This window comes from Sorangium sp. So ce426, assembly GCF_051475585.1.
Lineage (GTDB): Bacteria > Myxococcota_A > Polyangia > Polyangiales > Polyangiaceae > Sorangium > Sorangium cellulosum_B.
The window spans coordinates 3,888,015-3,945,237 of record NZ_CP150341.1 but is presented as its reverse complement, the minus strand read 5'-3'; the positions used below and the strand labels follow the sequence as shown (position 1 = coordinate 3,945,237).

Below are 57,223 nucleotides of genomic sequence, written 5' to 3'. Positions count from 1 at the left end.
CGTGCTCGGCCTGGAGCTCGTGTTCTTCACGGTCACGTTCGCGCAGTACCCCGTCGGCCACTGCGACTGGTACGACAGCTCCGCAGACATCGTCGAGTCCGGGCTGAGCAGCTCGCCCTCCAGAGACAGGATCTCTTCTTCGTCCGGAGACGCGGCGATGCAGGCAGCAAGGCAGCAAGCGACCGAAACCGAGCCGAAGCTCAGCAAGCTAGCAAAGCGCATGATTTTTCTCCCGAAAGCGGCCGAAAGGCCGCAAGCAAGTTCCGTAAGATGCCACGCCGACGCGCCGCGCGCAAAGCATATGACACGGCGCGCTCAACCTACCTTTGTCGTGGCCCGTTTCATGGTCCCCCAGATTCCAGCTTCCGGTTTCCCATTCACGACGCCCGACCAGCGACCCTTCGATCACACCACGCACCGAGTCAAGAACAACCGCTCTCTCAGGCCCGCGACGAATCAATACCATGTTGTGGTTCAATGTAACGAAGCAGCATGGGGCACACCGGCGAGCCCACGGCCATCAGTGGCAACAAAACTATTCATCGACGCGATTTGCCGACATCGCGTCTCCCATGGACGCCCGGGCTCCATGAAGAGAAGTTATTTGAACCACAGGTGCAGATGGCCGTGTTGAACGGCTCGGCGGTCTCGCCCCCGTTCGCCATCATCGTCGGGAGGTTCCACGGGTCCGAGTTGTCGTTCGGGCCGACCGTCCCGCCCTGGACGCCGCGGTTCAGGAAGAACCGCGACTTCGCCGGCTCGTTCCAGCCCGCGTCGCCGAGGGGAGAGGCCATCGTCCAGACGTCGCTCTGCCCCTCATTGTATTGGCATTTTCGAGCAGAAAAAAAGTTGAACAGGGAGGCGGGGAGACGGGGAGGTTGGTGGGATTTCACTCCCCTCCTCCCCGCCTCCCTGTTCAATTTTCCGGAAATTCGAGGGAGGTTTCAGTTCTACGGGCTCATTTGCCTGACGGCTGAGCCCGTATCCCGCGGATCTGCGAGGAGCGGGAGGCGGCGGACGGCGCGCGAGCAGCGCTCCGTCCGCCGGGAGATCGCCGTCAAGCCGCGCGATCGAGCTCGTCCCAGAGGCGCACGTCGCTGCGCTCTTTCAGGAAGATCCCGCCGACGACGACGGTGATGAGCGCCACCGCGATCGGGTAGAGGAGCCCCGCGTAGATGTTGCCCGTCGCGACCGTCACCGACGAGGCGATGAGCGGCAAGAGCCCGCCGAACACGCCGTTGCCGACGTGGTACGGGATCGAGAGCGACGTGTAACGCACCTTCGCAGGGAAGGCCTCGACGAGGTAGGCCGCGATCGGGCCGTAGACCATCGTGACGAACAGCACGAGCACGAACACGAGCGCGGTGAGCACGACCGGGTTGTCCGCGTTCTGCTTCATCGCCCAGAACACGGGGAAGAAGCCGATCGCGCCGCACAGGTTGCCCGCGAGCATGATCTTCTTCCGGCCGATGCGATCGGAGAGCGCGCCGAAGAACACGAAGAACGGCATGCCGAGGGCGAGCGCGGTGGCGATCACGATCGTGGCCGTGATGAACGGGACCTTGAGCGTGTTCTGCAGGAAGTAGAGGGCATAGAACTGCCCCGTGTACCAGACCACGCCCTGGCCGGCCGTGGCGCCGAAGAGGGCGATCAGGATGACCTTCCAGTTGCGCTTGTTGCCGAGGCTGTCCTTGATGGGAGCGGTCGACGTCTTCCCCTCGGCCTTGAGCTTGCTGAAGATCGGCGACTCCTTGAGGCGGGAACGCACGTAGAAGGACACGCCGACGAGGAGGACCGACAGGAGGAACGGGATGCGCCAGCCCCAGTCCTTGAAGGCCTCCTCGCCCACGAGGAGGCGGGTGCTGAGGATGACCGCCAGCGAGACGAACAGACCGAGCGTCGCCGTGATCTGGATGAACGAGGTGTAGAAGCCGCGCTTCTCGTCGGGTGAGTGCTCGGCGACGTACACCGCCGCGCCGCCGTACTCGCCGCCGAGCGCGAGGCCCTGGACGAGGCGGATCAGGACGAGCGCGATCGGGGCGAGGAGCCCGATCTTCTCGTACGTCGGCAAGAAGCCGATGAGCGCCGTCGCGCCGCCCATGAGCAGCAGGGTCACGAGGAACGCGTACTTCCGACCAACGATATCGCCGATGCGCCCGAACACGAGCGCGCCGAACGGGCGGACGACGAAGCCTGTGGCGAACGTGCCGAGCGTCAAGAGGAAGCTCGCCGTCGGGTTGTCCTTCGGGAAGAAGTGGGTCGAGATGATCGCGGCGAGACTCCCGAAGATATAGAAGTCGTACCACTCGATCATCGTACCGCCAGCGGACGCGAAGATGACCTTCCAGAGCGTGGAGCTGCTGACCACCTCACGCTCGGCCGCGGGGGCCGGGGTCGTGGGCGTCACGGCGAAGGTTTGGGGAGACGTCTGTGCCATGAGAACGGTTCCTCGGAGGAGTTCCAGCGCTCGTCGAGAGGGCCGGAGACGGGCTTGGAGGCGCGCCGAGCGGAAAGAGGCAGCCAGGGTGTTCTTCATGGCTCCTCCTCCCCCGCACGCGAGGGAGGAGGAGGGGCCGGGCAGCGCGTGGGTCGATGCCCTGTCACCCCCGGCTCGCAGAATGCTGCTCTCTTTGATCTCAATACCACGCAAGCAGACGTGAGAATACCTGTTCGTCCACGGGGCAAGCACGTTGGCGGGCTCGTTCGGCCACGTCTCGTTACGATCGGTAACACCCGACGTCCCGCGCCGACCGCTTCACCCCGCGCCCGCGAGCGGAAGCCGGACGACGACCGTCGTCCCCCGCCCCACCGCGCTCCGCAGCGAGAGGGTCCCGCCGTGGTCCTCGACGATCGAGCGCGAGAGCGGCAAGCCGAGCCCCGTGCCGCTCGGGTCGCGCTTCGTCGTCACGAACGGCTCCAGGACAGCGGCGAGCAGCTCCTCGGGGATGCCGCTGCCGTGGTCCTCGACCTCAACGACGATCTGGCCCGCCTCGATCCACCCTCGGACGGCGATGAGCGCGCCGGCCTCGGACGCGTCGCGGGCGTTCGCGAGCAGGTTGACGAAGACCTGGACGAGCTCGCGCCGGTCGCCGATGACGACGAGCGCCTCTGGGCAGGCCTGATCCACCCGGACGAGGGGCGCCGCTCGGTCGAGCCGGATGAGCCGCACGGCCTCGGCGACCACCTCGGCGAGCGCCACGCGCCCGACCCGCGCGCGCGCGCCCTCGCCGGGCTTCGGCACGGCGCCGGTGCGGCTGTGGTCGAGCAGGGAGCGCAGGATGGCCTCGATGCGCGCCGCCTCGCCGAGGATGAGGCCCGCCCGCGCGCGGATCTCGTCGCTGTCGGACTCGGCGCGGAGGTTCTGCGCGAGGCAGGCGATGCCGGTGAGCGGGTTGCCGACCTCGTGGGCCACGCCGGCGGCGAGGCGGCCGAGCTGGGCGAGGCGGTCGCGGTGGGCGAGCTGCGCCTCGAGCGCGCGCTGCTCGGTGCGGTCCTCCACGAGGAGGACCACGCCCCCCGAGGCGGCGCGCGCGTCGAGCGGGTCGAGCGCGGCGCGGTGGACGCGCAGCGAGCGCGCGCGGCCGGCCACGTGCGCCTCGATCTCGTCCGCGCCGGCCTCGCCCGCGGAGGCGGCGCGGGCGGCGCGCGCGAACAGCTCCGCGAACGGGGCCGGCAGCCGGTCGAGCGGCGCCCCGACGAGGTCGCGCTCCTCGGCGCCGACGAGCGCCTCGAGGCGCCGGTTCACGAGGCTGATCGCGCCGTCGGAGCCCACGGCGCAGACGCCGAGGGGGAGCTGCGCGAGCACCGAGCGGAGCCAGCGCCGCAGGAGGTCGAGCTCCTTCGCGGCGCCGACGAACGTCGTCGTGGCCTCCCCGCGCGCGAGGCGCCGCTCCAGCCAGCGGAGCTCCTCGGTGAGCGCGCCGCTCGCCGCTCTGCCGCCGAGCGCCCCGGGGGCGGCCTGCGCGTCCGCCTCCGCGACGGTCCTCGCGAGCACCGGGCCGACGAGCGGCGACAGGTTGCGGTGCAGGCGCTCCTGCAGCGCGTGGAGCTCCGTGGCCCGCGTCTCGTCGCGCGGGATGTCGAGCTCGATCCGGGCGCGCGTGACCTCGAGCGCGGCCGCCTCGCGGCCGAGCAGCCGCGCGAGCCGCTCCTCCAGCGCGCCCACGCTCGAGGCCACGGTCGCGCGCTCGACCGACGGGCCGATCTCGCGGCGGGTGCACAGGCGCGCCGCCTCGCGCTCCTCCTCGGCCGGGGGGCGCAGGAGCGAGACGAGGCCGAGCGTGGCGCCGTTGACGGCGAGCGACACGAACGTGGGCAGCGACCACGTGTCCATGGCCGCCGCGGTCGCCCCGGGGTCGGCCTGGCCCGCGCCCTCGCGCAGGAGATCGAGCCACCCCGGGTCGAGGCCGGAGAGCTCGGGCAGGAAGGGCGCGAGGCAGGTGGCGGTCCACGTGCCGATGCCGGCGAGGAGCCCTGCGAGGAACCCGGCGCGCGTCGCGCGCTCCCAGAAGAGCGCGGCGAGCAGCCCCGGCAGGAACTGCGCGAAGGCGACGAACGAGACGATGCCGCTCTCGACGAGCAGCCCGCGGTGCGGCTGCGCGCGGTGGAAGAGCCACCCGCCGGCGAGGAGGACGACCAGGAGCCCGCGGCGGAGCCACAGCACGCGCGCGTAGACGTTGCGGCGCAGCGTCCTCCGGGCGAGCGGCAGGAGCAGGTGCGAGGCGCTGGCGCTCGCGAGGGCGACGGCCGTGACCATGACCATGGCGCTCGCCGCGGAGATGCCGCCGATGAACGCGGCGAGCGCGAGCCAGCCCTGGCCGAGCAGCTGCGGCACGAGCAGCACGTAGCTGTCGGCGGGCTCGGCCGGCGCGAGGCGGGTCCCGGCCCAGAGCACAGGAAGGACGGGCAGGTTGAGCGCGAGCAGGAAGAGCGGGAAGGCCCAGGCCGCCTTGGCGAGCGCGCGGTCGCCGGTGCCGCCCGCGAACGCCATGTGCCATTGCCTCGGCAGCAGGAAGGCGGCGGCGAAGCTGATGACGAGCATCGACGTCCAGCCGCTGTCCTCGCGCACGGGGCGGCCGAGCGCCTCGACCTCGGCGGCGTGATCGCCGAGCCAGTCCGCGAGCCCGCCCGCCCCGCCGAAGACCCCGAGCACGGCGACGAGGCCCACGGCCGCGAGCACGGCGAGCTTCGCCGCCGACTCGAACGCGACAGCCGCCGCGAGGCCGTCCTCCCGCCCCTGCTCGGCGGCCGGGCGGGCGCCGAAGAACGCCGTGAAGAGCGTGAGCAGCGCCCAGAAGACGGCGCCCACGGCCTCCTCGTGCCCTGGCCCGGAGAGCACGCGGACCGACTGCTCGGTCGCGCGGAACTGCTGCGCGATGTAGGGCACGCTGGCGACGACGGAGAAGGCGGCGACGACCGCCCCCGCCGCGGGGCTCTGGAAGCGGAAGGCGAAGAGGTCGGCGAGCGAGGAGAGGCGCTGCTCGCGCGTGATGCGCAGGACGCGCGACCAGAGGAGCGGGGTGGCGATGCACGCGAGCGTCGGGCCGAGGTAGACCGCGAGGAAGACGAGGCCGTGGCGCTGCGCGAAGCCGACGCCGCCGTAGTAGGTCCACGACGAGGCGTAGACGCCGAGCGACAGGGCGAGGACGAGCGGGTGGCGCGCGAGCGCGCGGGGGATCCGCTCGCGCTGCGCGGCGAGCGCGATCGCGGCGAGCACGGCGAGCCAGGCCACCGTGGCGAAGAGGAGGACACCGACGTCGATCACGGCGGCCCTCGATCACCGGCGCCGGGCGCCGGGTCGCCGCGCTCGCGCTCGCGCTCGCCGCGGGCGAGATCGCCGCTCGGCAGGTCGCCGCGGTCGCCACGGTCGGAGCGCGTCGCGAGCACGGCGAGCGCGATCAGCGCGGCCCAGACCGCGAAGACCGCGGCCACCGCGAGCAGGCCTCGAGCCCAGAGCAGCCGCGCCGGCGACACGAGCAGCACCGTGCCCAGCAGCATGAGCACGAGCGCGCGATCCGCCGCGCCGGCATCCGCGCCGTGTCCTCCGGTCATGCGAAGAGGCTACTCAGGGCTGCCGCTGCTGAACATGCGCGGGCTCACAACGCAACGCATCATGACGATGGCTGATGGGTGTGACGAGCCGGCGCTCACCCGCTCTCGGCCACGATCCCTGCGAGCAGGTTGCGCGCGTGGGCGATCACGCCCTCGTCGCCGGACTCGACGCCCCACTTCGCCGCGATCGCGGGGAACGCCGCCCAGCGCTCGCAGGCGTGGGCCGCGAGGCCCGGCCACGTCGCGCCGCCGGCCGTCTCGAAGCGCGCGATGCACGCGTCGAGCGCGGCCTTGCCGAAGGCGCCGACGAAGAGCGCGAAGTCGACCGAGGGATCGCCGATGTGGGCCTCGGTCCAGTCCAGGATCCCCGTGAGCCGGCCGCCCTCGTCGAGGAGCATGTGGCCTGGGTGGAGATCGCCGTGCACGAGGGCGAGGTGGCGCGGCCAGATCGCGTCGTTCTCGAGCCAGCGCTGCCACCGGGCCCACAGCGCGTCCGGCGGCGCCAGCGCGGCGCGCGTCGCGTCCATGGCCCGCGCGTGGAGCTCTCGCGCGTCGTCGATGGACTTCACGGGCACGCCCGCCGAGCGGGCCGCCGCCGCGTCGATGCGCTGGAGCGCCGCGAGGGCCTCTGCCATCGACGCGATGAACACCTCGGACGGCGCCGCCGGATCGACGCGGCTCCAGCGCGGGCCCGCCTCGGGATCGAAGGAGACGGCGGGCACGTCGCCGAGGCGCGGATAGGCGATCACGTGGTCGGTGTGAACGCGCCAGTCCGGCACGGCCACCGGCAAGCGCGGGCCTACCAGGGCCAGCACGCGCGCCTCGACGCGGGCCGACGCGACCTCCGCGGGGCGGCGCGGCGTGCGCACGACCCACGGCACGCCCTCCTCGTCGTGGGCGTGCACGACGAGAAAGGCGAGCCCGCTCCGGTCGAAGTCGGCGTGGGATGTGACGAGACGGAGCCCCTCGCGGCGCGCCGCATCGAGGAGCGCGCCGACGGAGTCGATGGGCGCAAAGGAGGAAGAAGTGGTGGAGGTGTCTTGGCGTTCGGTCATGATCGCGAACCTCTGGGCGCGCCGCCGGCAGGGCGGCGGAGCGCGCAATGGGGGGAAGACTCGCGGCGCGAGCTCACGACCGATGCGCGTGGCGTGCTCCATCCAGGCTCCCGGGCGTGAGTCGACGCGCCCCGGTCTTCCACGTTTCGAGCGAGCTCGGAGGAAGACAGGGCACGGACAGGCACCCGCGCGCTCGCCGCGTGCCCCGGCAGCGCCGGGACAAGGGGGAGGACGAGGATGCCGGACTCAGCGGAACCGGATGGAATGCACGGACGGAGAATCTCATGCGGCGCCCCGCGCGGCAACGTCGTCTTCGCCCGCGAGGTCGAGGAGGCGCGCGAGGACGACCTCGAGCCACCCCACCGTGCGCCCGGCGCGCCCGCTGCCGCGCGCCGCGGGCTCCGCGGCCAGGAGCGCCCGCGCGCCGTTGGCGATGCCGCCGGGCCGCCGGCGCAGGTGCCGCGCGCAGAGGTCGCGCAGGTCGAGGGAGGGCGGGCGCCCGAGGCCCTCCTGCGCGAGCAGGTCCAGGGTGAAGGTGCCCCAGGCGCCCAGCACGCCGCCATCGCCGACGAACGCGCGGAACCGGGTCAGAGCGGTGCTCGCGTCCTCGCCGCCCCGCAGGCGGTCCTCGGGCACCTCGAGCTGGTGCGCGACGCTCGGGCCCAGCGGCCGCCGCGGGCGGAGGAACGCCTCGAAGCGCTCGCCCGACGCGCGGCAGGCCACGAGGTGCACGAGCTCGGACGTCGGCTCGGCCGCGCCGTCGCCCGCCGGCCACCCGGAGCTGGCCCCGCCGTCGACGAGCACCACCCTCGCCGGCTCGGCGAGGTAGGGGCGCAGCGGCGCGAGCGGCGAGGCCGGCGGCGCGCGCCGCCGTCGCGGGGCGTTGTTCCTCGCCTGGTGCTCGATCTGCCGGTCGACCATGAACGTGAAGGCCCGGAGCATCTCGTCGAAGCGCGCGGCCTCGCCCTCGAGCGCGCCGAGCGCGCTGGCCACCGCCTCGACCGTGGCGAGGCACTCGGGCCGGGGCTCCTTGCGGATGCGGTAGTTGCCCGGCGCGCGGGGCGTCACGCCGATGCGCCGCACCGAGGCCAGGCGCGGGTTCAGCGCGAGCATCTTCCTCGCCTGCCACCACGTGCCGTCGACCACGATGAGCGAGCGCACCGGCGCCCCGCCCTCCGCGGGCGCGTCGCCCCCGGGGAAGAGCAAGGCCGTGGTCGGATCGCTCGCGAGGGCGGCGATCCGGGCGTCGTCCTCGAAGACCACCCCCTCGTGCAGCTCGGAGTTGGGCAGCGCCAGGTGGGCCATGCGCGCCGTGCCGATGCCCACCCGCCGCTCGCGCGGGTGCTGGAGGAGCACGACCCGGGTCCTCGTCGGCAAGGAGGGCAGGAGCGCGCAATAGCAGACCGGACGGGGGCGCCGGCAGCGCCAGCAGACGTCACGCATGGGAGGCCCCCCTTGTACCGCGTCACCGCTGCTGCTGCGATCGTCGTCGCCAGCGCCACAGCCCAGGAGCGCCAGGCTCGGCGCGACCGTGCTCAGCCGATCAGGGTGTGCAGAGCACCGCCATGATGCGTTTTATCGTAAGGCCTAATCTGGCAGCCACTCGCCGTGGAGCCCCAGCGGGACGCGGCGCGGCAGGCGGACGCGGGCGACGGGCGGCGACGCGAACCTCGACACGTCGAGGACAACGAGCTCGGTCGCGGAGCCGTCGCGGCGGTGGACGAACAGGATCACCCAGGCATCGTCCTCCGCGTCGCTGCCCGGCCGCGGCGCGACGACGCACTCGCCTGGCATCGCGTCGTCCCCGAAATCGTGGACGACCGCGGCGCCGGTCTCGAGATCGTGCTGGCGCGCGATCGTCCGCGAGAAGCTGCCGTCGGCGCCGAAGTCGCAGAGCTCTATCGTGTACGCTCGGCGATGGCGGGCGCCGACGACCGCCGGGTGCACGCGCGGGAAGTCGAGGAACCGAGGATCCAGCGCCGTCTCCGCGGCGCGGCCGCTCGAGAGGTCGAACGTGAACCGGTGGAGCGCGTGCGGCGTCATGATGCGCGGGGCGCGCACCGCGTCGAGCACGATGGTATCGCCTTCCTCGAAGGCGTTGACCGTGTGGCTGATCGTGCACGGCGCGACATCGAACCACCGCATGTCCTCATCGCCGCCGTCGCGGGGCAGGACGCCGAAGCGCGCGGGGAAGTCGTCGTCCCACCGGATGGGCACCGGAGATCGCACGTCCCCGAGGAGCACGGGAAGGACATAGAAGATGACATACCGCTCGGTGATCGCGAAATCGTGCATGAACGTCATCGCAGGGACGTCGATCGCCGCGCGATGCACGACGCGGCCGGCCGCGTCTGCGCGGTAGTACGTGAGGTGCGGACGCGAGGGCCCATTGGAGAAAAACAGGAGTTCGCCGGTGCGCGGGCAGATCTTCGGGTGAGCCGTCATCGCACCGCCGAGCGCTCCGCCGAAGTCGTGGGGCCCCACGGTCTCGAGCTCGGCGGTCACCTCCACCGGCGACCGCGTCTCGACGAGCGCGAGGATCCGCCCGGCGTGGCGGACCACGCTCGTGTTCGGCGGATGGGCGCCTGCGATCCACCGGTTCCGGTACCAGCGCGCACGGCCGCCCTCCAGGCGTACGCCGTGGAGCATCCCTTCTCCGGCGAACCACGCCGGCGACCGACCGGCCCGAGGATTCGGCCCGTTGCGCACGTACGTGCCGCGGAGGTCCGCCGGGATCTCGCCGATGACTTCGAGCTCGACGTCGGTTCGCTCCTCGTGCACGGGAGCGAAGGCGCCGGCCAGGTGGAAAGGCACCGTGTCCGGATTCGACATGTATTCACTGTATACTCCAGGAGAAAAATGTCCAGCGTGAGGAGGAAGAAAGGCGGCACTTACCATCATGGCGACCTCCGGAAAGCGCTGGTCGACGCCGCCCTGCGCGCGCTCCAGCACCAGCGGGCGGAGGACCTCTCTTTACGCGCGCTGGGCCGCGAGCTCGGCGTCAGCCCCCGCGCTCCGTACCGCCACTTCGAGACGAAGGAGGAGCTCCTGGCGGCGGTCGCGCTCGAAGGCTTCCGCGCCTTCGGGGAGCTCCTGACGCCGCGCGTGGCGGCCGCCGGCGCGGACCCGATCGCGCGGCTCCGTGCGATCGCGGAGGCCTACGTCGCCTTCGCGGTCGAGCGCCCGGCGGCGTTCCGCGTGATGATGGCGCCTTATGCCACGGTGAAGGAGAGCGCCCCGGAGCTCTTGCGGGCGCGCGCCGAGAGCCATCGAGCGACGATGGATGCCATCGCCGAAGGGCAGGCCGCGGGGATCCTGCGCGGGGGCGATCCGATGCAGCTCGCCCTCGTGCTGTGGTCGAGCATGCACGGGCTTGCCGTGCTCCTGACGCAGGGGCAGCTCGGACGATACGACCGGCCCGTCGAGGCGGCGCAGCTCGCGAACCTCGTCAGCGGCCTGCTCATGGAGGGGCTGAGACCGCGTCCGGCAGAGCCTCTACCCGCGGACGAGTCTCCGGCGTGACGTGCCGCGGGTCGGGCCGCAGAGCCTGCGTACCGAAGGCCATGGGGAGCCGGCTATTCGTCCGCGATGGTGCCGGTGGCGGGCTCGGCCTATACGTACGCGACGCTCGGCGAACTGCCGGCGTGGATCATCGGGTGGGATCTCGTCCTGGAGTACGCCGTCGGCGCCGCCGCCGTGGCGCACGGGTGGTCCCACGATGCCCAGGACTTGATCGGGATCTTCGGGGTAGAGCTGCCAAGAGAGCTCAGGAGCGCGCCGTTCGACTACGATCCGGCGCTCGGCGAGCTGGTGTCCACAAGGGCGATCCTCGATCTCCCGGCCATCCTCTCGGGCTCGGGGGGCTCAGCCTCTTCGGTCGCACGATACTCGGCGAGATCGGCAAGGGGGGAGACCGGTCTTCAAGACGCCGTGGAAGTCCACCCTCCTCACCGGGTTTGTGGTCGCCACCCTCTCGGCGCTCCTCCCGCTGCGGATCCTGGCGGAGCTCGTCAACATCGGGACGCTCCTCGCGTTCCTGTTCGTATGCGCGGCGGTCCAGATCATGCGCCGGACGGCGCCGGACGCGCCACGCCCGTTCCGGGTGCCGCTCTATCCGCTCACTCCGATCCTCGGGATCGTGATCTGTCTCCTCCTCATGTTCTCGCTGCCCACCGAGAACTGGCTGCGCCTCGGCGCCTGGCTCCTCCTCGGGCTCGCGATCTGTTTCGGCTACAGCCGCAAGCACAGCGCGATCATGGAGAGCCAGTGACGCCGCGGCGCTCACTGCGTTCGGCCCCCGCCCGCCGGCGCGAGGCAGACGGCCCAGCGGGCGGACGCCGCACGCCCCGGGGCTGCAACCGGCCCGCCGTCACCCCTTCCCGGCCGGATCCCAGGCCTCCAGCAGCTGCCGCGCCGCGCGCAGCGGGCTGAGCGACCCCGCCTCGACGAGCGCCTCCACGCCGGACAGACGCTCGCGCACGGCAGCGCTGCGCAGAAACGCCTCCCGCAGGTGCCCCTCGATGAGCTCGAACAGCCAGCGGCGCGCCTGCCCCGCGCGGCGGCGATGCAGCCAGCCGCTCTCCTGCATGTGCGCGCGGTGGCGCAGCACGCTCTCCCACGCCTCGCGGACGCCGCGGCCCTCCTGGGCCGAGCAGACGGAGGCGACGGGCGCCCAGCCGTGAGGCGCCGGCGGGAACAGGTGCAATGCGCTCTCGTAATCGCGGCGCGCTCGCGCGGCCCTGTCGACGTTCCCGCCGTCGGCCTTGTTGATGATCACGAGATCGACGAGCTCCATGATGCCCCGCTTCACGCCTTGCAGCTCGTCGCCGGCCCCGGGCAGCATGAGGAGCAGGAAACAATCCGTCATGTCGGCGACGGCGACCTCGGATTGCCCGACACCGACCGTCTCGACAAGGATGTTGCGGTATCCGGCCGCCTCGCAGAGCAGGATGGCCTGGCGCGTGGCCCGCGCCACGCCGCCGAGCGAGCCGCCCGACGGCGAGGGGCGGATGAAGGCCCGCGGATCGCTCGCCAGCCGCGGCATCCGCGTCTTGTCGCCGAGGATGCTCCCGCCATGGACAGGGCTGCTCGGGTCGACCGCGAGCACGGCGACCGCCTCCTCGCGATCGCGCACGAGGTGGACGCCGAGGGCGTCGACGAACGTGCTCTTGCCGACCCCGGGCACGCCGGTGATGCCGAGGCGCGTCGCGCCGCCGGCGTGCGGCAGGCAGCGCTCCAGGACCTCCTCGGCGAGCTCCTGGTGGCGGGGGAGCGAGCTCTCGGCCAGCGTGATCGCGCGCGCGAGCGCCGCCCGGTCGCCCGCGAGGAGACCGTCGGCGAGCTGCCTCGGGCTCGCCTTCAACCTAGCGCGCCTCCTGCGACGAGAGGCTCCCGAGGAGCGTCCGGACGATCCGCGCCGCGGCCTCGGGGATGACCGTCCCGGGCCCGAAGATCCCCGCCACGCCGCGCTCCTCCAGATACCGGTAGTCCTGCGGCGGGATCACGCCGCCCGCCACCACGAGGATGTCCCCGCGGCCCGCCTGCCCGAGCGCGTCGATGAGCTGCGGCACCAGCGTCTTGTGGCCGCCAGCGAGCGAGGAGACCCCGACCACGTGCACGTCGTTCTCGACGGCGTGGCGCGCCACCTCGTCCGGGGTCTGGAAGAGCGGGCCGATATCGACGTCGAACCCGAGATCCGCAAAGGCGGTGGCGATGACCTTCATCCCCCTGTCGTGCCCGTCTTGACCCATCTTGGCGACCAGGATGCGCGGGCGCCGGCCCTCGAGGGCCGCGAACTCGCGGACGAGCGCCTCCACCTCGCGGCCAGCGCCCGCATCGCGGATCTCCGCGCCGTACACGCCGCTCACCGTGCGCACCGGGGCCTCGTAGCGGCCGAAGACGCGCTCGAGCGCGCCGGAGATCTCGCCGAGCGTCGCGCGGCGGCGCGCGGCGTCGACGGCGAGCGCAAGCAGGTTCCCCTCGCCCGTCTCGGCAGCGCGGGTGAGCGCTGCGAGCGACTCGCCGACAGCAGCCTCCGCGCGGGCGGCCTTCACCTCGCGCAGCCGCGCGAGCTGGCTCTCGCGAACCGCGGTGTTGTCCACCTCGCGGAGCGCGATCGGCGCCTCTCTCTCCAGCCTGAACGCGTTGACCCCGACGATGATGTCGCGGCCCGCGTCGATCCGGGCCTGCTTGCGGGCCGCGGCCTCCTCGATGCGCAGCTTGGGCAGGCCGTTCTCGATGGCCTTGACCATGCCGCCCAGCGACTCCACCTCCTGGATGAACTGCCACGCTCTCCGCGCAAGCCGGTCCGTCAGGCGCTCGACGTGGTAGGAGCCGCCCCACGGGTCGATGACCCGGCAGACATCGGTCTCCCGCTGCAAGAAGAGCTGGGTGTCGCGCGCGATCTTCGCCGAGAAGTCCGAGGGGAGCGCCAGCGCCTCGTCCAGGGCGTTCGTGTGCAGCGACTGCGTGCCGCCGAGCACGGCCGCGAGCGCCTCGATGGCCGTGCGCGTGACGTTGTTGAACGGGTCCTGCTCGGTGAGGCTCCAGCCCGACGTCTGGCAGTGGGTCCTGAGCGCCATCGTCTTCGGGTTCTTCGGGTGGAACCCCTTCACGATCTTCGCCCACAGGAGCCGCGCGGCCCGCAGCTTGGCGATCTCGGTGAAATGGTCCATGCCGATGCCGAAGAAGAACGAGAACCGCCCGGCGAAATCGTCGATATCCATGCCCGACGCGATCCCGGTGCGCAGGTACTCGAGGCCATCGGCGAGCGTGTACGCGAGCTCCAGCTCGGCGGTCGCGCCGGCCTCCTGCATGTGATAGCCGCTGATGCTGATCGAGTTGAACCTGGGTGTCTTCTCGGCGGTGTAACGGAAGATGTCGGCGACGATCCTCATCGACGGCGCCGGAGGGTAGATATAGGTGTTCCGGACCATGAACTCCTTGAGGATGTCGTTCTGGATGGTCCCGGAGAGCAGCTCGGGGCGCACGCCCTGCTCCTCGGCGGCGACGATGTAGAACGCCATGACGGGGAGCACGGCGCCGTTCATGGTCATCGACACGCTCATCGTATCGAGCGGTATCTGGTCGAAGAGGATCTTCATGTCCTCGACGGTGTCGATGGCCACGCCGGCCTTCCCCACGTCGCCGACCACGCGCGGGTGATCCGAGTCGTAGCCGCGGTGGGTCGCGAGGTCGAAGGCCACCGAGAGCCCGGTCTGCCCGGCGGCCAGGTTGCGGCGGTAGAACGCGTTCGACTCCTCGGCCGTGGAGTACCCGGCGTACTGGCGGACGGTCCACGGGCGGACCACGTACATGCTGGTATACGGCCCGCGCAGGAACGGCGGCGCGCCGGCGGAGAAGCCGAGGTGCTCGAGCGACGCGACGTCCGACGGGGCCGCGGCCGGCTCCGGGATCTCCGTCGTGTCGCCGAGCTGCCGCAGCGCCGCGCGCGCGAGGCTCCGCGCGAGCTGCTCGATGGTCCAGCAGCCGGCCGCAGGGCTGTCTCGCGCGTCGAAGCGGGCCTCCTCGCGGAGGATGACCCGGGCGTTGCCGAGCAGGCGCTCGGGCGGCGTGACGACGATGTCGTCCGCGCCGCCCGCGATGGCCGCCATCATCCCGACGATGCCGCGGAGGAGGTTCTTGTGCTCCTCGTCGCCAGGGACCGCGGCCGACGGGATGACGGCGGTGATCGTGGCGCCCGGCCGCAGGCGCTCGGCCAGGAGGCGCGCGGCAGAGAGGCGGGCGATCTCCAGGAAGTAGCTGCATCCCATCGTGAAGCGCAGCTCCGGCGCGCCGCTCCGGAGCTCGGCGACAAGCGACGCCACGAGCGGGCCGCCCGTGGCCGGCGGGAGCGGGGGGCTGTCCGGCGCGAAGATCGGCGGCACGAGGAGCCCCTCGGCGCTCGCCCAGGAGAGGTCGTCCGCGGTCTTGCCCTTGAGATCCCGGTGGAGCGCCTGCTTCCACGTCGCGAGCGCGACCGGCGCGAAGTCGGCGAAGAGCCTGTCATCCATGGGACTGCACGACCTCGATGAGGTGACCGAACGGCGCGTCATCGCGCGATCGGGGGTGCACGAAGAAGATCGTCGTGCCCCGGGAGCCCGGCCGCGGCGCCGCGTCGATGATGCGGAAGCCGCGCGCCTTGAGCTCGTCGAAGGCGGCCTGGACGTCGCTGACCCGGTAGGCGACGTGGGCGAAGCCCCCGCGACCGCCGTTCTTCTCGATGAGCTTCTGGACGGGAGACTCGGGAGAGAGCGGCTCGAGGAGCTGGACGTGGTTGTCGCTGTCGCCGATGCGGAGCATCACCTCGCGGACCAGATCCGTGCCCCGCACCTCCTCCCGGTGCACCTCGCGGAAGCCGAGCATCTCGTACGCCTTCACCTGCGCGTCGAGCTGCCCGGCGGGCACCGCCATGGCGATGTGGTCGATGAACAGAAACCCGGGAATCTGGTCCTTCATGGGCTCTCGCAGGATCGGAAGGCCGGTCGAGGCTGCAGGGGCCGGCGGTGTCGAGGGGGGCGCCATGCGCGCAGCTTGCGCCGCGAAGCGGGGCGGCGGCAAGAGCTGCGCCGCGCGACGCCGCAGACGCGCGACACAGGCTGCGGGCGTGGGCCGGTGTTGTTATACACTCGCGACGACGCGCGAGAGCGCCAGCGCGCCAGCGCGCCCGGGGCAACACAGGGGGGAGCGTGCGACATGCAGGGACGGGATCACGACGAGCTCGTCGCGGAACTCGAGCGGCTGCGCCTGCGCGTGAGCGAGCTCGAGAAGGACAGGATCCGTCGCGACGCGGGGGTGGAGCGGCTCGAAGACTACGTGCGACTCCTGACGAGCTACATGCCGGCGGCGGTCGCGCTGTTCGACCGCGACATGCGTTACCTGCTGACGAGCAGGCGCTGGCTCGATGACTATGGCCTCTCGCCGCGCGAGATCATCGGCCTCTCGCACTACGAGGTCTTCCCCGAGATCCCGCAGCGATGGAAGGACATCCATGCGCGCTGCCTCGCAGGGGCGAGCGAGCGCCACGAGGAAGACCCGTTCCAGCGGACCGACGGGCGCATCGAGTGGGTGCGCTGGCAGGTCTTCCCGTGGCACGACGAGCGCGGCCAGATCGGCGGGATCATGATGTTCACCGAGGTCATCACCAAGCAGAAGGAGCTCCAGGAGCGGCTGCGCGTGCAGTCTGCCGCCCTTCGCGAGCTCTCGACGCCGATCATCCCGATCTGCGACGAGGTGCTGGTCCTGCCGCTCATCGGCACGCTGGACGAGCGCCGCTCGCAGCAGCTGGCGGAGACGCTCCTCGGCAAGATCGCCGACAAGGGAGCGCAGATATGCATCGTCGACCTCACGGGCGTCTCCGCGTTCGATACGCGGGCAGCGAGCGCGCTCGCGCGGATCGCCCAGGCGGTGCGGCTGCTCGGCGCCGAGGTGGTGTTGACGGGCATCCGGCCCGAGGTCGCTCAGGCGCTGATCGGCCTGGAGGTGGAGCTCAGCAGCGTCGTCACGCGCCGCGACCTCTCGCACGGGATCGCGTTCGCGATGGCGGCCAGGAAGCCCTGACCGCCCTACCCCTCCGGGCTCACCGGACCCGCCACGCCGGGTGCTCGTCCCCGAGGGCGGGCGCCTCCACAAGGCCGTTCTCGACCGCCCCGTCGTCGCTCTCCGGCTCGCACAGGTACACGGCGATCGCGCCCAGCGGCTGCTCGGTGTCGACCCGGAACCAGCCTTCGGGGGCCCGCCGGGCCTCCTCGCGCCACCGCACCGACACCTCGCCGACCCGGGCCGCCTCCAGGATCGCCCGTCCCCCCTCGGCGCCGAGCGACGCCACCCGGGCGACCTCGACGTCGTGGACGCCCCCGGCCGGCTCGACGCGGAGCCCGTGCCGGCGCAGGGCCTCGGCGATCGCCGGCGGCACGAGGTAGGCCCGCGGCCGATCCACCACCGTGGTCCCGACGAACCGCGCGTGGTGCGGGATCCGCAGGGTGACCGGCTCGCCGTCGAACGCCCGCGGGCTGCGCGTCAGGATGTCGATCGGGGTCCCGGTCGGCTCGAGGCGGTACCGGACCGCGACGCGCTCCGGCGGCCGGGCGCTCGCGGCCACGACCTCGCGGACCGCGTCGGCGTGCGCGGCGACCCAGGAGAGGGCCTCGATCTGCCACGCCGAGGCGGTCTGGACGCGCTCCTCGAACGGGAGATAGCTGGTGCACTCGAGCAGCAGGTCGAGCCGCCCGGTGAGCCCGCGGTAGTTCGAGCCGAACCGCGGGTGATGCGGGTAGGTCATCCAGCCGAGGCCGACGGGCGACGCCGGGTCGACCTCGCCGTCCGCGTCGAGGACCCGCTCGTCCTCGACGAAGTTGCCGTACCAGCCGCTCTCGAAGCCGCGCCGCCGGACCGCTGCGATCACGTCGGGGACCAGGCGGTCGCGCACCATCGCGATCGGCTCCGCGCGGCCGGACTCGATGGTGTGCGGCACGTCGACCGTCATGTGGAACCGGTGCACCGACCCGTTGGTCGCGTGGTTGTCGATCGTGAGATCGGGCGCCCAGGGGATGCACACGCGCTGCTGGAGCAGGCGCATCTCGGGCGCGGCCTGGCGGAGGTAGTCGCGGTTCAGGTTGATGCCCTGGCTCTGGGTGCGGGTGCCCACGACGGGACCTGGCTGGCCGGTGAGCTTCCGGAGGTCGAGGCGGCGGTTGCGCGGGTCGAGCGCGTCGTTGCCATCCGCGTTGAACAGCGGAACGACGAGGAGCACGAGCGCGTCGAGCCAGTCGGGGTGGCGGCCGTCGAGCAGATCGCGGACGAGCGCGAGGCTCGCCTCCTTGCCCTCCACCTCGCCGGGGTGGATCCCGTCGAGCATCAGCACAACGGGGCGCCCGGCGCGGCGGGCCTCGTCCGGCGATCGCACGCCGTCCCTGGACAGTACGAGCAGCGGCAGCTCCCGCCCGCCCGGGCTGGTCCCGAAGGTGGTCACGTGCAAGCGCGGGTCGTTGCGGCCTTCGAGCGCGCGGACGAACCGCATGACGTCGGCGTGCAGGGAGGTCTCCCGGAATCCGGTGGCTTCGGCGCGGGTGAGCAGCATGGGCCCGATCTCTACCCCGCCGCCCGCGGGAGGGGGCAGCGATCGGCGACGACGGCGCGACGGCAGCGCGACGACGGCCCGCCCCGCCGGAAGAGCCCGCACGTGTGGTGGTGTGGCGGGTGTGGTGGACGAAGCGACGGAGTCCGCGTCCAGGCTGGTCAGATCGACAGGACAGGATGCGACCCGAAAGCGTGGAAGGCGCGGCAGGCACGTCAGACACGCATGTCTTCCCGTCGCCACGGTCGCCGGCGCGCGCGGTCGGCGCTCGGTGCGCAACGCGGCGCATGCGGCGACGCGGCGACGCGGCGACGCAGCGCCAGACGCTCAAAGAACGGATTGTCATTTTGGCAGGATGAGCCATTGTACAGGTGGCGGACGTGTCAGCTTTGGCAGAGCGGCGCCAGAAGCACCGCGATCCATGCGCTGTTTCCAGCGGATGGCTGCTGGCACGACGCTCGCATTCGCAGGAGTGTCACAGGGACGCTGGCAGCGAGCGGGCGCTCGCGAACGAGGCAGGTAGCACGATGTTGAAGATCCTCCGGAAGTTGAATGAAGGGAGCCTCCTCCAGCGCACCATGATGCATATCGCGGTGCTCGTCGCCGGTTCTGCGAGCGTCGTCGCGCTGACCAGCGTGCTGCTGGTGTCGACCGCGAGGACCGTGCTGCCGCGCCACGATGCGACCGAGGCCGACGCCGACAAGGCGGATGACGAGCAGGGCGCGGACTCGGACGCTGATCCGGGCTCGTCGGAGGCAGCGGCGAGCCCCGCCGGCCCGAGAGGCGTGCCGAAGGCGCTGGCGCAGGCGCGCATGGCGAACCGGCGCGAGAGCACGGTGGCGCGGTGATCACCGCATCACCGCATCACGGCATCTCCCTCGCGCGAACGCGCGGTTGTCGTCGCCTCGCCCCGAGGGCGTGAGCGCCGGCCAAGGGAACGCCGCGCCAGGACGCCTGCGCTGGATCCGCTCGGCGCACACGTGGTAGCACCGTCGCCGATGACCCAGCCCCCGAGCCCCCTCGCCACCCCTGTCGCGTGGAACATGGTCGCCGACGACTACGCGGCCGACATCGTCCCTCACTTCGAGAAGTATGCCGCCGACGCGCTCCGGCTCGCCGGCGTCGGCCCGGGCGCCCGCGTGCTCGACGTGGCCGCCGGGCCAGGCACCCTGTCCCTCCTCGCCGCCGGGGAGGCGCGCGTGACCGCGATCGATTTCGCGCCCGCGATGGTCGAGCAGCTGCGCGAGCGCGCCGCGCGCGCGGGGCTCGCGGTGGAAGCGCGCGTCGGCGACGGCATGGCGCTGCCCTTCGAGGACGGGTCCTTCGACGCCGCGTTCTCGATGTTCGGGCTGATGTTCTTCCCCGACCGCGACCGTGGCTTCCGCGAGCTCCTCCGGGTGCTGCGTCCCGGCGGCCGCGCCGTCGTCGGGAGCTGGGCGCCGATGGACAGGACGCCCATCCTGGCCGAGCTCTTCTCGGGGATCGGCGCCGAGCTGCCCGGGCTGCCCTTCGGCGAGGGCAAGGCGCCGCTCGGGGACCCAGACGAGTTCCGCGCCGAGATGGAGGCTGCCGGGTTCCGAGACGTCTCGGTGCGCGAGGTGGAGCACTCCCGCGAGTCGCCCTCGACCGAGGAGTTCTGGCGCTCGGTTTGCCGGACGAACGCGCCGCTCGTGCTGCTGCGGGACAAGCTGGGCGAGGAGCGCTGGGAAGCGTTCGGCAAGGCGATCCTCGGCAGGCTGCGGGCGCGGTTCGGCGACGGTCCTCAGCTGCTCTCGATGACCGCCCTCCTGGGCGTGGGCACGCGGTAGCGACGGTCGCAGCGCGGCCGCACCGGCTACGGGGCGACGCGGAGCGTCCGCGACGCCACGAGCGCCCGGCAGAGGGCGATCCGGTCGTCCAGGTCGAGCCCGGGCAGCTCGCGCACGTAGAAGATGCCGTGCCGGGCGATGAAGCGCAGCGCGGGCTCGCCCCAGGCGTCGACGCGGACGAGAAGCGCGTCGCCGTCGACGAGCTCCGCCTTGCCGTCGCTCAGCCGGACCGACACCTCGCGATCGCGGATCACGCGGCGCGGGCCGCAGACGGAAGCAGCGTCGCTCCATAGCTCGGGCGGCGGCTCACCGTAATGCGCGCTGTACGCGGCCGCGAACTCGTCCCACGTCGCCTCGCGGCAGGCGTGCGTGACGGGCGCGTTGCTCGGCGCGTGGTGCAGGAAGCGCCCGAAGAAGCGCTGGCAGAAGTCGGCATATTCGATTGTAAAGAGAGCAAACTGGTGCCAGGCCTCGTCGACGCGCAGCGAGAACATCGGGTAAGCCCGGGTGCGATCGGAGTCGACGAGCCAGAGATAACGCACGAGCTCCCGGAACAGCGCCTCTGCCTCGCGCTCGCTGGCCACGGTCTTGTTCATGAGCAGCTTGCTGATGACGAACGGCGCCCGGTAGGCAAAGAGATCTGGCCGCCTGGGCGCGCTCGGCGTCACGACGTCTGGTTGCACGGGCTGCGCGGGCTGGGTGAGCTGCGTGGATTGCATGGGTCAGTTCTCCTGGGCTTCGAAGGGCTGAAAGGTCCCCCAGTCGACGAGGGCGTGGGCCAGCGCGAGCTGCTCCGCCTCCGCGAGGCCGGGGATGTCGCTGGGGCGGAGCTCCCGGGCGGCCGACACCGCGCGGAGGGCGGGCCCGGCCCACGCGTCGACGCGGAGCAGGACCTGGGCGCGGCCGCCGCAGCGAGCGACGAGCTCGGCGCGGCCAGCGCGGGGCGCCACGTCGAGATCCACGCCCGGCCAGCGGCGCGCGAGGACGGTGTTCGCGCCGAGGGCCTCGATCCGGCCGAGCGCCCGGGCGGCGCGCCGCCGGGTCCCCGCGTCACCGCGGGCGTGAAGGCGCGCGAGGAGCGCGGCGGCCTGCGGGCCCCGGCGCTCGAGGGCGTCGATCTGCGCCCGGCGAACACACTCCCGCTCATGCGCGAGGAGCGCCGTCGAGAGCGCGTCGTCCGGCTCGGCCCGGGGCGCCATGGGGGTCAGGCCCTCGATGGGGCCCACCTGCGCCTCGATGACCGGACCGTCGTGAGGGCCGAACAGGTGCAGCGAGATGGACCAGCTCCCCGTCGGGTTCCGCGGATCGTGGATGCACGGCCCGTAGATGTGACCGACCCGCCCGGCCTCCGCGGAGAACAGCCGCTTCGGCACGAGCCGCCGCGCGCGGGCCGTCGCGTCCCAGTCGAAGGTCGCGACATCGAGCGTGTTGTGGACGACCGCCGTGACCGTCCAGTCCGAGTGCTCGTGGGCGCCGGCCGCGCGCCCGGGCCGCCAGTACGCGAACGCGAGGCGCACGCCGAGCTCGGGGAGGACGTGGAACGGCGCGAGATCCGGCGCGCCGTCGCGACGCTCGATCTCGAGCGCGAAGAGGTCGAGCAGGAGCTCGTCGTCCGAGAGCCCGGCGCGGACCGCGCCCTCGACCGCGCGGACGTGATCGCGCGGCGGACGGCCGCGGCCCTCGGGGCCCGGGAAATCGAGCCGCCCGAAGAGGGCGGTGAGCTCGGCGAGCCTCATGGCGCGACCCGGAGGTAGTCGCCCTTCACGAGCGGACGGCAGAGCGCCACGCGCTCGCTGTCCTCGAGGCCGGGGAGCTCGCGGACATAGAAGTGGTCGCAGTCGACGATGAACTGCAGCGCGTCCTTCGCCCACGCGTCGACGCGCAGGAGGACGCGCGGCGGCTCCAGCGACCACACGAGCTCCGCCCTCCCCTGCTCGACCCGCACGAAGATGGGGCGGCCGAACGTGACGCGGATGAGCCGGGTGTCGGGCGTCACGGCGAGCTCGTCGCTCCACGCCGCGGCGACGGGTCCGAAGAGCGCCTCGTACGCGGCGCGAAACTCGGCGCGGGTCATCTCGGGGCGCGATCCGGGGCCGCGAGGAGCCGTGTTGGCGGTGTGGTGGACGAACTCGCCGAAGAAGCGGTGTCCGAAGGCCGCGTACTCCTCGGTGAAGAGGACGAACTGGTGCCAGACCTCGTCGATCCTCCGGGAGAACATGGGGACTTGCCGGGTCCGGTTCGCCTCGCAGAGGAAGAGGTATTTCTTTACCTCGTCGAGGAGCCGCGCCGCCTCCTCGCAGGAAGGGACCACCCGGTCCTTGACGAGCTTCTCTTCGAGCCACGGCGCACGGAAGGAGAGCAGTTCGGGGATGATTGACGTGTCCATCACCGCGGACGCGTTGCGAGCTTCGTGCCGAGCGGCGCTCACCCGCTCAGGGGACGGGCTCAGATCGGCGTTTTCGGTGCTCGGCGAACCGGAAGCTGGCTGGCTGGGAAGGGCGATGCCAGACGGATTTCCCCAATTGGGAAAGGGGTTGCTCAAGCGCGGCCGATACAGCGCCAAAGCGGCCGATCCCGCGCCGAAAACGGCGTGGCACGGCCACTGCAATAGCCCTCCTCGCGGGACGTCGAGTCCCCGAATGAAATAACCAACCCATCCACGGAGCAATCGCCATGAACGAGCAGATCAAGGTCGAGGTCGAGGTCGAGTCGAAGCAGGAGACCGTCGAGGAGCGCCCTGCGCGCCTGACGGTGGAGGTCCCCACGGAGCTCCAGGCGGGCCTTGCCTCGCCGGTTTGCACCTGTCCGCCCGGCTGCTGCGGCTGCTGAGCCGCCGTCGAGGCGCGGGGGACCGCGGCCCGCGGCGACCGGCACCTCGAACCTGACGACACGACCGCGGAGGCCCGCGCTGCGATGAGCAGCGTCGGGCCTTTCGCGTTCAGGACGCTCGATGCGCCGGCGATGCCGGCCGTTCGCGCCGAAGGCTCACAGATCGAAGCGACCCGACGCCTCGGGCTGATAGACGATGCGCTCGATCCGGAGCCGCCGGGTGCGGCTCGGCGTGGGCCACTCGACCTCGTCGGCCTCTCGACAGCCGAGCAGCGCGAGCCCCATCGGCGCGAGCACCGAGATGCGGCCGCTCTTCACGTCGGCGATCCCGGGAAACACGACGGTCACGCAGAGCCGCTCCTCCGTGTCGAGATCGAGGAGCTCGACCCTGGAGTTCATGGTGACCACGTTCGGCGGGATGTCCGCCGGCTTCACGACGTCGGCGCGCTCGATCTCGATCTCGAGCGCCTCCAGGTTCGGGGAGTCTCCCCCGGGCCGCGCGCGCAGCGCCTCGAGCAGCCGCGCGAGGCGATCGCGGTCAAATTCGGTGAGGACGATGGGGTTCGTGTGAGGTGCCATGAGCTGGGATCTCCTTGTGTCGTCGGTACGATCCGGGCCTGGCCGAAGGTCCGCGCCGGCGAGCTGGACGGCGTGAGTGCTCGCCCAGGCCGCCCGCTCAGGCGCCCTCGACGCCAGGCCCGCTTCCTTCCGGGAGCGGCCAGCGAAAAACGCCGGAAGGCCGCTCCCCTACGAGCGTGCGGGCGACCTCCGGCAGAGGCGCCGGGATCGCAGGGGAATGAGCGCGCTACGCGCGCCGCGGCAAGGCCACGAACGCGACGCGACGGGGTGCAGGCAGGCGCTCATTCCATGGGCATCGTAACACGACGGTGACCCCCAGGGCCATGACAGGGGAGGCGTCCGCTCCCTCACCTTCACGGGTGCGCGATGACGATCAGCGCCGGCGCCCGCTCCAGCACAGCCCCCACGCACTCGCGGGCCGTCAGCGGATCCAGCGCCCCAAAGCTCTCGTCCAGGATCACGGCGTCCGAGCGCTGGAGCAGCGCGCGCGCCAGGAACAGCCGGCTCCGCTCGCCGTGCGAGAGCTGCCACCCCGTCTCGCCCACGACCTGATCGAGCCCCGAGGGCATCCTGTCCAGCAGCGGCCCGAGCCCCAGCTTGCGGCAGACGACCTCCGCCTCCCGCCGGTCCTCGGGCGACGCGGGCCACGCGCGGCCCATCAGCAGGTTGAACGCGAGCGTCCCGGAGAGAACGTGGTTGTCGTGGAACTGCGGCGCGCTCGCCACACGGCTGCGCCACGCCGCACCGCCCAGCGTCCGCCGGTCGAGGCCGCGCAGCAGCACGAGCCCCGACGACGGCGCGTGAAGGCCGCTGAGCACGGCCGCGAGCGTCGACTTGCCGCCGCCGGAGCGCCCTTCGAGCAGCAGCCGGTCGCCCTTCGAGAGGACCAGGTCGCAGCCGCGGAGGACCGGCTCGCCGCGCTCCCCGTCGTAGCGGAACGACACGCCCCGGGCCTCGATCACCACGTCCGACGCCGCGGGGCGCCCGAGCACGGCCTGCGGGATCCCGGCCGGCTCGCGGCCCTCGGCCGCCACAAAAAGCCGGGCGATCGAGCGCCACGACACCGCAGCCGAGAGCAGCGCGCCGAGGCTCGTCGCCAGCGTCGCGAACGCGGCCTGCGCCTGGAGGATGCCGCCTGTCGCGACGACGAGCGGGCCCGCGCCCACCCCGCCCAGGACCGCCGGGACCAGGCCGAGCAGCCCGAGCGCGAGCCACCCGCGCGCCGGGAGCGACGCAAGGAGATCCCCCACGCTATCCATCCCGCGCGCGGCGCGGTGGTAGCGCTCGAGCGCCGCGTCCTCCTCCAGGTGGTGAAGGTGCGAGGCCTGCTGGGCGACGCGCGTCCGGTGCCCCACGACGTGCTCCACGAAGCCGCTCGTGATCGCGAACCGCTCGCCCGTCCACGCCGCCCGCTCCCGGGCGAAGCGGCGCCCGAGCAGCGCCACGGCGAGCGTCCACCCGAGGAGCAGCGCGACGTGCAGGCCGCCTCCGGCGCCGGCGGCGAGGACCGCCGCGGCGCTCGCGAGCTGCACGAGCGCCACGATCGCCCCGAGCGCGCCGCCGAGCCCGGCCGTCTCGACCGCCTCGGACTCGGAGACCATCGCCAGCAGCTCGCCCGAGCCGCGCGCCCGGATCGTCGCCGGATCCAGGCGGAGCGCGCCGCACAGCAGGCGCTGCTTGAGGAGCGCGGCGACGTCGATCGTGAGCATGCCCCCCGTGAACGAGGCGAACAGCTGCACGAAGAGCGCCGAGAGCGACAGGAGCACCCACGCGAGCAGCCACCCCGGCTGCACGTCGCCGTCGAGGGCGCCCGCGCCGATCAGCCACCAGGCGAAGACGCCGAGCGCGATCTGCAAGGCGGCGGCCGCGAGGAAGATCGCGCCCCGGCGGAGCACCCCGCGCCTCGAGAGCAGGCGCCGGAAGCTCGACCCTGGATCGGGGCGCAGCAGCCACACGCCGTCGATGGGGCGATCCGCGACGAGCTGGGAGAGCAGCTCGTCGCGCGCCCGCGCGGCGCGCCGCGGCGGGACGCGCGCCGCGGCGAGCCACTTGTCGACGTGCGACGCGGGGCGATCCTCGAGGTGGGCGGTGAGCGCCCGGCGCACGGTCTCCAGCGGGATCCGCGCCGGCGTGAGCGCCGGCGTCAGCACCGAGAGCCCCCGCCGGCCCGCGGACATCACCGCGAGGTAGCCCTGCTCGACGCGGACGATCGAGGGGCCGAGGGACGGGAGCGCGCGCGCGAGCTCGGCGAAGCTGCACTGGACGGCCTCCGCCTCGACGCCCATGCACCCCGCGTACGCCTCGATCCACGCGGTGGGGTCGCCCTCCGGCGGCGCGCCGGGCGACGGCGCCGCGCCGCTCGCGAGCCCGCACGCGGCCGTCAGCGCGCTCATCGCGTGGCCGAGCGCCGACGGCTGCCACGCGAGCCCGCCCAACGTCGCGGCCTGTGCGGCCTCGCCCGCCCTCACGGCGCCCCCTGGAGGCCCTGGAGGAGCCGGCCGCCCTCCATCGTCGCGCTGCGGAAGCGCTCCTTCGACCAGACCTCGTCGCGCGCCCGCGCGTCCGCCTCGGCGAGCGCGCGGTAGCGGCTCCGCGGGTCGTCCATGAGCTCGCGCGGCGCGCCGTCCTCGACGACCCTGCCCCCCTCGACGACAAGCACGCGGTCGAAGCCGAGCGTGTCCATGACGTCGTGGCTGACGAGGACGAGCGTCGAGCGCCCCCAGTGCTCCCGCGCGCGCGCGAGCAGCTCCCGGCGCCGCTCGCGCTCGAGCCCGCGGAACGGCTCGTCGAGGAGCACGAGGCGCGCGTCGCCCTTCATGAGCGCCCGCGCGAGGCGGACGCGCTGCCCCTGCCCGCCCGACAGGCGCGCGCCCCCCTCGCCGATCGCCGCCTGCAAGCCGTCGGGCAGGCTCTCCAGGACGCCGGTGAGCTCGGCCTGGCTCATGGAGAGGGGCACGCGCGCGAGGGCGTCGCCGGCGTGGCCGAAGGTGATGTTCTCGAGGAGCGTGCGGTTCCAGAGCTGGATCGCCGGGTCCACCCACGCTGTCGCGCGGCGCAGGCGCAGGGCCGCCGCGTCGTCGAAGGGGCGCCCGTCCACGAGCACCTCCCCCCCGGACGCCCGCAGCCACCCGAGGAGCAGCGAGAGCAGCGACGATTTCCCCGCGCCCGACGCCCCCACGATCGCGAGGTGCGCCCCCGCCGGGACGCTCAGCGAGACATCGGACAGGAGCGTGTGCCCTCCGGCCTTCACGCTCACGCCCCGGAGGTCGATCGACGCGGCGCACGCGGCGGCCGACGCGGCGCCCTGCGCGGCGCGCGCCGCGTCGGCGGCGTCCTCGGCGGGCGCGCGGGGCAGGTCCATCTCCGGCGCCGCGAGCGGCGCGAAGAGGCGCACGGACGCGTTGCGCACGTTCTTCCAGCCGAGCAGCGCCGCGACGAGCTCCTGGGCCGCCGCGGGGAGGCGGAGCGACCAGAACACGAGCAGGAGCAGCGCCGCGGCCGGGCCGCCGGAGGCGACGTAGCCGCCGACGATCGCGACCGCCACGGCCGTGCTCGCGATCCCCTGGGCGGCCTGCATGGCGGTGGACTGCGCGTGCACGAGCCGGCCGGTCCGCGCCCACTCGACGAGCAGCGCCTCGTGCTCGCGCCGCACCGCCCGCTCCGCGCCGTGGACGCGGATGGGCACGACGCCGAGCAGGGCGTCGAGGTAGAACCGCTCGAGCGACGCCGCGTGCGTGCGCAGGCGCATGAGGCTCTCCACGAGCGGCCTCCGCGCGAGGTACGGCGCGGCGAGCGCGACCGCCGCCGCCACGAGCGACAGCCAAGCGCCGCCCGGGTAGAGCCAGACGACCCCGAGGAGCGTCGCGGCGAACGAAAGCGCCGCGCGCGCGATGCGGGCGAAGAGCGCCGGGGCGTCGCGCATCAGGTGCATCGCGTGGCCCCGCGCTGTCATGTCCGAGGTCGGCCGGCTGCGCAGGTAGCGATCCTCGAGCCGCGGCAGCTTCTCCAGGAACGCGGCGCGGAAGCGCACCTCGAGGGCGCGCCCGAGGCGCGAGACGGCGTGGGCCACGAAGATCTCGAGCGCCAGGCCCCCGGCGGCGAACGCGACGAGGGCGAGGAGCCCGAGCGCGCGCTGGTACGCGACGGTGACGCTCTTCACCGCGTCGAACAGCCCGCGGAGGACGACCACGTCGATCGCCGCGATGGCCGCGCTCGCCGCGAGCGCCACCCCGACGAGCGCGAGCGCCCCGCCCGCGTCGGCGCGCAGCATCCAGAAGAACAGGCGCGAGGGGGACGGCGTCGGCAGCTTCAGCTCCCGGCGAACGGACGCCGGCAGCGCCGCGGTCGCGCTCGCGCGCGGCGCGGGCCGGTCCGGCGCGGCCGCGCGCGCGGCCTCGGGCGCGGCGCTGCCGCGGTAGCTCGGCGGCGGCGCGACAGCCGAGCACGCAGGCGCGCCCGCGGGCGCGGCCGCGCTGGCCTCGCCCACGCCGCGCTGGCGCGGGCCGACGTGGACGATGACCGCGCCATGCACGAGGAGCTTCCCCGGCGCCTTGCCCTCCGTGGCCCAGAAGAACCCCTTCGGAATGGCGCCCGCCTCCCCGGCGAGCGCGCGCTCGAAGACGCCCTCGAGCACGCGCTGCGCCTCGCCCCCGCGCGCGATCGCGCCGCCGCGGACGAGGCGCGCCACCATCCGCACCGCGGCGTCGAGCGCCGCGAAGGGCCGCCACCCCGGGTCCGCATCGGCCCGGGCGATCAGCGCCTCCCCGTCCGCTCGCAGCGCGCGCAGCTTCGCGCGGAGCGGGCCGAGCGAGTCCGCGGACGACACCCACCGCCGCCACCGCTCGATCGAGATCGGGATCGGGAAGTGCGGCATGTCCTCCATGAAGCGCTCCGCGTGCACCCAGCGGCGCCCGCTGCCGGGGTCGAGGATCTGCACGAACGGCCCGAGCCGGCGCCAGACCACCACGAAGTGGAGCGCGCCGCCCGCGCCGCGCTTGACCACGATCGCGGGCAGGCAGTCGGCCTCTGGCAGGAGGAAGCTGTCGTGGGGGACCACCACCTCGGCCGTCGCGAGCCCGAGCTCCTGCCCGAGCGCGGCGAGCGCGTCGATCGACGTCCCGTCCACGTCCGTCTGGCAGCGGTCGCGGAGCCACTCGTAGTGCACGTCGACGCCGAACCCCTGCAGCACCGCCTTGAGCGCGGCGGGGCCGCAGTCCATGAGCGACGCCTGCAGCACCTCGGGGACGAGGAACGCGCGCTTCATCGCGCGCCTCCCGGCGCCACGGCGCGCAGGAGGAGCGCCCACGGAGAGACCCGCTCCACCTCGACCTCGGCGGTCCCAGGCATCCCGTGCTGCACCGGGATCGACGCCGCGCTCTCCGGCCGCACGAGCAGCTCGACGCGGATCGCGCCGTCGTACGGCTCGCTCGCGACGTGGGAGACCTCCCCCTCGATCATGCCGAACTGCGTCCACGCGAACCCGTCGAGGCGCATCCGCGCCCTCTGCCCGGGGACGACGCGCCCCACCGCGTCGGACGGCGCGAAGAGCGCGACGGCGTGGAGGTCGTCGCCCGGGACGACCGTCGCCACGAGGTCGCCCGGCTTGAGCACGTCCCCCACCTGGAGCGCCGCGATGTTCCCGAGCTTCCCCGCGATGGGCGCGCGGACCTTGCGCCGCTCGATCTGCGCGAGCGCCGTGTGCACCGCCGCGTCGGCCGCCTGCTGCTCGGCCACCAGATCCCCGAGCGCGCGGGCCAGCTCGGCGAGGCGGGCCGCCGTCTGCCGCTCGTCGTGGCGCCCCGCGACAGAGAGCCGCCGGACATCGGCGCGCGCCCCCTCCGCCTTGAGCTGCTCGTCGGCGGCGCGGCTCTTCGCCTCGATGTGGTCCGCCGTCGACGCGAGCCGCTCGTCGTGCAGCCGCTCGGAGATCGCGCGGAGCTCCTCGCCGTGCGCGGCGGAGAGATCCCGCTGGCGCAGATCGATCCTGGCGCGCGCGACCGAGGCGTCGGACAGCTTCACCTGCCACGCGCGCACCTCCTCCTCGACCGCGATCTGGTGCCGCAGCGCCTCGATCTTCGGCGCGAGCGCGGCCGCCCTCGTGCGCTCCTCCTCCAGGCGCCGCTCCTCGACGCCGGCGTCCAGCTCGACGAGCACCTCCCCTTGCTCCACGTGGCGGCCGAGCGAGACCTGCACCACCGACACGCGCCCGGGCTCGGCGGCGGCCACGCGGTGGGCCATCCGGCTGACCTCCAGGCGCGCCTTCCCGGTCGTCGCGTAGACGGAGACGCGCGCCGCGCGCATCCAGCCCGCCCAGGCGCCGAGCACGGCGAGGATCACGGCGAGGCGGATCCAGGTCCTCGGACCGCGCTCGATCTCGAGCGACCGCATCGTGCGGAAGAACGGCGAGGCCACGTCAGCACTCCTCCAGCGCGACCTTCTTGCGGGGCCGCGCGATGCCGTACGCGTTGAGCTTGTTGGTGAGCGTGCGCCGCGACACGCCGAGGAGCTCGGCGGCCCGCGTCTGGTTCTGGCGGGCCTGCGCGAGCGCGGCGACGATGCGGTCGCGCTCGAAGGAGCGCAGATCCCCCTTGATCCCGGCCTCGACCGGCGCGCGCGGCGCCTCCAGCATCAGGTGGTCCGCGCCGATCGGCCCGCCCTTCGACATCACGACCGCGCGCTCGACCACGTGGCGCAGCTCCCGGACGTTCCCCGGCCAGGCGTGCGAGAGGAGCGCGGCCGTCGCCTCCTTGGCGAGCGGCGGCGCCGGGCGCGCGAGCCGCCGCGAGAGGCGCGCCGCGAAGAGCTCCGCGAGCGGCAGGATCTCGGCGGTGCGGGCCCGGAGCGGCGGGATCCGCAGGGTGATCGCGTTGAGGCGGAAGTAGAGGTCCTGGCGGAAGCTCCCCTCCCGCACCATCTGCTCGAGATCGCGGTGCGTCGCCGCGATCACCCGGACGTCCACGCGCCGCGGGCGCGTGCTCCCGACGCGGACGATCTCGCCGTACTCCAGCGTGCGGAGCAGCTTCGCCTGCGTGCGCGGGGACAGCTCCCCCACCTCGTCGAGGAAGAGCGTGCCCTCGTGGGCGGCCTCGAACAGCCCTTCGCGCGGCGCCACCGCCCCGGTGAACGCGCCGCGCTCGTGGCCGAAGAGCTCGCTCTCGACGAGCGACTCCGACAGGCTCGCGCAGTTGACCTTCACGAAGCGCTCGCGCGGGTGCCGCGACATGCCGGCGATCCACTCCGCCACCACCTCTTTCCCCGTCCCTGTCTCGCCGAGGATCAGGACCGGCAGCGGCGTGGGCGCCACGGTCTCGAGGGCCTCGCGCAGGCGCCTCATCTCCGGATCGAGCGCGAGAAAACCGCTGGAACAGCCATCCATCATGTAAGCTCCCCCTCGCGCCGAAGGCGCGGGACGGCGTGTCGCAAGTGCGACCGAGTTCAGGCGCGAGCCGAAGCAAGTCGGTGGCCAACACGCCGATCCATCGATGAACGGACTGGCCTGATGCCCGCGTGCTCCGTGGCGGCGCGAGGCACCGCCGAGGAGAGCGAGCAGGACGCGCGGGATGTCCCGCGCGGAGGCTGCGCGTCGAGGCTCGCCGCGCCGCCTGGAGGCCGGAGCCTCCATCCGATGGCGGGAGCCGCCACCAGGGAGGAGCGAGACGCTCACGGCGCGGGCGCGCCGCTGTCATGGACTGTCATTGCGTCGAGCGTCGATCTGGCCGGCCGGCCAGCGCGGGCGCCGACGTCGAGGGCGGCCGCGCCATGTCGGCGCGACTTGGGCAACATCGGCACGTCGTGCGCCACGCCAACGCGGGCGCCGCGGCGCGTGGTCCTCGCCGGAGACCGAGCGCGTGTTCGTCCGCGCGGGGGCGCCCCGCTGGCCGCTGGCGTGCAGCCAGCAGGATCCGGGCGCGGCGGGTGTTATCGCAGGATGCCGAGGGCGGTCTCGATCTGGTTGCGGGCGACGACGCCGTGATCGTCGACCGAGTAATCGTCGGCCTCGAGCCGGAAGGTGCGCGTCGCGGTGACGTCCGCCCGGCCGCTGAAGCGGTACGGGATGACGGGCGACGTGAGCGTCTCCCGGAGCAGCTGGAGGCCGAGATCGACGGGGACGCTGACGGGGACGCGGACCTGGGTCGTGCGGTCGGAAGCGAGCCATACGCCGTCGCCGTCGGCCCGGAAGTCGACCGGCAGCGGGTAGCGGCCGGCGAGCACGACCTGACCGCGCACCGCGCGGACAGCGACGTCGTACGAGTTCGGGTTGTGGACGTTGACGACGATCGTCATGAGGATGCCGAGGCTCGGCGGGAAGGCGATGCGGATCCCTGTGATCTCGGCGTGGTCGAGCTGCATCGTCGGCTTGCTGACGCACGCGGCGCCGGCGATCGCCGTCAGCGCTGCGAGCGCGAGCGCGAGCGCGGGCAGGCGGCGCTGGGGGTTGGTCTTCCGGGGAAACGGCACGAGCGCGAGCTTAACCGCGCAGGGCCACGCCGTCACCTCGCGGCGTGGCGGGGCAGGCGCGGCGAACGGCGGCGCGCGGAGAGCTCGGATCACGACGGGAGGTCGCATGCAGTGTGGCTGTCGCGCGATGCGCGCTCAGCAGTCAAGGCCACGCCACGCATCCACGACCGGCCGGTGTCCATCGCGGCCAGAGACGATCTCTGGCTCCACCCCTCGGAGGCTCCCGCCGCCGAAGGCCTTTATCATCTCGTCGTGTCGCGTCGTGTCGCGTCGTTTCGCGCACCTCGGAGAGGCCCTCGGCGGCGTCGACGGGCCGGCGGATGGGGCCGCTCGCGCGCCCGGCGAGCTCGACATCATCGAAGGACCAACTGGTCCGGAAGTTGCTTTAACGGTGCATGTGATGCCTCTACCCAAGATCTGCGCCGCCGAGCTCATGACCGAGAATCCCCGGACCGTGCGGGTCGACGACCCCATCGGCGAGGCGGTGAACGTGCTCCAGACGATGGACTTCCGCCACGTTCCGGTCGTCGACGAGCAGGGTGAGCTGGTCGGGATGCTCAGCGATCGCGACCTGCGCGCGCTCCAGTCGCCCTACGCCGAGGACACCGCGGCGGTCGGGGCAGCGCCGCGGAAGGCCAGCGGGCCGGTGTCCACGATCATGAGCGGCAATGTCGTGAGCGCCAGTCCGGACGCGGACGTGACCGAGCTCATGGAGCTCATGCTCGACAACAAGATCGGCGCGCTCCCTGTCGTCGACGGAGAAGGTGCGCTGATCGGCATCGTCAGCTACGTGGACATCTTTCGCGGGCTCCTCGGGGAGGAGTGACCGCCGCTTCAGGGAGGTGGGCTGGGCTACCGTGGCTGACCTACCAGCAGGCCGATGACGGGGAGCGACAGCAGGACCGAGAAGGAAATTCCCATCGTCCAGCGCAACCATCTCTTCTCCGGATGATGGACCCAGGTTGACAGCAGCAGCGACAGAGACAGGGACTGCAGGAGAACCTCTGGAAGGCCCCTGAGGTGGACCCATGTCGGCAACGTTGTATAGAGCATCCCCTCGATGGATCCCGGAGCCGGTCCGAACGTGCCAAGGATGCCTATCACCGCCAGGGCGATCCACATCACCAGCCACCCGCTCCTCTTCCCGAAGAGCGGCTCGCGCAGCAGATGGAAGACCCCTCCGAACATCGCTCCCCGGAGGGGCTGAAAGAGCGGTCCCGCCATCACCCAGGGATCGCTCGTCGGCCGCATCAGGAGGTTCAGGCTGGACTCTGCGAAGAACCGTGTATAATCGAGCAGCGAAGACGCCAGAAGGCCCACGATGGTGTAGGTGACAGCGTGGGTCACGGCCGTCTTGACCACGACCTCGAGAAGCGTTGGTCGCGCTGAACTCACGATGTGCCCCTTGTGAGACGCGATGGCATCTTTATCTCTATCGTGTTGCAGGGCACGTGCCAGCGATCGCCCCGGCCACGTGAAGGGGCTTCATCGCGCGCTGGCAAGGTGGCGTTGCCGAGGACCCGCAGCGGGGATCGTGGGCAGCGACCTGCAGTTCTTGCGTCGACGCGAACGACACGCGCACGGAGCAACAGGGCCGCGCTCCGGATTCACGCCGGCGCGGCCGCGCGGAGGTCGACGACGGAGCGCGCGAGCTCGGGCCCGGCGCGCCGGAACACGACGAGCTCCCCGGCGTCTTCGCCCTCGACCGCGTAGCGGAGGACAGGACCGAACACCTCGCCGAGCTCGCCGGCGCTACACGTGGGCAGGTAGGTGCGCAATACCCGCGGGTCGTAGTAGCGAAAGAACACGGCCGCTCCGTCCGGACCCAGGACGCGGAGCAGCCGGCGCAGGTGCCGCCGCACCGTCTCGAGGGGAGACGGCGTGGCGAGGAAGATACCCCAGCTCTTCCCCCACCCGAGCCGGAGCAGGCGTCGCGTGAACTCGCCCGATCGCTGGAGCCTCACCAGGTAGGGCGCCACCTGGGCCAGCTCCGGGCCCAGGTCGCCCGCGAGGAGGCAGCAGTGCGGCAGGTCCGAGGAGCGCACCGAGGCGGAGATCGCCGTGTCGCGCGCGCCGTCGAGGACGGCGTAGACCAGATCCGCCTCCGCGCCCCAGAGGTGCTGAACGATTCGATCGAGCGCGGCGTCATCCATCCATCACCTCGCGGCGGGGCCGCCCGGCGCGGCCCCGGGCATGATAACCTGCCTCCGTGCTGCGGCTGCGGTTGAACGAGCGTTTTCTCGACCTTGTCTCGCCGGAGGGCGGCGGGCCCGCGAGGCCGGGCGAGGAGCGGTGGATCGATCTCTCCTGGTCGTGGGAAGAGGCGCCCCAGGGCGATCGCGTGCCGCTTCGCGGAGATCGGCTCGCGGCGCGGCGCTACGTCGCCTCGCTCGGCGCGCGCGCCGAGATCCTGCACGAACTGCGGCGGTTCCTCCGCGAGGATCGGCCCTGGCTCTCGATGTCGCCGGACGATCGCGAGGTGATCGACCACCTCGCGGCCGCGCTCGCGGCGGGACGGGCGCACGTCGCGGAGGCCCCGGACCAGGGTGGCTCCGGGAAGGACCTGGCCCAGCCCGCGCCCGCTCCCGCCGCGGCGCTCCCGGCCCAGCGCCCGCGCGCCGCGGCAGCACCGGTGGAGGAGCCCGACGACGCGCAGGCGGAGCCGTGCTGGCCGTGCATGCAGCGGGCCGCCGCCTCGGCCCAGGCGTTCCGGGACGCCGCCGCGGCGGGGCTCCCGTTCATCGCGGACAGCCCGCGCGCCCCCTGACGGCGCGGAGCGCCGCGCCTGACCGAATCCAATCGGCCGGAGTGGTGGTACCGTCGGCCCACCTATGGATGTCGTCTCCGACGGGCCGCTCCCCGTCGCCTCGCTCCTCTGGCAGGTGCGCTCCTTGACCTGGGTGCTCACCGTCGTCTGCAAGGCGACGTTCACGCTCGCGCCGGGCGAGTCGCCGCTCGCGCCCGCGCAGGAGCCGATCCGCGAGCGCGACGCGCACCTGGACGGCGACCCCGCGCGCAGCCTCATCGAGGCGAGCGATCTCGCGCCGCTGAAGCAGGGCGCCGATGTCGTCCTCATCGGCCACGCCCACGCGCCCGGCGGCAGCCCCGCGCGGTCGCTGATCGCGCGGATGGCGGTGGGCGAGATCGACAAACCCATTCAGGTGTTCTGCGATCGCCTGTTCACCCAGGAGGGCGAGCTCCAGGAAGGAGCGCACTTCACGGCGATGCCGCTCGCCTACGAGCGCGCCGCGGGCGGGCCGGACACGGACAACCCTGCGGGCATCCATCGCGAGGCGCGCGACGCCCGCGGCAGGGCCGCCGTCCCGAACCTCCTCCCCGTGGATCGGGTCGTGGCCAGCCCGGACGACCCCATCGCGGCGGTGGGCTTCGGGCCCATCGCCCCCACCTGGCCTCTGCGGCACCGCAGGCTCGGCAGACACGCGGCGGCCTGGTCGTCGGGAGCGCTCCTCTCGAGCCCGCTGCCGGAGGATCTCGATCGCACCTTCTTCAACATCGCTCCGCTCGATCAGCGCCTGCTGCAGCTCCGCGAGGACGAGCAGATCGTGCTCGAGAACCTCCATCCCCGCCACCCGCGCCTCGTCACGAGCCTTCCCGGCGTGCGCCCGCGGGCGACCGTGACCGGCCGCGCCGGCGGGCCGCGCGATCTCGCCATGCGCTGCGACACGCTCGTGATCGACACCGATCGCCTCCTCTGCACGCTGACCTGGCGAGGCCAGCTCCCGCTCGCGAGCCCCAAGGAGTCAGGGCAGATCCGCGTCTCGCTGGAGCGGCCCGCGCGGCAGGCGCCGGCCGAGGCGCCCACCCCCTCGGCGCCGGGGCCCCAGCCGCCGCCGCGGGTGGCCCCGGCTGCGCCCAGGGTGAAGCCTCCCTCCCTCGCCCCGTCGAAGCAGACTGTCGACATGCCGGCGAAGTCGCTCGACGTCGTGCAGGCGTCGATCATGCCCTTTCGCGCGGGACCGCCCGCGCCGCCTCCTCCCGAGGCGCCCGCTCCGCGGCCGGCCGAGCCGCCCGGTGTCCGGCCGAAGCCGAGCTCGACCGAGGGCCAGACGAGCGATCTCACCGAGGAGGCGACGAAGGTGCCTCTCCCCTTCGTCGCCCCGTCCTCGGCGCCGCCCCCCGCGGCCGCATCGAACACCCCTCCTCCGAACACCCCTTCTCCGATCCCTGCCCCGCCGATCGTGAAGGCGTCGCCCGGCGAGCCGGTGAGCCCCTGGGCGGCCGGCGCTCCGCAGCCGGGGTCGAGCGCCATGGGCATGATCCCGCACGCGCCGGCGGCGCCGCAGACCATCGGCGCGATGCTCGCGGGCACAGGCGGGGCAGCGGACGCCGGCGCCGCGCTCGCGCCGGCGCAGCGGGACGCGCTGACGCTCGTCTGGTTCGATCGGAAGAGCGTGCCGCGCATCGTCCGCAAGCCGGCCTGGCAGCGCCTGCTCGACGCGATGGAGGCCGAGCCCCTCGACCCGGAGGTCGACGATCCGGCCCTCTCCGACGAGCCCGCCGAGATCGAGGATCGGGCGCAGGTCTTCGAGATCCTCGATCGCGGCGCGGCCGCCGATGTCGCGGGCGTGCACGGGGCGCTCGAGCGCGCCGCCGGCAAGCGCGGCATGCCGGTGCCGCCCCTCGAGCTGATCGAGGGCGAGCTCTCGCTGTCCTTCGACGAAGTGGAGACGCTGAAGGCGCTTGTCTCCACGGCGACGCCGCTCGCGACAGGCGACGACGCGCTCGCGGCGGCGCTCGGGGCCGCCGAGAAATTCCTCGCCACGCCGGGCGTCTCGACGGCGCCCGCCGTCGCCGAGGCGCTGTGCGGGAAGATCCGCGAGGCGCTCGGCCACGGCAAGAAGGGCCGGGTGGAGCTCGCGAACGAGCAGGTGGAGCGCGCGCTGCTGGAGCAGCGGCACTACCAGAAGCGCAAGGTGCTGGGCGGGCCGCACCTTCGCGGGCTGCTGCGCGTCGCGGGAGAGACGCAGCCGCTCGTCATCTACCTGCCGGCCTCGATCGCCGAGGCGCTGCCGCTCTCGGCGCGCTTCCGGGCGCGGGTGATCGCGGCGGTGCACCCGGCGATGGACGAGCGGGAGGCGGAGCCGGTGGCGCTCCAGGCGGCGGCGCTCGGGCGGGTGGTGCAGGTCAGGCAGCGGCGCGCATCATGAGGATCCGGACAGGCGCCGTCACGCCCCCCCGAGGCGCAGCACCTCGCCCGTCTCGCCCTCGATGAAGAACCCGCCGATCTCCGTCCCCAGGATCTCGCTCCGCTGCCGCGCCGAGCACGACGGCAGGAACAACCGGAGCACCCGCGGATCGTAGAACCGGAAATAGAGCCCCTTCCCCGTCTCCTCGTCCCTCACGATCAGCGACCGCCGCAATCTCTGCCGCACCTCTCGAAGAGGCCTCCGCCCGGTCAGGTAGACTCCCCAGCTCTCGCCCCACCCCTCGTTCACGAGCACCGGCAGGAGCGCCGACCCCTTCTCGATCCGCACCAGGTGCGGCGCCGCCCGGGCCATCGCCTCGCCCGCGACGCCCTCGAAGAGCGAGCGATTCTCGTCCTCGCAGGCGCGCAGCAGCGTGAGGATGCGCCGTTCGCGGGCGGCGTCGAGGAGGGCGAAGAGCGGCTCCGGCTCGCTCTGCAGCGCCTCCAGCGCGGCCGCCCGCGCGGCGAGCAGCTCCCGTGACGGCGGCGGGCGCGGCAGCGCAGGCGGGAGCTCGGCGCCCAGATCGTCCGGCACGAGCCGCAGCAGGAAGCGGGTTTGCCCCGCGACGACGAGGGCGCCGTCGCCGATCGTGGCCTCGGCGACCGCCTTGCCGCCGACCTGCGTCCCCCGGCGGCTCCGATCGACGAGCCGGCACGCGGCGCCGTCCCACGCGATCTCGAAGTGCACCGGCGCCATCTGCTCGTCCTGCGAGATCACGATATCGGCCCGCCCGAGGCGCCCCACGCGCAGCGCCTCGCCGGCCTGGAGGCGCACGCGCCGCCCGGCGAGCAGCCCTGATGTCACGTGGAGCAGCGCCTTCACCCGGCGCCGTCCATCCGGCAGCTCTCGCAATCGAGGAACGGAGTCCCCGACTCGGACGCGGCGAGCAGCGCGTCGATGGCGGGGGTCGAGCCGATGTTCACCGTCGGACACCCCGTCACGACCGCGCCCTTCGGCGCCGTCTCATCGCCGAGACGCGCGGCCATGGCGCCCTCGATGAACACGGTCGCCGAGCCCTGGACGATCGCGGCGCTGGCCGGGCACGCGGCGCGATCGCCGACCCGCGCCGCGGGCAGGAAGCCGATGTTCACCGTCCTGGCCGACGAGACGATCGGCGTGGGCCCGGGGTGGGTCGGGCAGGTGTGCAGATCGGTGAGGCGCGCGGCTGCAGGCATGATCTCGCTCCTCCTCGTCTCAGGGAGACGGCGTGTCCTTGGGGTGCGCCTCTTCGGCCTCGAGCGGCGCCGCCGGGTTCGCGCCCTGGCCGGCGCCCGGCGCGCCGCCGCTGTTGATGTTGACGATGGATCCCACGATGTCGACGCCCCCCGGGTGGATGTCGATGAAGCCTCCAGGCCCCTTGATGGTGAGCCGCTGCCCGGCCTCGAGCACCAGGGTCGCGCCCGCCTTGATGTGGATCTGCTTGCCGGCCTCGAGCGCGTGGTTCCCGTCCACGCGCTCGTCCCGGTTCACCGCGACCGTGAGCGACACCGAGCCGTCGACGGCCGTTCGCTGATCCAGCTTCACGTGCACATGGTCGCCCCCGTCGACGAGCTGCTTTCGCGCGCCCTTCACGACCAGGTGCTCGTCGCCTCCCACGGTGCTCCGCTTGTGGCGCGCGGTGCGCTCGACCTCATCGCGCTTGACGAGCTGGTTCCTGTCGCGCTGCGCCTGCATGTAGACGAGCTCCTGGCCCGCCTGGTCCTCGAACTTGATCTCGTTGTAACCCGCGCCGCCGGGCGACGAGCTGCTCTTCCAGGTGCTCACCGTTTTGTGATCCGGCAGCTTGTACGGCACGAGCTCGCGGCCGTTGAAGGCGCGCCCGGCCACGATCGGGAGATCTGGATCGCCGTCGAGGAAGGCCACCAGCACCTCCTGGCCGACGCGGGGGAGCATGAACATCCCGAACCCGGCCCCCGCCCAGCCCTGGCTCACGCGCATCCAGCACGAGCTGTTGTCGTCGAGCTTGCCCTCGCGATCCCACGGGAACTGCACGCGCACCCGCCCGAGCTCGTCGGTGTGGATCTCGGCGCCCGGCGGCCCCACCACGGTCGCGCTCTGCAGCCCGGGCGCGACCGGCCTGGGCGTCTTGCGCGCCGGCCGGTACGGGGCCTTGGGATCGGCGAAGAGCGCGCGCCCGCGCACGCTCCACGGCTCGCCGAGCGAGGCAACGATCTCGAGCTCGGCCACCAGGAGCGGCCCTCCTCCGAGATCCGGGTGCGGGTGCTGATCGACGGCGAAGACCCGGCCGGGGTAGAGGTCGATCACGTTGGCCTCGAAGAGCACGCCGCGCTTGTCGGCGCGCATCGCCGCGAGGACCCGAGTCGAGAGATCGGCGCCGTGCTTCGGGTCGTGGCGGTAAACGCCCTTGGCGTCGCCGACGGGCGCGCCGCCCCCGGCGCTCGCGGCGAGGAACGCGCCGGGCTCGTAGCGGTACTGCTCGTACTTCGCCTCGGGCGCGGGCGCCGGGGGCGCCTCGCCCGTGAGCGCGAACGAGGGCTTGCGGAAGTCATGGCCGCGGATCGTGCTCGCCCCGGGCCGGACCTCGTGGCCGAGCCGCACCCTGGTGACGAACTCGCGCTCGGCGGTCTCGAGGGGGTTGTCGACGAACGGCAGCGGCGGCCCCGGCCTCAGCGGCTCCGCCTCGAGCTTGTCGCTCAGCGTGAGCTTGGCGTCCTTCCCGTGGTCCGGAAAGGTGTAGGCGATGCCCGCCTCCTCGAGGAGGCGGGAGAGAAAGGCATGATCACTCTCGCCGTGCTGGACCTTGTACTCGAGCCTGGGGTACGCGCCGCGATCGATCTTCCACGCCGGCTCGATCGCCCACTCGCCGAGGAGCGCGTCGACGATGTCGGGGATGGAGAGGTGCTGGTAGATGCGGTGGCCGCGGCGCTGGGTGAGCAGCCAGAGGCGCGGCACGATGCGGAGATAGTACGTCGAGAGCCCCGTCGGCTCGGCCTGCACCTGCTCCACGTGGCTGCACACGCCCTGCCAGAGCCTGCTGCTCAGCCAGTGGAGGTGCGCGGCGTCGGGCTGGATCTGGAGCGCCGCGCTCTGGCCGACGAGCGACTCCAGCTCGAGATCCGAGAGCCTGGACCGGGCCCATACCGAGACGGCGAAGGGCTCGGAGACAGCCTCCTGGACCACGACACGGCGCACGGAGAGCGAGGCCTCCCCGGACTGGAACGAGAGCTCGAAGATCGCCATTCGGATCGGTCCTGGGTGCGAGCGCCGCCGCGGGAGGCTGCGGAGAGCGGAGGATAGCCCACCTCGGAAAAGAACGGGGGCGTGGCAACCAGGAGCATCGCGTCGTCCTGGCCCCGGGACCAGACAAACGTCGACGCAATCCAGAAAAAATCATCGAGATTCAGGGGGTCGGCCTTCGCGTCCCCACGAGTGCGCCGGCGCGAGCCGCGCCTCGAACCAGCAGAACGTCTCGCGCACCCGGAACACGCCGCCGTCGCCGTGCTGCTCGGCGAACCGAGAGAGCGCCGCGGGCTCGACGGCCCGCGGGTCGAACCGCTCGTGGGTCGTCGCCTGCCACCACCGCAGCAATGCGTCCAGCGTCGGGTACACGTGAGTTCCGTGCTGCTCCTCCAGGCGGAGCAGCTGGAGCCCGGCGCCCTCGACGTGGTGCCCGAGCGCCGCGGCGTCCTCGAAGGCGAAATCCCGCAGGATCTTCTCCCCCGAAGGGTCGGCGAGCCGCGAGAGCTCCCCGACGAGCACGGGGAGCGACGAGACGCACTGGACGAGGATGCGCCCCGCGGGGCGGAGCAGGTCGCGCATCCGGCGGAGGACCGCGCGCTTGTCGCGGATCCAGTGAAACACGAAGTTCGAGAAGACGAGATCGAAGGTGCGGTCCCGGGCGACCTCGCCGAGGGTCTCGGCCGCCGCCACCTGGAACTCCAGGTTGGGCGCGCCTGCGGTGCGCCGGGCGAGCGCGATCCGCGCCTCGTCCGGATCGATCCCAAGGACGCGCCCGTCGGGGCCCACGAGCTCTGCGAGCTGCCGCGTGAGGCCGCCGGTGCCGCAGCCGAGGTCGAGCACGAGCTCGCCCCGCCTCACGCCGGCGAACGCGATGAGGCGCTCGCCGCGCCCCCGCTGCCAGAGGCTCCCTCTCCGGTAGGCCTGCGCGGCGCTCGACGCGGCCACGGCGGGCCTCCTGACGCCCGCGTCCTCGTCGAGGCTCCGACGAAGGTCACGGCTCACCTCGCACCCCCGTGGTCGAAGCGCGCGGTGATGAAGTAGCCAGAGCCCCGGACCACGTTCGCCGAGTGCGGGACGCCCGGCGGGATCCAGATGCTCGTGCTCTCGGTGACGTGGTGGACGCGGGAGCCGAGCTCGACGCGGTACTCGAGGCCCGCGGGATCCGGGAGGATCAGGTTGATCTCCGGGCCGTCGTGGGTGTGCAGCGCCGTGTAATCCCGGCGCGCCGCCTCGGCGCTGTCCACCCGATGAACCGCCAGGTGAACGGGGAACCCCGCGGCGAAGAACCTGCGGATGCACTCGACGTCCTCATGGAACGCGACCGAGGACAGCGGGCTCGGCACGTTGGCGCAGAGGACCGCCTCGTCGATCCGCTCTTCGACGGAGAGGGACCTCGTGAGGAGATTCATTGTCGTCATCGGTATCGGCGCAGACATCATGGCGCTCAGCTCCGTGTGATGGCGCGGCGGCGCCGCGCGCCCGTGGACGGGTGTCGCGAGCGAGCGATCACGCAACGCGCGTGCCGCCTGGCGCGCCCTCCCCGGCGTGACATCCATGGGCGCAGCGCGAGCGCACCGACGCAGCAAATTCGACCCCGAAGGGCGAGCCGCGGCGCGCGCCGGGCCGACGGCTCGACCTCTGCGCCGGGCGAGCCGCCGTGACATGTCACACCCGACAGCGTGACATGTCACGGCCGACAGCGTGACATGTCACGCCCGCCGTCACCCTCCGACCGTACCATCGCGCGCCGCCGGGGCGGCCTGTGACCCGTGGCGAGCACCGCGCCGCCGTCGTCAGTCGGTGATCGTCTCGTATTGCAGCATCGTCCCGCACGCCGCCGCGAAGTACCCGAGGAGCAACATCATGTCCACGCCTGGCCCGAACGCGGTCACCTTCGCCGAGGAGAAGAAAGCGAACAGGATGTCTCCCACGGCCATGAGCGCGCAGCCCGCGAGCAGCGATCCCCAGATCGCCCACACCTTGCCGCCGCGGAAGGCGCGCGCGATCCTCAGCATCACCAGCGCGGGGACGAGCGCGATCAGATCGAGGATGGGATAGGCGATGTTGATGAGCCGCTCGCCGAGCGGCACCGGCGCGCGCGCGATCGGGGCGAGCAGGGGATACCCGACGATCGCCATCGCCGCCGCCGCGCCCGCGGCGATGCCGAGGTGCTCGCGCGCGCTGCCGACGGGGAAGCCGGACGCGCGGTACACGAAGACGAAGCGCGCCGACGCGACGATCAGCAGCGCGTATCCCAGGAGGAACGCGGCGTCCGCGATCGACGGCAGCGGCGTCGGCGCGCGCGCGACGAGCGGATAGTACACGAGCCCGACCTGGCCCAGGGTGAAGAGCGCGAGCCACGCGCCGAGCAGGAACCACGGGCCGCGCGCCGGGTTGTCGCGCTCGAGGCGCGCGGCGCTGCGCAGCCCGAACACGGCGGCGACCGCGAGGCACGCGAGCCGCACGAGCGGACCCACGGCGTCGACGACCGGCGTCGGGAGCAGCCGCTCGGAGAGCTCGGCGGTCTGCGGCAGCAGGCGCGGGACGTACACCGCGCACACGATCGTCACCACCGCCGGCGCCACGCGGCGAACGGGGACGCGCGTCATCGAGCTCCTCCCTGCGCCCCGATCGCGGCGCGCGCCTCGTCGAGGATCCGCTGGGCCTTGTCGCGCCCGACGAACACGCCGAGCCCCGGCGCGACCGCGGCGAGCAAGCGCTCCACGTCGGCCGGGGAGAGGCGCCCGTGCTTGAACCCCAGCTTGTCCGCCTGGCTGCGCACGGCCGCGCGCGCCATGTTCTCGCCGAGGTACGGCGCGAGCACGTCCACCAGCTTCTGGATGACCTCGTCCGCCGGAAGCATCGCCCTCAGCAGCGACGCGCCATGGCGGCCGGGAGCTCGCCCTGGCGGACGACGTGGAGGGTCATGGGGGCGCTCGCAAGGTAGATCGCGCCCCGCGAGAGGGTCAACGAGGCAGAGGACGCGCCCGCGGGTCGCTTCACATGCGCCGTGACGATCTCCGAGAGCTCATCGAGAGCTGCCTGGCCGCGCGCGAGCCGGCGCTCGAGAGCCGCGGTGTTCGCCCCGCAGCGCATCGGCATTGCGCCGCCGGCGCACCTCCAGCTCCGCGCCCGCCGCAACACCACCCTTCACATGGCTCTCGTTCATGGTCCCGTGGTCCCCCGGAGCGCCGGTAACCAGCAGCTCCCCTCTCGGCCAGGCAATCAAGGGCGCAGCCGTCCCAGGTCGACTCCGGACGAGGTCGCTCGCCCCCTCCAGACTCGCTGGCCTGCGGAGCTCGCCTTCCCATGGCGCCCCCCTCGATACTCGCAGGCCAGCGGAACGGTTGAGCAGAAACGGGCATTTATGGCATCACTGAACGGGATCAACCATCGATGCAGCTTCACTTTTCCAAAAGGAAGGCGGATGGGGCACGGACCCCTCGGTCACCTGGGGTGAGCGGCGATCACCCTTGACTTATTAAAAGCTCTTTACTTTCCCCTTCCCCACGGCTCATCCAACGTCGGCGATGATCGTTTTGCAGCAAATTTACACCCGCTTCTCCGCTCGGAGACCTCGTGCTACGCAAATGGCACCGGCGGTTGGCCGATGCTCCATCTGGCGTCTGGCTCAGCGGCTGCGCGGAAGCATGCGCCCGGCACCCAGCGGTCCGGCATCCAGCGGTAACGAGGAGCACCATGCGAATCAACGATCAGGCAGGTCCGTCCACCGTGTCATTGGGCAAGATGTCTCAACGCACGTTGGGTTTCCTCTCGTGCGTTACGGCCTTGCTGCTGGGCGCTTGTAGCGGCGAAGATCCCGACACCGGGGGCTCGGGTGGAGCAGGCGGCGGCGGCGTGTCGTCCACCTCCACCACGACCTCGACGTTGACCGGCAGCAGCGCCGGCCCCAGCACGAGCGGCGCCGGCGCCGGCGACGCCTCCACCTCCGCCGCGACGACGGGCTCCTCCTCGTCGACCGGAGATCCCGCCGGCGGCACCGGCGGCTCGAGCGGGACGGGCGACACGCACCCGAAGGATCATTGCGTGGATGGCTACGATCCCCATCCCAGCGACGCGACGATGAAGGACGGCGCGGCGGAGTTCGTGAAGAACAACCAGATCGATCTCACGGTTCAGCCGGAGGTCATCTCCTGGATGCAGGAGAATGAATGGCAAGCCGCCCACTTCGAGTGGCACAGCATCCGGCGCTGCAATGGCGGCATGGGCATGAGCAGGGTCAATATCTGCAGGTCGGCGGTCCCGGTCCCGTCGGACCAGGAGTGCAGGACGACGGGCGACGGCTACCAGTTCCTCGCCATGCACCGGCACATGATCCAGTCGCTGAAGCAGCTCTGGCCGAAGCACTCGGAGCAGTTCGAGGGCTTCAAGAAGTTCCCCACGACGGCGGAGGAGCTGCCCCAGCAGTGGAGATCGGACTTCAGGCCCTGGAGCTCCACGACGCTCGCCAACGCGAAGATCGGCGACGAGATCGACAAGCCGGAGAACCTGAGCCGCTTCCCGGACGAGGGCGCGCTCGGTATGTGGCTCCAGTGTTTCGCCGGCCAGGCCATCCCCGGTACCAACCTGCAGGCCAGCGGCCTGCACGGGGATCTCCACTTCAAGTGGGTGCGCCCCCAGAACACCGATCACGGCCTCGGCAACCAGTTCACGAACATCGACAACTACATGTTCTGGAAGCTGCACGGCTGGATCGACAACGTCTGGGAGAAGTACCGCGTCGCCAAGGGCATGTCGCCCACCGACCAGAAGCTGAAGGACGCGGTGGCCGCCCAGTGCTACGAGATGGATGCGATCGCTCAGGTCATCAATCCCGACCTGAAGCCGGATCCGGATCCGGGAAATCCCCTGCCCGGCGAGTCCGGCGTGTTCCAGGACACCATCCGTCCGATCTTCGAGAGCGCGATCCACAAGTGCAGCGGTTGCCACGCTGCGCCGTCGACCGGTCCCGCAGCAGGTCTGTCGCTCGGCGGCGACATCAGCTCGACGGACATCGTCGCGGGCCTCGTCAACAAGACCGCCAAGGGCGGTGGGCAGTTCAAGCTCGTGGTCCCGGGGAATCCGGACCAGAGCTGGCTCTACCTCAAGGTCGCAGGGACGGCCGGGAGCGCCGGGTGCAGGCCTTCCGCCGGCGGCACCTGCCAGACGGGCGTCATGCCGCAGGCCGCGGACGGCAAGCCGACGGTGACGAGCGCTGAGCTCGCTGCCCTCCGCCAGTGGATCCAGAGCGGCGCGCCCGCGCCGACGAAGAACTAGAACACCAATCACGTTGAAACCCGGAGAATTTTCACAGGGAGGCGGGGAGGCGGGGAGGAAGAAAAAAATGAATTTTTCCCTCTTGCCGTCTCTCGCTCCCCGCCTCCCCGCCTCCCTGTGAAATTCCTGTTTTTTCTCGTGGTTTCAACCCGTTTGTCGCTCTAGACCCGCCCCGGATCTCGCTCTCGGCCACGCGGATGACCCTGCAGGCTGCCGGCTCGCATCTTACGGCTTGGTGACCTCGAAGGACGCGACCTTCACCGAGCCGCCCAGGGACTGTGTGGCGTAGTTGAAGATGCCGAACCGGTAACCGAGGAAGTACTGCCAGTTCTTGTTCATGCCGAGCGTGTTGCCCAGGCTGGTGAACCGGGCGCCGTCCGTGCTGTAGGAGAAGCGCGCTTGCGCCCCGCCGTTGTCCGTGCGGACGTTGGCCTCCACGCGCAGCCAGATCGTGTTGCCCGACACGTCGGCAGAAGCCACCTCGGTGCCCGTGCTCGTCGTGGCCCAGGAGGTGTTCATGTTGACCCCATTGGTCATCACGACGCGCGTCGCCCCGTTTGCCTTCTTGACCCCGATCCACGCCGACATGTCGCGCAGGGCAGCGAGGCCGGCGACATCGCCGTTCTGCATCTTGCTATGATCGAGCTCGATCGTCGCGATCGACACGGGCCCTTCGATGCGGCGCGTCAGCGTGTTTCGCGCGGCGTACAGATCGCTCGTCACCGTCGCGGTCTGTAGGGTCAGCCCGGCCCCGGACGACCACTTGGTGCCGTCTGGGTTGTGGTTCCACTCCCACTCGGGGCGCAGGGTCGCCTCCGCGAAGGTGTCCTTGGTCACGGGCGGCTTCACCCGGTTCGAGCCGCAAGGCAGGTTCGGGAAGGGGTACGTACCTCCCCACTTGCCGTCCACCAGGGTGAGCGAGGGCCAGCCGTCGGTCCAGGTCATCGGGGCCATCACCGGGATGCGGCCCGCCGGGTACGAGTCGTTGAACCCGAGGTAGTACCAGTCGCCGTTCTGCGTCTGGACGACGCCGCCCTGGTGCGGGGCGCCGCCGGAGCCCGGGGCGCCGGCGTAGGGCAGCTTGACCGCGAAGGGCCGCAGCTCGTAGGGACCAAAGGGCCCGCTCGTCGAGCGCAGCACGTACTCACCGTTCGCGTACTGCGTGGTGAAGATGTAGTAGTCCCCATCCTTCTTGATGATGCGAGAGCCCTCCAGCGGTCCGGAGATGTTGCCCGGCGTCTGGAACACGACCTGATTCTTGACCTGGCTGAAGCCGTCCGCGCTCAGCTGGGCCACGCTGATCGTGTTGTTTCCGTAGGCCACGTACATGGTGTCGTCGTCGTCGATCAACAGCCCCATGTCGTAGTAGCAGCCGCCCTTGTGCTTCTCCCACGGGCCTTCGGGGGACTTGGCCGTGAAGACCCAGCCGCCGCCCTTGTTGTGCATGCAGCCCATCCAGTAGAAGGTCTTGTTGCTCTTCCGGTACTGGAGCGTGGAAGCCCAGATGCCGTTCACATAGGACCTATCCCGGCCGAGGTCGTACGACGGGTCGACGTCGAGAAGGGGAACGGAGTGGGAGACGTATTCCCAGTGAACCAGATCGTAGGAGCGGAGCAGGGGCGCTCCAGGCGCATGGTGGAAGGTGGACGCCGTGTAGTAGTAGGCGTCGTCCACGCGAATGACCTCCAGATCGGGGAGGTCTTGCCAGATCAGAGGATTGGAGTAGGTCTCGGGGCAGACGGCGGGGGCGCCGCCGCCGTCACCGCCGCCGTCGCCGCCGCCGGCGCCGGGGTCACCGCCCCCGGACGCGGCCGAGCTTCCGCTGGCGCTCGTCGAGCCGCCGCTCGTCGTTTGCCCGTCGCTCCCGCCCGAGCCGCTGCTGCTCGAAACGCCCGTTCCGGGGCCGGTCGTCGCGCCCGTGGCACCGCCGCCGCCATCACCGTCGCCCACCTGCGACTCCCCACTACAACTTGCGACGAGAGCGAGGAGACAGACAGCAGACGTCGCACCGCCTGCGCGTCGGTTGAGAGAGCGGGTGTTGGTAGGTTGGGAAGGAAGGTGCATGGTGATGGCCCGATAAGAGGTGTCAGCGAGAGCGCGCGGCGCGCGGCTGTCAGAAAAAGAAAAAACGAACGCGTCGAGGCGACGCGGCTCCCTGGTCGGGACGACCCGGCGTGGTCGCGCGGTCGCCGCCCAGGAGCATTCGCCCGAATTTTTCTGGACAATTCACAGGGAGGCAGGGAGACGGGGAGTAAAATTCCACCGATCTCCCCGTCTCCCCGCCTCCCTGTTCAATTTTCCGCGAACAATGCCAGCCCAGGGGAGGCTTCGTCAGGTCAACGCCCTGCCCGAGCGCGCCTGAGCCAATTGTGAACGTTCACATTCTGCCAGTCAACCAAAATTGACGAGGGCGCGCCGCCGTCGACGGAGGCTCAGGAGCGCGGCCGGGGGATCCCGAGCCGCTGCCGCCGCTCCCACAGCGCCTTGCGGCTGATGCCGAGGCGGCGGGCGATCTCGGTCTCCGTCAGCTCGTGCTGGTGCTCGAGGACGAAGCGGCGGAAATACCCCTCGAGAGAGTCGGACGGGGGTTCTCCCTCGTGCGCGTCCGCGGCGGGCGCGGACGAAGGTGGTTGAAGGGGCGCGTCGAGCCCGAGCAGCTCCAGCCCGATCTCGCTCGCATCGGCGAGCACCATCGCGCGGTGAACGGCGTTCTCCAGCTCCCGGATGTTGCCCGGCCAGGGGGCCGCCGCGATGGCGGCGCGCGCCTCCGGCGTCAGCGTGAGCGGCGCGCGGCCCATCGCCCACGCGCGCCGCCGGAGCAGCGACTCCGCGAGGCGCACCGCATCGCCCGGCCGCTCGCGCAGCGGCGGGAGGCGGATCTCGAGGACCCGCAGCCGGAAGTAGAGGTCGCTCATGAACGATCCGTCGCGCACCATCGCCACGAGATCTCGGCGCGTCGCCGCGATGAGGCGCACGTCGACGCGCCGGGCGCGGGTCGCGCCCACGCGCCGCACCTCGCCCGTCTGGAGGAAGCGGAGGAGCCGCGCCTGGACCTTGGGCGGCAGCTCGGCGACCTCGTCGAGCAGCAGCGTCCCGCCCTCCGCGGCCTCGCAGAGCCCCGCGCGCGCCGAGATCGCGCCGGGGACGGCGCCGCGCTCGTATCCGAAGAGCTCCCCCTCGATCTGCCCCTCGGGGATGGCCGCGCAGTGGACCGGGACGAACGCCAGCTGCCGGCGCGGGCTCAACCGGTGCACGGCGCGGGCGAGCGTCTCCTTGCCCGTGCCGCTCTCGCCGAGGACGAGCAGCGTCGCCTCGCTCGGGGCGACCTTGCGCACCCGCGCGAACACCTCGCGCATGACCGCAGAGCCGCCGACCATGCCCTCGAGCTCGTCGTCTTCGGACGTAGGCGGCACGGGCGGCGCAGACGGCGCGGGCACCGAGGCGCCTTGCGCGACGTCGGGGAGCGCGCTCCGCGCGGGCCGCGCGCCGGGGAGATGATGCTCGAGGAGGGCGACGAGCTCGGCATGATCGAACGGCTTCGACAGGTAATCCGCGGCGCCGCGCTTCACGGCGTCCACGGCCGCCTTCACCGTGGCGTAGCTCGTCATGAGCACGACCGGCGCGCCGCCGCACTGCCCGACGAGCGCGGTGCCCGGCGCGCCCGGCAAGCGCACGTCGGCCAGCACCAGATCGAACGCGCGCAGATCGTGATCCGCCGAGGCATCCTCGACCGACCCCGCCTCGATGACGTCGTGCCCATGACGAACGAGCAGCCGCCGGAGCTCCGTCCGGATGACGACCTCGTCCTCGACCAGCAGGATCCGGCTCACGGCGCCACCTCGAGCCCGCGCATGAGACAAGGCTACTCAGGACCGTTGCGGCTGAATACGCGAGGACGCACAGCGCAACGCGTCAACGCTGGCGGCTCAGTTGTCCAGGTCACCGGTCATAGCGCCCCACGAGGGCCGGGGCGCTTCTCCGCCGGGGGAGCGGTGGTCTTCGCCGGGCGCGCGGCGGCGCGGAGCTCCGCGCGCCCGATCGGGCGCCCCCCACGAGCGGCCTCCGCTCTACTTGGGCTGGGGGACGAACAGCAAGAGGTCGACGGCGTTCGCCAGCGCCTCCAGGCCGGTCGGGTTGAAGTGCAGCCCGTCATCCTGGAAGTCAAGGTCAGCCTTCAGCTTGGTGGGATCGTTGGGGTCCACGACCGCCGGCTCGAAATCGATGACCTCGTCGAACTTGCCGCTCGTGCGGATCCAGGTGTTGACCGTCTGGCGGGTCGTCTCGCGGGCCGCGGAGAAGTACCCGGTGCCGAGCGGCGTGATGGGCGCTCCATAAACGAGCATCCCTTTCTCCTTCGCCTTGGTGATGAACTCTTCATAGGCCGCGATCAGGTTCTCGGCGACGGGCGGCTGGCTGTCGGTGCCGATGTCATTCACGCCGATGAACGTGATCAGCCATTTCGCGCCGCGCTGGTCCAGGACGTCACGCTGGAAGCGGGCCTTGGCGGTCGGCCCGAGCCCGCCGACGAGCACGTTGCCCCCGCCGATGCCGAGGTTGAGCACGGCGACCTGCTGGGTCCCCTGATTGGACCGCAGCCGGCGAGACAGGAAGTCCGGCCAGCGGGTGTTCCCGTCCGTGTCCGAGCCGCGGCCATCGGTGATCGAGTCACCGAGGATGACGACCGCCGCGGCCTCGGGGGCCGCATCGACGTCGAGGCCCGTGATGTAGTACCAGTGCGCAAGGGACACAGGGGAGGTCAGGTTCGCCGACGAGACCCCGTTGCCGACCTGGATATACGAGTTGGTCCGCGAGCCCGGGTGCCCGGTGATCCCGGCCGGCACGGCGCCGAACTTGATGGTCACCGCCATCTTGGTGTTGGGCTTGATGGTGTACTCGATCGGATCGGAGAAGACCGTCTTGCCCACCGGGATGGTCACCGCATCGGCCCCCGCGAACTTCAGGGCATGGTCGGTGGCCACGTTGATGCCGTCGGCGGTCGTCGACTCCGCGATGTGGACCGACTCCATGGTCACCGGCCCGTCGCCGAACTCGTTCGAGAGCAGCAGTCGCACGCCCTTGCCGCCGATCGACGTATAGATCACCTGGCGCAGCGTGTTGTTGGTCAGGCCAGGGCCGTCCGCGGGCGGGTTGTTGTGGGGCTCGGTCAGCTGCGGGCCGGTCGTCCACGTCCCGACCCAGTGCGCCTCCGCCGCGCCGCCGGCGCCGCCACCGCCGCCTTCGCCGCCTTCGCCGCCACCACCCGTGGCCCCGCCGCCCCCGGTGTCGCCAGCGCCGCCACCGCCGGTGTCGCCGCCGCCACCACCGCCGCCGCCAGAGGCATCACCCCCGCCGGAGCTCGCCGCGCTGCTCGAGCTGGACGTCGAGCTCGACGTGCTGCTGGATGTCGTGGTGTCCGTGTCATCGCCGCAGCCGGTGACAGCCAAAAACAGAAGAGCACAAAGTATTCTTCGCATGGTCCTCGACGCTCGAAAGATTGCTGTGTACGTGATCGTTCGAATTGCCCCTCGGCGCACCGCCCCCGCCGACCAGCAGCACCTTCAGCGCATTCGAACTTTCGATTTTTTTATTTTCAGCCGATAGCGCGCCGGTTCGCTCGTGCGCGCAGCGTCGCCCGGATCGAGCCCGGATCGATCGAACAGCTCATCTGGATGGCTGCGCTGCCCACCGTCGATGTCCGGAGGCGCGCGGGAGAGCGCGGGCCGATGCCATGCCCCTCACACGCGCCATCGAGTGTGTCACACGAGGACCCGATATACTACTCGGTTCATCGCCGGGAGAACGCCCGGGGCGCGCCGTCCGGCCACGTGGCGTTACGTTCGGTAACGCTTCGATGCGCTCGCGTTACGTTCGGTAACACCCGGCGCAACGCGTCGTCGAGGCGCTTCGACCCACGGCCCGAGGCCGCCGTGGGGCGCGCGGGCGGCGCTCCGGCCGGCGCCGGCGGCGCGCCGCCGGGCGGTTGGCGGCGGGGGTCAGGACGAGCGCTCGGAGGGACCGGCGGCGAGGGCCTCGTGCACGGCCTCGCGCGTCCCGGTGCCGGCGAGGAGGTGCCACGCTCGGAGCGTCGGCAGATCGCGCATGGCCTCCACGGCCAACCGCAGCGGCGGCGGCATGGGGCCGAACCGAGCTTCGTAGAGCTCGATCGTCGCCTGCGCCATCCCTTGCGCCATCCCTTGCGCGACCCCCTGCGTGCGTCCCTGCTCGATGAATTGCTCGACGAGTTCCTGCGTGGTCATCACGAACTCCTCTTCTTCCGGTGTCGCGGGCCCGCGCTGGGCGACCTCCGCTCGGAAGCGTAGCAGAGGACCGAGCGCGATGTCGCGCTCCGACGCGTCCTCCGGCAGCCGCCGGAAATCTTCGATCGCCTCTCGCAGTACGCGTCCTCCGCCCATCAGCCGCATCAGCAGGGTCGAGCGCACGCGCGGCAGCTCGCCGAGGACGATCAGCGCGGTTCGCAGCAGTCCGGGGCCTTCGTACACCCCCGCGGGCCACCCGGCCATCGGCTCCATGCGCAGACCGGCGATCACGGCGGTTGGGCGACCGGTCGACAACATCCACAGAAACGGGGGTTCGGAAGCGCGGTTGCGGGCCACGTAGCTTCGCCACACGGCGAGGTGCTTGTGCACGCATGCGCGCACCTCGTCCGCGCTCGGCGTGTCGCTGTAGGCCTCGATGGTGCACGCCGTCTCCGCGAGGCGGCCGAGGAGCCCGAGCCGCTCTCGCCCCGACGCGCGCGCGGGGTCGGGCTCATACCATAGGTCCGCATGCTGCGCCTCTCCGGCGACCTCGGCGTCGGTCACGACCTTGCCGATCGGTGTCATCCCCTCCTGAGCGATGTCCTTCGCCAGCCGATCGAATCGGTTCCGCATGGCGGGCGCAGGCTGGCACGCCGTGCGGACGAGACGAAGAAAAATGCAGGCTCGTCCGCGCGGCTGGCATCGCAAACCGCTTACGCGCGATCGGCCCGATGCATTTTCATTTCCTCATACCAACTGCCACCAACGGCCTGCTCACAAGGTGCGATCGCAGCCGGCGGACCTCGCCAATCGCCGCGTTTTCCTTTCGTGGCCCCCGGAGCCAGGGCGGGCTCTCCGAGCTCGCGGACGCCGACCCCGCCCTCGGTGACACGGCCCTCGACGTCCCCCGGTCTCGGAGAAATTCGGCCGTACCCGAGGAGCGCCGCTCCGATGGTAGGATGCGGCGCATGCCCCTGCCGCACCTCGATCCCGGAGCCCTCGAGGCCATCGTCGAAGCGACGGACGGGCCGCACCCGACCGGAGCGGTCCGCGCGTGCCGGCGCTCCTTGCGCCTCCACGGGGGATGAGCGCTCCCATGGACCGAGAGTGGCCGCTCGACGCGGACGACTTCTCCGCCTACTACGCCTTCGCGCCCGCGGCGCTCGCCATCCGCGAGTGCGTGCGGCTGCGCGCCGTGCGCGAGCTCGACCTGCCGGAGCCGCTGCTCGACGTCGGCTGCGGCGACGGCCTGTTCGCGCGCCTCGCCTACCCGGACAAGCAGGCGTGGGGCATCGACATCAACCCGACCGAGGTGCAGCGCGCGCAGCGGACCGCGTCGTACCGCACGCTCATCTGCGGCAGCATCGTCAACGTCCACCTGCCCGAGGGGTTCTTCGGCAGCGCCATCGCCAACTGCAGCCTCGAGCACGTGCCCGATCTCCACGGCGCCCTCGTGAACATCCGGCGCGCGCTCAGGCCCGGAGCGCGGTTCGTGCTCATCGTGCCCACGCCCGACTGGACGTACCAGCTCGCCCTGCCCGAGGCGCTCCGCTCCGTGGGCCTGGTCGGCCTCTCGCGGGCGTACGGCGACGCGCTCGATCGGGTCTTTTCGCACGTCCACCTCTACGACGAGGCGGGCTGGCGCGATCACCTCGCGCGCGCGGGCTTCGACCTCGTGGAGACGCGCCCCATCGCGGGCCGGCCGACCTCGTGGGCGTTCGACTTCATGCTGTACCCGAGCTTGCTCGGCTACGTGATGCGCAAGCTCACCGGCCGCTGGATCGCCATGCCAGCGCTCCGCCCGCTCACCGTCGACGTGGCGCGCGCCCTTGTCAACGCGCTCGGGCGCCTCGCCCCGGGCGGCGACGCGGCCGCCGAGTACCTGCTCGTGGCGCAGGCGGGGCCCGATGGCTGAAACGGCGGCGCCGCCCGGCGACTACTTCTCGAACCACCGCCGCCGCGAGCGGTTCCCGTGGTCGCTCTACCACGGCGCGCTCACCCGCCCCCTCGCCCGCGCCATCGCCGCGCGCGGCCCGCGCCCGCGCGTGCTCCTCGTCGGCTGCGGCCTCGAAGGGGAGATCCCCGGCGCGCCGCCCGCGACCGAGCTCTACGGCTGCGATCTCGACGCGCGCGCCATCGAGGCGTGCCGGCGCCTCTACCCGGCGCGCGCAGCGCGCTTCACCGTCTGTCCGGGGCCCTACGAGCTCCCGACGGGCGGCGGGTTCGACGGCCCGTTCGACGTCGTGCTCGCGAAGGAGGTCGTCGAGCACACCCTCGATCCGTCGCGCTGGGCGCGCGGGCTCTCGGCGCGCCTCGCGCCGGGCGGCGCGCTGCTGCTCACGACCCCGAACTACGGCCGCCTGTCGACGCTGCCGCTCCTCGAGGCCACGGTGCTCGAGTGGATCGCGCGCCGCGACGGCTTCTCGCGCAAGCACATCCACCCGAGCAAGTTCGACGAGCGCAGCCTCGCGGCGCTCGACGTCGGGGAGCGGATGCGGCTCGTGTCGGTGCGGCGCACGCTCACCGGCTGGTCGCTCCTCGGCACGTGGCAACGCGCCCCGGGCTGACCCGGGCGACGGCGAGCTCCGCTGATGCTCTACCTCCTGCTCGCGCTCGGCGTCCTCGTCCTCCGGCTGGCCGAGCTCCGCGCCGGCGCGGCCGCCGGCCCCACCGCGCCCGCGCCGGCCGCAGCCGCCGCGCCCGCGCCCGCGCCGGCCGCAGCCGCCGCGCCCGCGCCCGCGCCGGCCGCAGCCGCCGCGCCCGCGCCCGCGCCGCGCCTCGCCTGGCTCGCCGCCGCCGCGGCGGTGGCGGTGGCGCTCCTGCCCGCGCTGCGCGACGCGCCCGCGCTCGCCGGGCCCGGCGCCGCGCTGCCGAAGGACACGATCTCGCACCTCGCCATCGCCTACGACATCGCGACGAGCGGCCTGCCGCACGGGTGGATCGCCACGAACAACGGCGGCTTCCCGATCGCGCTGCACTACCCGCCGGTCGGCTGGCTGCTCGTGGCGGCGCTGATCCGCCTCGGCGTCGCGCCGGTGGTCGCGGTGAAGGGGCTCGGCTTCGCCGCCTTCATCGGGGCCCCGCTGGTCGTCCTCGCCGCGGCCCGCGCGGTCGGCGCGCGGCCCGCGTCGGCCGCCGCCGGCGCGGTGGCGCTCGCGTGGGTCGCGCCGTACGTGCAGTTCGCCGGCGGGTGGCCGTCGTTCTTCCTCCTCGGGCTGCTCTCGCAGATCCTGGTCATCCCCGTCGTCCTCGCGTGGGCCGCCGCGGTGATCCGCCCCGCCCGCTTCGAGCTCGGGCCGGCGCTCGCCGCCGCCTGCGCGGCGACGCACCCGCAGGTCTTCACGGTGAGCGCCGCCGTCCTGGGCGCGGCCGCGATCGCCGCGTGGGATCGGCGGCTGTGCGCGCGCGTGCTCCGCTCGCTCGCCGGCGGCGGCCTGGTCGCGGCCGCGCTCTACGGCCCCGGCATCGCGTCGATGGCCGCGCCCTTCGGCTGGCCCGCCGGCCTCGGCTGGCGGCACATCGGCTTCGGGCCCGAGCGCGTGCTGCCGTGGATGCTCGATGGCGACCTGCTCGACTTCGCGCACGCCCCGGTGATCGGCTCCGCCTGGATCGCCGCCTGCTTCCTGCACGCGACGCGCCTCCGCGCCCCGGCGTCGCGGGCCGTCCTCGCGGCGTCGGCGGTCGCGCTGCTCCTGTCGATGAGCGGCGGCTGGATCGCCGGCGCAGGCCCGCTCGGCCGCGCGCTGCTCTCGCTGTTCCAGCCGATGCGCGCCCTCGCCCTCCTGCCGCTCGTCGCGGCCGGGGCCATCATCACCGCGCTCGACCTCGCGGCGGCGGCGCTCGCGCGCATCGGCGCCGCGCTGGCAGCGCGGGGCGCGCGCCGCTCGCGCCCCGCGCTCGCCGGGCTCCTGCCGGCCGCGCTCGCCGCGGTCCTGCCGGCCGCGCTCGCCGCGGTCCTGCCGGCCGCGCTCGCGCTCGTCGCGGCCCTCGAGATCCCCGCCCGCGCGGCCGAGCTCCACGTCCTTGCAGAGAAGCAGGCCGCGCTCGTCGCGTCGCGCGGCTGCCCGCCGCCCGCCGAGGGCTTCGACCCCGATCTCATCGCCCGCTGGCTCGCCGAGGCGCCGCACGGCCGCGCGAGCTACGCCGACGAGGACGAGTTCGCGACCTGCTCGATGATGCACGCCGCCGATCTCCGCCGCGCGGTCCCGATGGCCTTCTCGACCGGCGCCGGCGCGCATGTGGGCGTTCACGCCGCGGCCTTCCTCGAGGTGGCGCCCGAGCGCCCCGGGAGCGCCGCGCGCGCGGAGGCGCTCGGCATCCGCACGCTCATCCACCTGACAACGCAGCGGCCGGGGCCGCCCGAGGCGTGGGCGCTCGTGGACAGGCGCGGCGGGGTCGAGCTGTCCCGGCGGGTGGGCGGCACGGACTACGTGGGGCTCGGATGCGTGCGCGAGGTGTGGCGCGGCCGGGAGGCCGATCTGCTCGCAGCGCTCTTCGAGCACCTGAAGCAGCCGCGCACCGTGCTCGACACGCCGGGTGAGCTCGTGGCGCTGGAGGCGACCCGCGGCCCGCTCGAGCGCGTGGCCGTGGCCGACGACGGCTGCGACGCGGCCCGCGCCAGCGTGCGCGAGGCGCCGCGCGAGCCGGGCGCGTACGAGGCGATCGTCGACGCCGAGGCGCCGGTCGACGTGGTCTTCCGCGCCACGGCGTACAGCGGCTGGCGCGTGCGGGACGGCGGCGCCGAGCTGGCCCCGCGGCGCGTCGCCCCGGGCTTCTTCGCGGTGCGCGTCGGGCCCGGCCGGCACCACCTGGAGGCGGTGGTGGCGCTGCCGCGGTTTTACCTGCCGGCGCTCGCGCTCGCGTGCGGGGCAGCGCTCGCGCTGGGGGCGCCGCGGCTCCGGCGGCCGATCTTCCGCCGTGGCCGGGTCACTGTCACCGGGCGCGGGTGACTGGATGGCTCCGCCGGCGCCGGAGCAATGGTAAAAGCGAACGCGCCGGGCAGCGGGGAGCAAGCGAGTGCAGAAGGCGGCGGAGGGGTCGACGTACACGCGGGTTGCTGTCGTGCAGCTCGCCTATCATCCGGCGATCGTCGTGGATCGGCGATCGCCGCTCGAGGATCCGCTCTTCGATCCCAGGGTGGCGTCGGACTCGCTCGTGCCGTCGCGGGGCGAGGTGCCGGAGGTGATCAAGCCGAAGCTGGACGCGCTCCGGCGGCGCATCCGGGAGGCGTACGATGCGCAGCTCCTCGCGCGGATAAAGGCGGTGCTCGCCGCGTGCCGGGAGTACGGCGCGAGGATCGCGGTGCTCCCCGAGTACAGCGTTCCGTGGGAGATCCTCGGGGGCGTCGCCGAGGCGGCGGGCGACATGGTCGTCGTGGCCGGGACGCACACGGTCGACAGAGCGGCGCGGCGATCCGGGGTGTATGAGC

General features: G+C 72.4%; 50 protein-coding genes (2 of these 50 only partly in view). 14 read left to right on the top strand and 36 right to left on the bottom strand.

Features of this window, described 5'->3' with window-relative positions; genetic code table 11:
- From WMF44_RS14835 to WMF44_RS14800, 8 genes are all read right to left on the bottom strand, one after another.
- Nucleotides 1-222 carry the start of a cellulose binding domain-containing protein gene (locus tag WMF44_RS14835; protein WP_437299770.1) on the bottom strand. Its footprint begins 1,326 nt before the window's first position, so only the first 222 of its 1,548 coding nucleotides appear in the window; the start codon lies at nt 220-222; its stop codon lies off the left edge, out of view.
- A gap of 317 nt (nt 223-539) precedes the next feature.
- Nucleotides 540-794 (bottom strand): hypothetical protein, encoded by a 255-nt coding sequence (locus WMF44_RS14830; RefSeq protein WP_437299769.1) that lies wholly within the window; start codon nt 792-794, stop codon nt 540-542.
- Between the two features lie 263 nt (nt 795-1,057).
- Nucleotides 1,058-2,437 (bottom strand): MFS transporter, encoded by a 1,380-nt coding sequence (locus WMF44_RS14825; RefSeq protein ID WP_437299768.1) that lies wholly within the window; start codon nt 2,435-2,437, stop codon nt 1,058-1,060.
- A gap of 318 nt (nt 2,438-2,755) precedes the next feature.
- Nucleotides 2,756-5,764, bottom strand: coding sequence for an ATP-binding protein (locus WMF44_RS14820; RefSeq protein ID WP_437299767.1), 3,009 nt, complete (start codon nt 5,762-5,764; stop codon nt 2,756-2,758).
- The gene (locus WMF44_RS14815; protein ID WP_437299766.1) at nt 5,761-6,051 is read right to left on the bottom strand and encodes a hypothetical protein; all 291 of its coding nucleotides are present in this window, start codon (nt 6,049-6,051) and stop codon (nt 5,761-5,763) included. The genes WMF44_RS14820 and WMF44_RS14815 overlap by 4 nt, the downstream gene beginning before the upstream one ends.
- Nucleotides 6,052-6,146: 95 nt before the next feature.
- A complete protein-coding gene (locus WMF44_RS14810; RefSeq protein WP_437299765.1) occupies nt 6,147-7,106 on the bottom strand; it encodes a macrolide 2'-phosphotransferase in 960 nt (319 codons plus the stop codon).
- Between the two features lie 282 nt (nt 7,107-7,388).
- The gene (locus WMF44_RS14805; protein ID WP_437299764.1) at nt 7,389-8,549 is read right to left on the bottom strand and encodes a DTW domain-containing protein; all 1,161 of its coding nucleotides are present in this window, start codon (nt 8,547-8,549) and stop codon (nt 7,389-7,391) included.
- A 144-nt stretch (nt 8,550-8,693) separates the two neighbouring features.
- Nucleotides 8,694-9,938 carry a carotenoid oxygenase family protein gene (locus tag WMF44_RS14800; protein WP_437299763.1) on the bottom strand — a complete coding sequence of 415 codons (1,245 nt, stop codon included), beginning with the start codon at nt 9,936-9,938 and terminating at the stop codon, nt 8,694-8,696.
- A gap of 36 nt (nt 9,939-9,974) precedes the next feature.
- Here WMF44_RS14800 and WMF44_RS14795 point away from each other — a divergent pair, with 36 nt between their 5' ends.
- On the top strand, nt 9,975-10,628 hold the full coding sequence (locus WMF44_RS14795; RefSeq protein ID WP_437299762.1) for a TetR/AcrR family transcriptional regulator: 654 nt from the start codon (nt 9,975-9,977) through the stop codon (nt 10,626-10,628).
- Nucleotides 10,629-11,064: 436 nt separating this feature from the next.
- Entirely contained in the window at nt 11,065-11,376 is a 312-nt protein-coding gene (locus WMF44_RS14790) for an amino acid permease C-terminal domain-containing protein (RefSeq protein WP_437299761.1), read from the top strand.
- Between the two features lie 99 nt (nt 11,377-11,475).
- Here WMF44_RS14790 and meaB read toward each other — a convergent pair whose 3' ends face one another.
- Genes meaB through WMF44_RS14775 form a run of 3 tightly spaced genes read right to left on the bottom strand, consistent with a single transcriptional unit; the run spans nt 11,476 to nt 15,563 of the window.
- Entirely contained in the window at nt 11,476-12,468 is a 993-nt protein-coding gene (meaB, locus tag WMF44_RS14785; protein WP_437299760.1) for a methylmalonyl Co-A mutase-associated GTPase MeaB, read from the bottom strand.
- Between the two features lies 1 nt (nt 12,469).
- Nucleotides 12,470-15,118, bottom strand: a complete 2,649-nt coding sequence (gene scpA, locus WMF44_RS14780) for a methylmalonyl-CoA mutase (protein WP_437299759.1) — start codon at nt 15,116-15,118, stop codon at nt 12,470-12,472.
- The gene (locus WMF44_RS14775; protein ID WP_437299758.1) at nt 15,111-15,563 is read right to left on the bottom strand and encodes a VOC family protein; all 453 of its coding nucleotides are present in this window, start codon (nt 15,561-15,563) and stop codon (nt 15,111-15,113) included. Before WMF44_RS14775 ends, scpA begins: the two co-directional genes overlap by 8 nt.
- Before the next feature lie 237 nt (nt 15,564-15,800).
- Here WMF44_RS14775 and WMF44_RS14770 point away from each other — a divergent pair, with 237 nt between their 5' ends.
- Nucleotides 15,801-16,664, top strand: coding sequence for a PAS domain-containing protein (locus WMF44_RS14770; RefSeq protein WP_437299757.1), 864 nt, complete (start codon nt 15,801-15,803; stop codon nt 16,662-16,664).
- A 19-nt stretch (nt 16,665-16,683) separates the two neighbouring features.
- Here WMF44_RS14770 and WMF44_RS14765 read toward each other — a convergent pair whose 3' ends face one another.
- Nucleotides 16,684-18,183, bottom strand: coding sequence for a M14 family metallopeptidase (locus WMF44_RS14765; protein ID WP_437299756.1), 1,500 nt, complete (start codon nt 18,181-18,183; stop codon nt 16,684-16,686).
- Between the two features lie 524 nt (nt 18,184-18,707).
- Between WMF44_RS14765 and WMF44_RS14760 the strand changes: the two genes are divergently transcribed.
- Nucleotides 18,708-19,028 (top strand): hypothetical protein, encoded by a 321-nt coding sequence (locus WMF44_RS14760; RefSeq protein ID WP_437299755.1) that lies wholly within the window; start codon nt 18,708-18,710, stop codon nt 19,026-19,028.
- 150 nt (nt 19,029-19,178) lie between these two features.
- Nucleotides 19,179-19,988 carry a class I SAM-dependent methyltransferase gene (locus WMF44_RS14755; protein ID WP_437299754.1) on the top strand — a complete coding sequence of 270 codons (810 nt, stop codon included), beginning with the start codon at nt 19,179-19,181 and terminating at the stop codon, nt 19,986-19,988.
- A 26-nt stretch (nt 19,989-20,014) separates the two neighbouring features.
- On the opposite strand, the gene WMF44_RS14750 is transcribed toward WMF44_RS14755, so the two are convergent.
- The 3 genes from WMF44_RS14750 to WMF44_RS14740 are packed head-to-tail and all read right to left on the bottom strand — an operon-like array spanning nt 20,015 to nt 22,374.
- Nucleotides 20,015-20,707: a glycine-rich domain-containing protein gene (locus WMF44_RS14750; protein WP_437299753.1), complete on the bottom strand. Its 693-nt coding sequence runs from the start codon at nt 20,705-20,707 to the stop codon at nt 20,015-20,017.
- A gap of 3 nt (nt 20,708-20,710) precedes the next feature.
- Nucleotides 20,711-21,724, bottom strand: coding sequence for a hypothetical protein (locus WMF44_RS14745; protein ID WP_437299752.1), 1,014 nt, complete (start codon nt 21,722-21,724; stop codon nt 20,711-20,713).
- Complete coding sequence (locus tag WMF44_RS14740) at nt 21,721-22,374, bottom strand: hypothetical protein (RefSeq protein WP_437299751.1); 654 nt, start codon at nt 22,372-22,374, stop codon at nt 21,721-21,723. Before WMF44_RS14740 ends, WMF44_RS14745 begins: the two co-directional genes overlap by 4 nt.
- 287 nt (nt 22,375-22,661) lie before the next feature.
- Here WMF44_RS14740 and WMF44_RS14735 point away from each other — a divergent pair, with 287 nt between their 5' ends.
- Nucleotides 22,662-22,817 carry a hypothetical protein gene (locus WMF44_RS14735; RefSeq protein ID WP_437299750.1) on the top strand — a complete coding sequence of 52 codons (156 nt, stop codon included), beginning with the start codon at nt 22,662-22,664 and terminating at the stop codon, nt 22,815-22,817.
- 156 nt (nt 22,818-22,973) lie between these two features.
- Here the strand turns inward: WMF44_RS14735 and rnk are convergent, their stop codons facing one another.
- From rnk to WMF44_RS14705, 6 genes are all read right to left on the bottom strand, one after another.
- Entirely contained in the window at nt 22,974-23,396 is a 423-nt protein-coding gene (rnk, locus tag WMF44_RS14730) for a nucleoside diphosphate kinase regulator (protein ID WP_437299749.1), read from the bottom strand.
- Between the two features lie 353 nt (nt 23,397-23,749).
- Complete coding sequence (locus WMF44_RS14725) at nt 23,750-25,864, bottom strand: ATP-binding cassette domain-containing protein (RefSeq protein ID WP_437299748.1); 2,115 nt, start codon at nt 25,862-25,864, stop codon at nt 23,750-23,752.
- The gene (locus tag WMF44_RS14720; RefSeq protein WP_437299747.1) at nt 25,861-28,659 is read right to left on the bottom strand and encodes an ATP-binding cassette domain-containing protein; all 2,799 of its coding nucleotides are present in this window, start codon (nt 28,657-28,659) and stop codon (nt 25,861-25,863) included. Before WMF44_RS14720 ends, WMF44_RS14725 begins: the two co-directional genes overlap by 4 nt.
- A complete protein-coding gene (locus WMF44_RS14715) occupies nt 28,656-29,807 on the bottom strand; it encodes an HlyD family secretion protein (RefSeq protein WP_437299746.1) in 1,152 nt (383 codons plus the stop codon). The genes WMF44_RS14720 and WMF44_RS14715 overlap by 4 nt, the downstream gene beginning before the upstream one ends.
- 1 nt (nt 29,808) lies before the next feature.
- Nucleotides 29,809-30,774, bottom strand: a complete 966-nt coding sequence (locus tag WMF44_RS14710; protein WP_437299745.1) for a sigma-54 interaction domain-containing protein — start codon at nt 30,772-30,774, stop codon at nt 29,809-29,811.
- Between the two features lie 539 nt (nt 30,775-31,313).
- Nucleotides 31,314-31,853, bottom strand: coding sequence for an LEA type 2 family protein (locus tag WMF44_RS14705; RefSeq protein WP_437299744.1), 540 nt, complete (start codon nt 31,851-31,853; stop codon nt 31,314-31,316).
- A 400-nt stretch (nt 31,854-32,253) separates the two neighbouring features.
- On the opposite strand from WMF44_RS14705, the gene WMF44_RS14700 reads away from it, so the two are divergent.
- Nucleotides 32,254-32,679: a CBS domain-containing protein gene (locus tag WMF44_RS14700; protein ID WP_437299743.1), complete on the top strand. Its 426-nt coding sequence runs from the start codon at nt 32,254-32,256 to the stop codon at nt 32,677-32,679.
- A 26-nt stretch (nt 32,680-32,705) separates the two neighbouring features.
- Here WMF44_RS14700 and WMF44_RS14695 read toward each other — a convergent pair whose 3' ends face one another.
- Together WMF44_RS14695 and WMF44_RS14690 are read right to left on the bottom strand one after the other, a co-directional pair.
- The gene (locus tag WMF44_RS14695) at nt 32,706-33,215 is read right to left on the bottom strand and encodes a hypothetical protein (protein WP_437299742.1); all 510 of its coding nucleotides are present in this window, start codon (nt 33,213-33,215) and stop codon (nt 32,706-32,708) included.
- A gap of 245 nt (nt 33,216-33,460) precedes the next feature.
- On the bottom strand, nt 33,461-34,006 hold the full coding sequence (locus tag WMF44_RS14690; protein ID WP_437299741.1) for a DUF4123 domain-containing protein: 546 nt from the start codon (nt 34,004-34,006) through the stop codon (nt 33,461-33,463).
- A 71-nt stretch (nt 34,007-34,077) separates the two neighbouring features.
- On the opposite strand from WMF44_RS14690, the gene WMF44_RS14685 reads away from it, so the two are divergent.
- Together WMF44_RS14685 and WMF44_RS14680 are read left to right on the top strand one after the other, a co-directional pair.
- Nucleotides 34,078-34,620, top strand: coding sequence for a hypothetical protein (locus WMF44_RS14685; protein WP_437299740.1), 543 nt, complete (start codon nt 34,078-34,080; stop codon nt 34,618-34,620).
- A 64-nt stretch (nt 34,621-34,684) separates the two neighbouring features.
- Entirely contained in the window at nt 34,685-37,021 is a 2,337-nt protein-coding gene (locus tag WMF44_RS14680; RefSeq protein ID WP_437299739.1) for a DUF2169 family type VI secretion system accessory protein, read from the top strand.
- A gap of 18 nt (nt 37,022-37,039) precedes the next feature.
- On the opposite strand, the gene WMF44_RS14675 is transcribed toward WMF44_RS14680, so the two are convergent.
- The 9 genes from WMF44_RS14675 to WMF44_RS14635 form a co-directional block, all read right to left on the bottom strand.
- Complete coding sequence (locus WMF44_RS14675; protein ID WP_437299738.1) at nt 37,040-37,882, bottom strand: DUF4123 domain-containing protein; 843 nt, start codon at nt 37,880-37,882, stop codon at nt 37,040-37,042.
- Entirely contained in the window at nt 37,879-38,235 is a 357-nt protein-coding gene (locus WMF44_RS14670; RefSeq protein ID WP_437299737.1) for a PAAR domain-containing protein, read from the bottom strand. Before WMF44_RS14670 ends, WMF44_RS14675 begins: the two co-directional genes overlap by 4 nt.
- Nucleotides 38,236-38,254: 19 nt before the next feature.
- Nucleotides 38,255-40,261, bottom strand: a complete 2,007-nt coding sequence (locus WMF44_RS14665) for a type VI secretion system Vgr family protein (RefSeq protein ID WP_437299736.1) — start codon at nt 40,259-40,261, stop codon at nt 38,255-38,257.
- 150 nt (nt 40,262-40,411) lie between these two features.
- Nucleotides 40,412-41,263, bottom strand: a complete 852-nt coding sequence (locus tag WMF44_RS14660) for a class I SAM-dependent methyltransferase (RefSeq protein WP_437299735.1) — start codon at nt 41,261-41,263, stop codon at nt 40,412-40,414.
- A complete protein-coding gene (locus WMF44_RS14655) occupies nt 41,260-41,670 on the bottom strand; it encodes a hypothetical protein (RefSeq protein ID WP_437299734.1) in 411 nt (136 codons plus the stop codon). Before WMF44_RS14655 ends, WMF44_RS14660 begins: the two co-directional genes overlap by 4 nt.
- A 384-nt stretch (nt 41,671-42,054) precedes the next feature.
- Complete coding sequence (locus WMF44_RS14650) at nt 42,055-42,870, bottom strand: hypothetical protein (RefSeq protein WP_437299733.1); 816 nt, start codon at nt 42,868-42,870, stop codon at nt 42,055-42,057.
- Nucleotides 42,867-43,124 (bottom strand): hypothetical protein, encoded by a 258-nt coding sequence (locus WMF44_RS14645; protein WP_437299732.1) that lies wholly within the window; start codon nt 43,122-43,124, stop codon nt 42,867-42,869. The genes WMF44_RS14650 and WMF44_RS14645 overlap by 4 nt, the downstream gene beginning before the upstream one ends.
- A gap of 5 nt (nt 43,125-43,129) precedes the next feature.
- A complete protein-coding gene (locus WMF44_RS14640) occupies nt 43,130-43,363 on the bottom strand; it encodes a hypothetical protein (protein ID WP_437299731.1) in 234 nt (77 codons plus the stop codon).
- 650 nt (nt 43,364-44,013) lie between these two features.
- The gene (locus WMF44_RS14635) at nt 44,014-44,289 is read right to left on the bottom strand and encodes a hypothetical protein (RefSeq protein WP_437299730.1); all 276 of its coding nucleotides are present in this window, start codon (nt 44,287-44,289) and stop codon (nt 44,014-44,016) included.
- Nucleotides 44,290-44,308: 19 nt separating this feature from the next.
- Between WMF44_RS14635 and WMF44_RS14630 the strand changes: the two genes are divergently transcribed.
- Nucleotides 44,309-45,538: a hypothetical protein gene (locus WMF44_RS14630; protein WP_437299729.1), complete on the top strand. Its 1,230-nt coding sequence runs from the start codon at nt 44,309-44,311 to the stop codon at nt 45,536-45,538.
- Nucleotides 45,539-45,763: 225 nt separating this feature from the next.
- On the opposite strand, the gene WMF44_RS14625 is transcribed toward WMF44_RS14630, so the two are convergent.
- The 4 genes from WMF44_RS14625 to WMF44_RS14610 form a co-directional block, all read right to left on the bottom strand.
- Entirely contained in the window at nt 45,764-47,602 is a 1,839-nt protein-coding gene (locus WMF44_RS14625; protein ID WP_437299728.1) for a glycoside hydrolase family 43 protein, read from the bottom strand.
- A 368-nt stretch (nt 47,603-47,970) separates the two neighbouring features.
- Nucleotides 47,971-49,368 carry a sigma-54-dependent transcriptional regulator gene (locus tag WMF44_RS14620; RefSeq protein WP_437299727.1) on the bottom strand — a complete coding sequence of 466 codons (1,398 nt, stop codon included), beginning with the start codon at nt 49,366-49,368 and terminating at the stop codon, nt 47,971-47,973.
- 237 nt (nt 49,369-49,605) lie between these two features.
- Nucleotides 49,606-51,012: an SGNH/GDSL hydrolase family protein gene (locus WMF44_RS14615; protein WP_437299726.1), complete on the bottom strand. Its 1,407-nt coding sequence runs from the start codon at nt 51,010-51,012 to the stop codon at nt 49,606-49,608.
- A gap of 519 nt (nt 51,013-51,531) precedes the next feature.
- Complete coding sequence (locus tag WMF44_RS14610) at nt 51,532-52,185, bottom strand: hypothetical protein (protein WP_437299725.1); 654 nt, start codon at nt 52,183-52,185, stop codon at nt 51,532-51,534.
- A gap of 706 nt (nt 52,186-52,891) precedes the next feature.
- On the opposite strand from WMF44_RS14610, the gene WMF44_RS14605 reads away from it, so the two are divergent.
- The 4 genes from WMF44_RS14605 to WMF44_RS14590 form a co-directional block, all read left to right on the top strand.
- On the top strand, nt 52,892-53,710 hold the full coding sequence (locus tag WMF44_RS14605) for a class I SAM-dependent methyltransferase (RefSeq protein WP_437299724.1): 819 nt from the start codon (nt 52,892-52,894) through the stop codon (nt 53,708-53,710).
- Complete coding sequence (locus WMF44_RS14600) at nt 53,703-54,362, top strand: class I SAM-dependent methyltransferase (RefSeq protein ID WP_437299723.1); 660 nt, start codon at nt 53,703-53,705, stop codon at nt 54,360-54,362. Before WMF44_RS14605 ends, WMF44_RS14600 begins: the two co-directional genes overlap by 8 nt.
- A 24-nt stretch (nt 54,363-54,386) precedes the next feature.
- Nucleotides 54,387-56,744, top strand: a complete 2,358-nt coding sequence (locus WMF44_RS14595) for a hypothetical protein (protein WP_437299722.1) — start codon at nt 54,387-54,389, stop codon at nt 56,742-56,744.
- A gap of 112 nt (nt 56,745-56,856) precedes the next feature.
- A protein-coding gene (locus WMF44_RS14590; protein ID WP_437299721.1) for a pentapeptide repeat-containing protein crosses the window boundary here: on the top strand, nt 56,857-57,223 show its beginning. It continues 6,584 nt past the right edge of the window; only the first 367 of its 6,951 coding nucleotides appear in the window; it begins with the start codon at nt 56,857-56,859; its stop codon lies off the right edge, out of view.

Bases quoted from the DNA above. Each gene is read 5' to 3' on its own strand.
- WMF44_RS14755 (WP_437299754.1), top strand. From the start codon at position 19,179: ATGACCCAGCCCCCGAGCCCCCTCGCCACCCCTGTCGCGTGGAACATG.
- WMF44_RS14595 (WP_437299722.1), top strand. From the start codon at position 54,387: ATGCTCTACCTCCTGCTCGCGCTCGGCGTCCTCGTCCTCCGGCTGGCC.
- WMF44_RS14625 (WP_437299728.1), bottom strand. From the start codon at position 47,602: ATGCACCTTCCTTCCCAACCTACCAACACCCGCTCTCTCAACCGACGC.
- WMF44_RS14740 (WP_437299751.1), bottom strand. From the start codon at position 22,374: ATGGACACGTCAATCATCCCCGAACTGCTCTCCTTCCGTGCGCCGTGG.
- WMF44_RS14600 (WP_437299723.1), top strand. From the start codon at position 53,703: ATGGCTGAAACGGCGGCGCCGCCCGGCGACTACTTCTCGAACCACCGC.
- WMF44_RS14615 (WP_437299726.1), bottom strand. From the start codon at position 51,012: ATGCGAAGAATACTTTGTGCTCTTCTGTTTTTGGCTGTCACCGGCTGC.
- WMF44_RS14645 (WP_437299732.1), bottom strand. From the start codon at position 43,124: ATGCTTCCGGCGGACGAGGTCATCCAGAAGCTGGTGGACGTGCTCGCG.
- WMF44_RS14680 (WP_437299739.1), top strand. From the start codon at position 34,685: ATGGATGTCGTCTCCGACGGGCCGCTCCCCGTCGCCTCGCTCCTCTGG.
- WMF44_RS14665 (WP_437299736.1), bottom strand. From the start codon at position 40,261: ATGGCGATCTTCGAGCTCTCGTTCCAGTCCGGGGAGGCCTCGCTCTCC.
- WMF44_RS14800 (WP_437299763.1), bottom strand. From the start codon at position 9,938: ATGTCGAATCCGGACACGGTGCCTTTCCACCTGGCCGGCGCCTTCGCT.
- WMF44_RS14640 (WP_437299731.1), bottom strand. From the start codon at position 43,363: ATGCCGATGCGCTGCGGGGCGAACACCGCGGCTCTCGAGCGCCGGCTC.
- WMF44_RS14750 (WP_437299753.1), bottom strand. From the start codon at position 20,707: ATGCAATCCACGCAGCTCACCCAGCCCGCGCAGCCCGTGCAACCAGAC.
- WMF44_RS14710 (WP_437299745.1), bottom strand. From the start codon at position 30,774: ATGATGGATGGCTGTTCCAGCGGTTTTCTCGCGCTCGATCCGGAGATG.
- WMF44_RS14720 (WP_437299747.1), bottom strand. From the start codon at position 28,659: ATGAAGCGCGCGTTCCTCGTCCCCGAGGTGCTGCAGGCGTCGCTCATG.
- WMF44_RS14650 (WP_437299733.1), bottom strand. From the start codon at position 42,870: ATGACGCGCGTCCCCGTTCGCCGCGTGGCGCCGGCGGTGGTGACGATC.
- WMF44_RS14605 (WP_437299724.1), top strand. From the start codon at position 52,892: ATGGACCGAGAGTGGCCGCTCGACGCGGACGACTTCTCCGCCTACTAC.
- WMF44_RS14810 (WP_437299765.1), bottom strand. From the start codon at position 7,106: ATGACCGAACGCCAAGACACCTCCACCACTTCTTCCTCCTTTGCGCCC.
- WMF44_RS14690 (WP_437299741.1), bottom strand. From the start codon at position 34,006: ATGGATGACGCCGCGCTCGATCGAATCGTTCAGCACCTCTGGGGCGCG.
- scpA (WP_437299759.1), bottom strand. From the start codon at position 15,118: ATGGATGACAGGCTCTTCGCCGACTTCGCGCCGGTCGCGCTCGCGACG.
- rnk (WP_437299749.1), bottom strand. From the start codon at position 23,396: ATGGCACCTCACACGAACCCCATCGTCCTCACCGAATTTGACCGCGAT.
- WMF44_RS14735 (WP_437299750.1), top strand. From the start codon at position 22,662: ATGAACGAGCAGATCAAGGTCGAGGTCGAGGTCGAGTCGAAGCAGGAG.
- WMF44_RS14745 (WP_437299752.1), bottom strand. From the start codon at position 21,724: ATGAGGCTCGCCGAGCTCACCGCCCTCTTCGGGCGGCTCGATTTCCCG.
- WMF44_RS14825 (WP_437299768.1), bottom strand. From the start codon at position 2,437: ATGGCACAGACGTCTCCCCAAACCTTCGCCGTGACGCCCACGACCCCG.
- WMF44_RS14655 (WP_437299734.1), bottom strand. From the start codon at position 41,670: ATGAATCTCCTCACGAGGTCCCTCTCCGTCGAAGAGCGGATCGACGAG.
- WMF44_RS14830 (WP_437299769.1), bottom strand. From the start codon at position 794: ATGGCCTCTCCCCTCGGCGACGCGGGCTGGAACGAGCCGGCGAAGTCG.
- WMF44_RS14775 (WP_437299758.1), bottom strand. From the start codon at position 15,563: ATGAAGGACCAGATTCCCGGGTTTCTGTTCATCGACCACATCGCCATG.
- WMF44_RS14670 (WP_437299737.1), bottom strand. From the start codon at position 38,235: ATGCCTGCAGCCGCGCGCCTCACCGATCTGCACACCTGCCCGACCCAC.
- WMF44_RS14770 (WP_437299757.1), top strand. From the start codon at position 15,801: ATGCAGGGACGGGATCACGACGAGCTCGTCGCGGAACTCGAGCGGCTG.
- WMF44_RS14765 (WP_437299756.1), bottom strand. From the start codon at position 18,183: ATGCTGCTCACCCGCGCCGAAGCCACCGGATTCCGGGAGACCTCCCTG.
- WMF44_RS14700 (WP_437299743.1), top strand. From the start codon at position 32,254: ATGCCTCTACCCAAGATCTGCGCCGCCGAGCTCATGACCGAGAATCCC.
- WMF44_RS14805 (WP_437299764.1), bottom strand. From the start codon at position 8,549: ATGCGTGACGTCTGCTGGCGCTGCCGGCGCCCCCGTCCGGTCTGCTAT.
- WMF44_RS14815 (WP_437299766.1), bottom strand. From the start codon at position 6,051: ATGACCGGAGGACACGGCGCGGATGCCGGCGCGGCGGATCGCGCGCTC.
- WMF44_RS14760 (WP_437299755.1), top strand. From the start codon at position 18,708: ATGTTGAAGATCCTCCGGAAGTTGAATGAAGGGAGCCTCCTCCAGCGC.